The following is a 56,876-nucleotide window of genomic DNA, read 5'->3' on the forward strand; positions in this document are numbered from 1 at the left end:
CGTTCCCATGCCGAACACGGAAGTTAAGCTCTTCAGCGCCGATGGTAGTTGGGGGATCTCCCCCTGTGAGAGTAGGACGTCGCCAGGCACAATGTGAAGAAAGAGTAGCTCTTAGGAGTTACTCTTTCTTTGGTTTTGAAAGCCATATGAATGTGGTATCTCCTTAACCTCCCAGTGAAGGATGCCAAACGAAGCGGCGTAAAGAAAAATCGACATTGTGGCACGATTCTTTGAAATGGCGCATGATTAATCACATAGTCGCACGAAAAATTGAATTCTCGCATGATGATCCTACATCCGGCATGATTGCTTTCGTATCCTGCATGATTCTTCCTCAAAGCTAATTGAAATTTAATACCGGCCAACTAAAACGCCTCAAAACACTCATCCCCATCCATATTCTGAGCTGAAATAGTCAATTATAAGCCAATATCAATGAGAAAAGAGATCAAAAAGCGAAAAGCACGCTATTTTAGGAAGGGAACCTCTTACTGTCGACGGGAAAGGTTATGGCTTCGGGACAAAGAAAAAATAATCGATATACTGGCATGATAATCTAAAATAAAGCATGAACAATCATAATGATCCAATATATAATAATGAAATTATTGATAAATGACACATAAAACGAACTACACCATCTCTTTTGCCTTAAAATAGCCCACTTCCCCAGTCACATTTAAAATCCTTTCACTAAAAATCTCTTCATCTCTCAGACTAATACATTTGTAACGATAACCATTATATATGCCAACTTCTTTTCACAATCTTTTTTATAGAGACATACACAGACATGGGGACTGCAACATAAGATAAGAGTACACTTGATTATTCTGTCAGTTTAAATGTTTGAAATTATGTATACAATTGGTGGTTTTGAGGCAGAATAGATTGTATGGAGGTGGAGAGCCCTATGTTAAATCCGGAACGGAAGACGGCTTTGGAAGAGTGTATTGTGTGTCACGTTGAGAAGAAGGTTGGAATCCATCTATACACATCGTTTATCTGCACCGAATGTGAGAAAGAAATGGTTCATACAGAAACGAATGATCCTTTGTATAAAACGTTTATACAAAGACTGAAAAAAGTGAATACTCCTCAAATCTACTCATAACCAGAAGATATACATGGTTATGATTTTTTTTTGCAATCAGGCATGTCACCATTAGTTGCTGTGTACCGCAGCATAGGGTATGACTCTATTATTTTTTGTACAACTTGTAAGATTCAAATGATCTGAACCATGTTCACCCGGGATATGATACGATATGAAGGGATATTGATATTGAGGAGATAGATTGAATGAATCGAGATCACACGAGAACCCCGCTTATTGAGGCAATAGAGAGACATCGGTCCAAGGACCCTATTTCATTTCATGTACCCGGGCATAAGAATGGCTTGTTGATGGAAGATCCTCGATTTTACCAGGGAGATCTCACAGAGTTGAGTGGATTGGATGATTTACATGATCCACGTGAGGCCATACGGGAAGCAGAGGAATTGTTGGCAGATGTGTATGGTTCTTTAAAGAGTTATTTTTTGGTGAATGGAACTACAGTAGGGAATATTGCGGCGATCCTTGCTTCCTGTGATCCCGGGGATACAGTGTTTGTTCAACGGAATTGTCATAAGTCGGTGCTGAATGGAATCAAGCTTGCCAAGGCTGTACCGGTATTCGTAGAAACCGAGTGGAGTGAAAGAGGAATTGCTCTTGGTATTCGGCTGGATGCTATGAAGGAAGCTTTGAAGGTTTTTCCCCGGGTGAAAGCATGTGTCCTCACGTATCCAACTTATTATGGGTTTACCTACAATCTTGAAGAAATCACTGAAGAATTACATAAGCACGATGTAACATGCATCATCGATGAGGCTCATGGTCCTCACTTTACATTAGGTTCACCTTTTCCGAAGTCTGCCATGGAATGTGGAGCAGATATTGTGGTGCAATCAGCTCATAAAATGCTCCCGGCCATGACGATGGGATCGTATTTCCATATTGGAAGCAAACGGGTTAGTGAGCGTAAGGTAAAAGAGTATTTAACTATGCTGCAATCAAGTAGTCCATCGTATCCGATTATGGCCTCTCTTGATTATGCGAGATCTTATATAGGGACGTTCTCAAAAGAGGACTTGGATCAAACGTTACAAGACATTCGTGAATTTGTATATGGAATTTCAAGGATTCATCCTCAACTTAGTGTGAAAGGGACTCATGACCCCTTAAAACTTATCATGGAAATGGAAGGTCGCACAGGATATGCCCTTCAGAGGCTGTTAGAGTCAGAAGGCATTTATCCGGAGCTCGCTGATCCTGCTCAAGTACTGCTGATCCTTCCTTTAGAAAAGAGAGGTCATTCGTTTCCATATAAAGAAGCGATTAGCAGGTTAAACAGGGCGCTTGAGAATGAGCCTGTAGTAGAAGCAAACCCTATAAAGGGCATAAGCCGCTCGAGAAGGAACTCCCCTTATACTTCCTTGGCATTAACTTTGGAGGAAATGGACATGAAAGAGGAAGTATTGGTTCCTCTGGATGCGTCGGAAGGGGAAATTTCCGCTGGAATGGTGACACCTTATCCACCGGGCATTCCGTTGTTGGTGCCAGGGGAAAGGATTACTGCTGATGTGATCTGGCGGTTGAAAGAATATATAGTAAATAAGGCAAACATACAAGGTCATCACCATTTAGCTGACCAATGTGTGTATGTGTATCGATAAAGCGGAGGGAAATAGATGACTAGAGGATTGTTCATTACCGTTGAAGGTCCTGAGGGAGCCGGAAAATCAACGATATTAGCAGAGTTATATAATCAACTATTGCAGGACGGCTTTGAAGTTATTCAGACGAGAGAGCCAGGGGGCATTTCTATTGCCGAGCAAATTAGAGGAGTCATATTAAATACAGAGAACACGGAAATGGATAAACGAACTGAGGCTCTGTTATATGCCGCTGCGAGACGGCAGCATCTGGTGGAGAAAGTGATGCCTGCCCTGGATGAAGGAAAGATTGTGATTTGTGATCGCTTTATCGACAGTTCCCTTGCTTATCAGGGGAATGCCCGTGGAATCGGGATGGAAGAAGTCATGAATATCAATCAATTTGCGATTGAGGAAAAGATGCCGGATCTAACGTTGTATTTTGATATCGATCCTGAAGAAGGATTAAAGAGGATAGCGAAACATAATGGCAGAGAGGTTAATCGGTTAGATCTGGAATCAGTGGAATTCCATACGCTGGTCCGGGAAGGGTATCTGAAATTGATCAAACAATACCCTGATCGTATTCAGGTGATAGATGCCAGTCAGAGCAAAGAAGCAGTGTTGACTGATGCGTATGAAGTGGTGACAAGTTACTTAAACAAGTAAGATTGGTTAATTGAAAAAAAGACGGACCTCCAAGCATACATCATTGCTTGGAAGTCCGTCTCTTTTTTAGAGGAAACATGTATGTGGAGTCGGTTCAATGATATAATAGAAGGAAGTAAATGGCTTTATAACGGAGGAATTCATTCATGAAGGTAATTATGGCAGTTGTACAAGATAAAGATAGCAATCGTTTGTCTAATGCCCTGATGGAACATAATTTTCGTTCGACAAAATTAGCGAGTACCGGCGGGTTTTTGAAGTCCGGAAATACCACATTCATTATTGGTACAGAGGATATCCGTGTGGAGAAAGCATTACAGGTTATTAAAGAAAACTGTCAGACACGTGATCAGATGGTGGCGCCTGTTTCCCCTATGGGTGGAAATGCAGATTCCTATGTGCCTTATCCAGTGGAAGTAGCTGTGGGCGGGGCGACGGTCTTCGTTCTCCCAGTAGAACAATTCCATCAGTTTTAAAGTGAGGTTGGACGTATGAAAATTAACCAGGACCATCGCGTGTCCATAGACAGTGTAGGAAAGGACCAGAGAACTGGCGGTGCGGGCCAAGTCAAGTTCGGACAGCTGGTTCAGAAACACGACCAGAAAATGCAAATGGACCAGCTCAATAAGCTTCTTGGGACAATAGAAGATGCCGGCAGCCGTTTAGCCCAATCCAGAACCTTCAAAGATCTTGCCAAGTATAAAACACTGGTCAAGAAGTTTGTTAGGGAAGCTGTCGATTTCGGGATGGACTTGAAGCAATCTCATACATGGAATCAATATGGGGAAGGGCGAAAACTCAATATCGTCAAAACAGTTGATCAGCATCTTGTAGGTTTAACAGAGGATGTATTGGATAAAGAAAAGAAGTCCATTGATATATTAGGGAAAATCGGAGAAATAAAAGGCCTGCTTATTAATCTTTATATGTAAGAGAGTGATGTTATTCCATGTTGTTTGAAGAGATACAACCATTTCAGCCAGTCGTCCTTCAGATGCTTCAGAATAGCATGTTGAAGGATCGGGTCGCTCATGCTTATTTATTTGAGGGTGAAAAAGGAACACGAAAGAAAGAAATGAGCATCCTGTTTGCTAAAGCATTGCTATGCTTAAACCGGATAAACGGAATGCCGTGTGAAGACTGCTCCAACTGCAAAAGGATCAATCACGGGAACCACCCGGATTTGCATGTAGTTGAGCCTGATGGACTATCCATAAAGAAGGACCAAATTAAAAGTCTTCAAGAAGAATTCTCGAAAACGGGTGTAGAATCAAAGAAGAAGATTTACATCATTGTTCACGGAGATAAAATGACGGCGAATGCGGCTAATAGCCTGCTTAAGTTTCTTGAAGAGCCGTTGGCGGATACAACAGCGATACTCATCACAGAAAATATTCATCGAATTTTGCCTACCATTCTTTCACGGTGCCAGACGATTTCGTTTAAGCCGTTACCGAAAGAACAGCTGACGAAACAATTATTGGAAGAAGGCATCCCGCCCCATTTTGCAACCCTTGCAGCCAACTTGACGAACCATTATGAGGAAGCTGTAGAAATATGTCAAAATGAGTGGTTTGCACAAGCAAGAATAATAGTGTTAAAATTATATGAAGTCCTCCAGAAAAGTCCCTTCCAAGCAATGGTCAAAATACAGGAGGATTTTGTACAGCACTTCAAAGAAAAAGATCAAGTCGATCGAGCATTGGATCTTTTACTTCTAATATATAAAGACTTACTTCATATCCAGCTAGGAAAAGAAGAACAGCTCGTGTACCCGGACCAAAAGGAAAACTGGAAATCAAACGCACTTCAAGTGTCTACGAATCGTCTTTCTACTAATATGACGGCGATACTTGAAGCAAAACGTAAGTTAAACGCCAATATGAATTCGCAGCTGCTAGTAGAACAGCTTATGCTAAAACTGCAGGGGTGATGGTCCTTTGTACGATGTTGTAGGAGTACGCTTTAAAAAAGCGGGTAAAATCTATTATTTTGATCCGGGTGAATTGGATATTCAGAAAGATTGCTATGTAATCGTTGAAACGGTTCGCGGGGTCGAATTTGGAAAAGTAGTCGTAGAGAGAAAGCAAGTTGGAGAAAATGATGTAGTGCTTCCTTTGAAGAAAGTGATTCGTATCGCTGATCAAAAAGATCGATTGATCGTAGATGAGAATAAGTCGTCTGCAACGGAAGCCTACAACGTATGTTGTGATAAAATTAATCAGCATCAATTGGATATGAAATTAGTAGATGTAGAATATACATTTGATCGAAATAAAGTCATATTCTATTTTACGGCTGATGGACGAGTTGATTTCCGAGAGCTAGTGAAAGATTTAGCTTCCATTTTCCGTACGCGCATAGAACTTCGTCAGATTGGCGTTCGAGACGAAGCGAAAATGCTGGGTGGTATTGGTCCTTGTGGCCGCATGCTATGTTGTTCAACCTTTTTGGGAGATTTTGAACCCGTATCCATTAAGATGGCGAAGGATCAAAATCTATCTCTTAATCCAACGAAGATTTCAGGTTTATGTGGACGATTAATGTGCTGTTTAAAATATGAGAATGATGAGTACGAAGCAGCAAAAGAAGAATTACCTGATATCGGAGAAGTGATTAAGACACCTCATGGAAAAGGTAAAGTCGTAGGTCTTAATATTCTGGAGCGTATTCTTCAGGTGGAAATTAAAGAAGAAGAACGGGTTCTGGAATTTACATTAGATGAAATTAAGAACGAGGGTGCCGTATCATTCCAAGCCACAGAGTAACGGGGTGTAGTGTCGTGGATAAGAAAGAGTTCTTTGATTCAGTCAGTAACATGGAACAACAAATTGGTCATTTATATCATCAATTAGGTGAGCTCAAACAATGCCTGGCTGAAATGTTAGAGGAGAATAACTCTCTGAAGCTGGAAAATGAGCATTTGCGCCGTAGACTGGAACAAACAGAGAACTCACCAAAAAAGGTAAAAACAAACAGCGATGCGGGTACGACGGGTGAGTCAGACTTAGAAGATAAAACGCTGGATATCGGAGAAGGCTATGACAACCTTGCTCGATTATACCAGGAAGGATTTCATATTTGTAATATACATTTCGGAAGTCCCCGGAAGGATGAAGACTGCTTATTCTGTCTATCTTTCTTAAATAAGAAATAAAGGCCACTTCATTCTTTCGAACAAAATACAGATTAAAAAGGACTGATCCATTTGTAATGGGATTGGTCCTTTTTAATCGAAAAGCAGATGGGCTTTGCCCATGGCGACGGCATAGGACGCTTCTGTCAGAAAGACGTATGTTTCCTTATTACAGATTTAGCTAAGAACCTCGAGCCCCTTAGCCCAGGAGATCAAAAGAGTAACCATATATAATAGAGGGAAAATGGAGGAAAGTATGGTCGAGTTAAAAGATGATGAACGTCTAGATTATTTACTAGCTGAAAATATGAGGATCATTCAAAGTCCTTCTGTTTTCTCATTTTCAACAGATGCGGTTCTTTTGGCCCATTTCAGTTACTTGCCGGTTCACAAAGGAAAAGTGGTGGATCTATGTTCAGGGAACGGTATCATTCCCTTGTTACTTAGTGCAAGAACCAATGTCCATATTACAGGTGTGGAAATTCAGGAGCGACTGTTTGATATGGCACAAAGGAGTATTGAATATAATAATCGTCAACATCAGATTTCCATGAAAATGGGGGATGTTAAAGAGATTGAACAACTCCTTCATCATTCCCACTACGATGTGGTCACGTGTAATCCCCCATATTTCAATACGCCGCCAGGAGATAAACGAAATGTGAACGAGCATTATGCCATAGCACGCCACGAGGTTTTATGCACCCTTGAGGATACGATCAAAGCCTCCAGCTTTTTATTGAAGCAGGGAGGGAAGGCTTCCTTCGTTCATCGCCCGGGTCGATTGATGGACATCCTGTCGTTGATGAGAAAGCATCGTCTCGAGCCAAAACGATTACGCTTTGTCTATCCGAAGCCGGGAAGAGAAGCCAACACGATCTTGATTGAAGGAATAAAAGATGGGAAACCAGACCTGAAAATCCTTCCACCATTATACGTGTACGATAATCAAAATGAGTACTCACAGGAAGTACATGATATGCTATTTGGACATAATGAAACAAACAATAACATGATATAGGAGGTGAGCCTTACCATGAACCAGCAAAAAAGTTTTCAAGATAGTGACAAAGGAAGCTTGTATCTTGTTCCAACGCCGATTGGGAATTTAGAGGATATGACGTTTCGTGCCATCCGCATGATGAGGGAGGCATCAGTGATTGCAGCAGAAGATACAAGAAATACGAAAAAACTGTGCAATTACTTTGAAATTGACACGCCTATTGTCAGTTATCATGAGCATAACAAAGAAACGAGCGGAGAGAAGCTGATTGAACGAATGAAAAGAGGAGAGGTTGTGGCCCTTGTGAGTGATGCAGGGATGCCTTCGATCTCTGATCCTGGCTACGAACTGGTGAAAGAAGCAATCGGTCATGAAATTGCTGTTATTCCATTGCCAGGGGCTAACGCTGCTCTTACAGCTTTAATTGCTTCAGGTTTAAGTCCTCAGCCATTTTACTTCTACGGGTTTCTACATAGAGGGAAAAAAGACAAAAGAGCTGAACTTGAAACCCTCAAATCATTGGAAGATACATTTATCCTTTATGAATCTCCACACAGATTAAAAGAAACCTTAAAAGAATTACATGCGACTTTAGGAAATAGACAAATCGTCATCTGCCGTGAACTTACGAAGAAATTCGAGGAATTCATCCGCGGTTCAATTGAGGAAGTGATCGAATGGGCAAATGATGGAGAGGTACGAGGTGAATTCTGCATATTGATTGAAGGGACAGGTCCACAGGAAAAGGAAGAGGAAGACTCGTGGTGGAGCAGTTATTCACTTCAAGAGCATGTTCAATATTATGTGAACGAAAAGAACATCTCTTCCAAAGAAGCCATCAAACAAGTCTCTAAAGACAGGTCAATCCCCAAAAGGGACGTGTATCAGGCTTATCATGTGGAATAAGGATCATAACAAAAAGGCCTGAGTCGAATCGACTCAGGCCTGTCATATCGCAACAACAAATTATTTTGTTTGTAATGATTCTTGAATTTCTTTCAGTAATTGATCTGCACCTTCACGGCTTAGAACTAATTTACCGTTAGCAAGCTTGATGTTGTCATCAGAAACTTCTCCAGTTATTTGGCAAGTCATGCTTGGCTTGTATTTCTTTAAGATGATTCTTTCGTCATCCACATAAATTTCCAGAGCATCTTTCTCCGCGATACCTAATGTACGGCGCAATTCGATTGGAATAACGACACGGCCCAATTCATCAACTTTTCTTACAATACCTGTAGACTTCATTTGAAAATCTCCTCCAAATAAATATTATTTATCTCTATCTCTTTTCGTCAATATTCGACAAATTTCTTTTACTGATACTATCATACCAACGATTGGGAATTACGTCAATAATAAAATCTGTAAATTATTAATAAAAAATGGATGTTTAAGTATTGTTATATTAAGCTTTACGCTTTGTTGTAAAAAAATGTATTACCAATTAAATATTATTGTAATGAAAGTAATAGAAAAAAAGATTGTCGAATCTTCTTTATTACCTACAACAATCGACATAATTCGACAATATTCCATACTCGTTTCGACAAATACGAAAAACAGCATTGTTTAGTTGCAGAAACCCTCTATTTTAGGTATATTTTGATGAGATAAGAGGTTAAGATGATAGGTAAGACTATTCTGCGTAGAGATTGGATGTTTATAACAAACATACCACTATAAACCATACGAAAGCTTATTTGGCTTTATGGGGGTAGATGAAAAAAGAGGAGGAAAAGAAAGTGGAAGAAAAGTTGAACACCTTCTATATTACAACGCCGATTTATTATCCTAGTGGAAATTTACATATTGGACATGCATACACCACGGTTGCCGGTGATGCTATGGCCCGTTATAAGAGAATGCGCGGATTTGATGTCATGTATCTTACTGGAACGGACGAACACGGGCAGAAGATCCAAAGAAAAGCTCAGGAAGAAGGAATCACTCCTCAAGCATATGTAGACGGAATTGTAAGCGGCATTAAAGATTTGTGGGGTAAATTAGATATTTCTTATGATGACTTCATCCGGACGACTGAAAAGCGTCATAAGGATATTGTAGAAAAAATTTTCAATCAGCTTGTAGAGCAAGGCGATATATATCTGGATCAATATGAAGGCTGGTATTGCACGCCATGTGAATCCTTTTTCACGGAAAGACAATTAGAAAACGGGAATTGTCCTGATTGCGGCCGCCCGGTTGAAAAGGTAAAGGAAGAATCCTATTTCTTCAAGATGAGCAAATACGTCGATCGACTTCTTGCTTATTATGAAGAAAACCCTGAGTTCATTCAACCCGAATCCCGTAAGAATGAGATGGTGAATAACTTCATTAAGCCTGGTTTGGAAGACTTGGCTGTTTCGCGTACGACCTTTGATTGGGGAGTGAAGGTGCCAGGAGATCCAAAGCATGTGATTTACGTTTGGATTGATGCTCTTTCCAACTATATTACGGCGTTGGGCTATGGCAGTGAAAATGACACCAATTACTTAAAGTATTGGCCTGCAGATGTTCATTTGGTAGGGAAAGAAATTGTCCGGTTCCATACGATCTACTGGCCGATCATGCTGATGGCATTAGATCTTCCGCTTCCTAAGAAGGTTTTTGCTCATGGGTGGCTTCTGATGAAGGACGGAAAAATGTCTAAATCTAAAGGAAATGTCGTGGATCCTGTTACTCTCATAGATCGTTATGGTCTTGATTCACTTCGTTACTATCTGTTAAGAGAAGTGCCATTTGGATCTGACGGGGTCTTTACTCCGGAAGGATTTGTAGAAAGAATCAATTTCGATCTCGCCAATGATTTGGGGAATCTGTTAAATCGTACAGTGGCCATGATCAATAAATACTTTGATGGAATCATTCCAACCTATGTTAATTCCAAAGGAGAATTTGATCAAGCTCTACTTGAAATGAATAATGAAACCGTAAGGAAGTATGAAGATGCCATGGAAAACATGGAGTTTTCAGTAGCTTTATCAAGCCTTTGGCAGTTTATCAGCCGTACGAATAAATACATTGATGAAACACAGCCATGGGCACTTGCAAAAGATGAAAGCAAGAAAGAAGAGCTTGGCAGTGTCATGAGCCACTTGGCCGAGTCATTACGGATAGTGGCAGTTCTATTGCAGCCGTTCTTGACAAGAACACCGAAGAAAATTTTTGAGCAACTGAATCTTCATGATGAGAAGATGCATACGTGGGAAAGCCTTGAAAGCTTTGGAGCCATACCGGCAGGCACGGAAGTAGTCAAGAAAGGGGAACCCATCTTCCCTCGTCTTGAACTTCAAGAAGAAGTAAACTTCATTAAAGAGAAAATGCAGGGATCAGCTCCTGTTGAAGAAGAAAAGAAAGAAGTACCTGTCCCTGAAGAAACCGAGGAAATCGGGATAGATGATTTCATGAAAGTTGAACTTCGGGTAGCCGAGGTGATCGGAGCGGAGCCGGTTAAAAAGACGGACAAACTTTTAAAGCTTCAATTGGACCTTGGCTTTGAGAAACGTCAAGTAGTATCGGGGATTGCCAAGTTCTATCAGCCGGACGAGCTCGTTGGAAAAAAAGTAATCTGTGTGACGAACCTGAAGCCAGTAAAACTCCGTGGGGAGCTTTCCCAAGGAATGATCCTTGCCGGAGAAGAAAATGGAACATTGTCTCTCGCTTCCATCGATCAATCTTTACCAAATGGAACAAAAGTTAAATAAGTCATTCTTTATGAATCTATCTATAAAGGGATGTTCCACGTGGAACATCCCTTTATTATATAAAAATAATAAGTGATCGAAGTTGAGTAATGTTTTTGGGTGATTTTCAGGGTTTTTTAATATATTTAAATAATAATGAAATAGTGAGAAACAGATGATTTTGGTTCTGTATCTAAAATAGATAAAATGAAGAGTGGTTGGTAATTGAAACACTGTAAATAAAATATATCCAAAGAAACCATAATATGTAATACGAATGTTACATGAATGTGATGCTTGTCATGCTTTTTTATATTAAACTTATCTTTATTACAAGGAGTGTCTTACATGCTATTTGATACACATGTTCATTTGAATGCTGAGCAATTTGACGAAGATCTGGAGGAGGTACTGTCAAGAGCAAGAGAAGCTGGAGTTGAAAAGATGGTGGTTGTCGGCTTTGACCGGCCAACGATTAATCGGGCAATGGAACTCATTGAGCAATATGAATACTTATATGCCGCAATTGGGTGGCACCCAGTGGATGCAATTGATATGAAGGAAGAAGATCTTGCGTGGATAGAAGAGCTTTCAAAACACCCGAAAGTCGTTGCGATAGGGGAAATGGGGCTTGACTATCATTGGGATAAATCCCCAAAGGATGTTCAAAAAGAAGTGTTCCGAAAGCAAATTCGACTAGCTAGAAAAGTAAAACTCCCGATCGTCATACACAACCGTGATGCCACACAAGATATTGTGGATATTCTTAAGGAAGAAGGGGCGGATGAAGTCGGAGGAATCATGCACTGTTTCAGTGGGAGTCCTGAAATCGCTCAAGAATGTGTAGAAATGAACTTCTATATTTCCCTTGGAGGTCCCGTAACCTTTAAGAATGCCAAGAAGCCAAAAGAAGTGGCAATAGAAATTCCTTTGGAAAAGCTTCTGATCGAGACCGATTGTCCTTATTTGGCCCCTCACCCGTATAGAGGGAAGAGAAATGAACCGGCTTACGTCAAGCTTGTGGCAGAACAAATCGCTGAACTGAAAGAAATGCCATTGGAAGAAGTAGAGAAGATCACTACAGAAAATGCAAAAAAATTATTCAACATAATCTGACATCAAATTTTGTCGAGTATTGAGAGAGCTTGTCCAAATAGTAAATTAAAACAAAAAGTTCTACATAGGAATCATGTTTCATAGGATAAACGTGTCGATAACTCTCTCTTTTCTTTTTCTTTCATTTTCTGCATAATATGTTTTGTGTTCCCTGGGTTGCGATATTTTGCTAGATTAAGTTAGAAGAAGTAAGGGTTGACAGTCACTGGATAACTCTATATAATCACTCCGAGAAAAGGAGGCGTTTTTCATGAACTTTAAAACCATGAAAAGCCTGTTTTCCAAGTCTTTGAGTCGAAGGAAATGGATTGTTACAATCGGAATATTAGTAACATCTGCAGCTGTATTTGGAATTCTTTTTTATGAAGGATCGAAGAACACTGTAGCATTGACCTTAGACGGCGAGCAAAAAGAGATTAGGACGCATGCAAACACGATTCAAGATATATTAAAAGAATTAGAGATTTCACCCCGCTCAGAAGACTATTTGTACCCCTCGGGGAATACGAAGGTTTCAAATAACATGAATATTGTTTGGGAACCGGCAAAACAGGTAGGGATAGTAGTAGGAGGCCAGAAGAAAAAAATCTGGACGACTGCTGGCACAGTAAAAGAGTTACTCTCTGAAAATGAAATCCAAGTAGGAGAACACGATAAGGTCCAACCCGGCTTATCAGAAAAAGTAACAGGGAACATGAATGTAATGATTGATACCGCATTTTCACTTAAACTTGTAAACGGTGGAAAAGAGCAAAAGGTATGGTCTACTTCGACTACGGTCGCTGACTTTTTAAAGCAACAAGGAATTACACTAAAAGATTCAGACCGTGTTGAACCAAGTTTAGACAAAGTTGTTAAAGCAAATGATGTCGTAAATGTCGTTCGAGTTGAAAAAGTCACCGATGTAGTGGAAGAGACAAAGAATTTCACCGTTATTTCCAAGAAGGACTCTGACCTTTCAAAAGGAAAAGAGAAAGTTGTTCAAGAAGGTAAAAATGGAAAAGTTGAAAAGCAATATGAAATCGTAAAAGAGAACGGCAAAGAAGTTTCCAGAAAATTAGTGAGTGAAAAAGTCGTGGAAGAAAGTCAGGATAAAATCGTGAATGTCGGAACCAAGGTTTTAGTAGCTCAGGTTTCACGGGGGCGTTCATCATCCAGTTCACAAGCTTCAGCCTCACCAAGTGGCGGACATGAATTCTATGTCAGTTCTACTGCTTACACAGCTTCATGCAATGGGTGCTCCGGCCATACGGCTACAGGCATCAATCTAAAATCGAATCCTCATGTAAAAGTGATCGCAGTCGATCCTTCCGTTATTCCTTTAGGTTCAAAGGTTTATGTGGAAGGCTATGGATATGCTGTTGCAGCAGATACAGGCGGAGCAATCAAAGGGAATAAAATCGATGTATTCTTTTCGTCTAAATCAGACGCTTATCGTTGGGGAAGAAAAACCATCAAAGTAAAAATATTGAACTAAGAGCAGGGTGTTTTCCTGCTTTTTTTTATTTCTTGGTTAAAACCGTTATAATAGCTTTAGGTCTTCATACATTAGACGAATTGAAAAGCAGAAATGTTTCAACTTTTTTGGAGGAATTATGAAAATAAAAGAAATCATAGTAGTAGAAGGGAAGGATGATACAGTAGCCATTCAGCGTGCTGTCAATGCAGATACAGTTGAAACGAATGGTTCTGCCGTGTCTCCTGTGACTATAGAAAAAATTAAACACGCCCAGGAAAAAAGGGGCGTTATCATATTTACAGATCCCGATTATCCGGGAGAACGAATTCGAAAGATTGTGGCAGAAGCGGTACCGGGCTGCAAGCATGCCTTTGTACATAAGAAGGATGCCCTGCCGAAGTCAGGCAGGGGGATAGGCGTTGAACATGCGACACCAGACGTCATACGGGAATCCTTAAGGGAAGCCCATCTGTTAGACGTCGATCAGGAAGAAGTCATCTCGAAAGAAGATTTAATTGATGCCGGTTTAATCGGGAGCCCTCTGTCCAAGGACAGGAGAATAGCACTTGGTGAGAAGCTTAGAATCGGATACACTAATGGAAAACAGCTCCACAAACGATTACGAATGTTTAATATTCAAAAAGATGAATTTAGAAAAGCGTTAATGGAAATCATTCAGGAGGAAGAACATGCATAAAGATATTGCAACCCCGATACGAACAAAGGAAATCCTTGCTAAGTACGGATTTTCGTTTAAAAAGAGTCTTGGTCAAAACTTTTTAATAGATCCTAATATCCTTAGGAATATAACCGAATATGCAGGTCTATCCGAAAAAACGGCAGCCATTGAAATCGGACCTGGGATCGGAGCTCTTACGGAACATCTCGCCCGCACTTCAGGAAAGGTTGTAGCCTTTGAAATCGATCAGCGACTGATACCAATCCTCGGTGATACCTTATCTCCTTATGACAACGTAAAAATCATCAATGAAGATATTCTGGAGGCAGATGTCGAAGCAATCATCAACAGAGAATTTGAAGAGTTCGACGATATAATGGTCGTAGCCAATCTGCCGTATTACGTTACCACTCCGATCATTCTAAAACTATTGATGGAGCGTCTCCCCATCAGGGGGATATGCGTCATGCTTCAAAAAGAAGTAGGAGACCGTATTTCAGCACAACCGGGAACAAAAGCATATGGTTCCCTTTCTATTGCCATTCAGTATTACACGAAGGCTGAGATGGTCATGACTGTCCCGAAAACGGTCTTTATGCCCCAGCCGAATGTAGACTCTGCTGTCATCCGTTTAACGAAGCGTGAGAAGCCTCCTGTTGAGGTTATCAGTGAAGACTTCTTTTTTACCGTTACACGCTCGTCGTTCGCCCAAAGAAGGAAGACGATTTTAAATAATTTAACAAGTCAGCTTCCTCAAGGAAAAGAAAAGAAAGACTTGATCCTGGATGCTTTATCTGCAGCAGGGGTGGAACCTACCCGCAGGGGAGAAACATTGACGATACAAGAATTCGGTCGATTAAGTGATGAGCTATACCCGAACTTCAAATAAAACTTGGATAAATGGCTAAACGTGAAACAGCGTTTAGCCATTTTTTATGTTGCTGTATTCGTAAAGAAATCAACCAGCACTCAATTTTTAAAAAGCAACAAAGTTTGAGAAACCAGCCTATTATGTTTGCGTGGACTGAATAGTTGAATCCCATTTTATTGACACCGAATATTCCGGGAGTGCATAGGTTATCACAGGGAATATTTACTTAATTGATGATAAAAAAAGGCAGGAGAAGGGTGTAGCAGATGCTGATCCTCCTCGGCTTGTTGATTTCCTTTTTTGATTTATCAACGAATGTTTAGCCCATGGGAGTGACTGATGTGAATATCGAAATCAATGATGTCGTAGGTCGCCTTTCATATCGATGTGATATTTTATTCAGGGTAATAGATATCCGCATGATAGATGGTCATAAAACGGCAGTACTGTATGGAGAAGATTTTCGATTAATAGCGGATGCTCCTTTTCATGATTTGAAGAAGATGGACCCGAGAGAACAGGACCTGATTACGGAGGAGTTTCGTTCGAAAGAAGAACAATCTCTGGACCTGTTCCGCCAGGATATAGAACTTCTCAAGTATAAGCAGGAATACAGCGTAACGAATGCTTATCGAGACGATTATAACTATTTCCAAGTGCCAGGGAAAGTGCTTCATCTTGATGGAGATCCCAGCTATTTAAGAAAATGTCTAGATCTTTATGAGAAAATTGGTGTCCCGGTAAAAGGCGTTCACTGCGGTGAAACAGAGATGCCTCAACAAATCGGACCACTTATCGATAAATATAGACCGAATATTATCGTATTAACAGGTCACGATGCCTACTCCAAGTCGAAAGGGGCAAAGGCTGATATTAACGCCTATCGACATTCCAAGTATTTTGTTCAGGCAGTAAGAGAGGCCCGCAGTAAATCCCCCCACTTGGATCAGCTTGTGATCTTTGCAGGAGCTTGTCAATCACACTTTGAATCCCTGATCCATGCGGGTGCAAACTTTGCGAGTTCCCCTTCGAGAGTCAATATTCATGCCCTGGACCCAGTGTATATCGTAGCTAAGATTTGTTTTACGGGGTTTAAGGACTCTGTGAATGTGTGGGATGTCATCCGAAATACATTGACAGGGGACAAAGGATTGGGTGGTATCGAGACGAAAGGTGTTCTTCGTACAGGAATGCCGTACAAAATTTCGGAAGAAGAATAGGGATGGTTCGACAAAAACTTCGAAGACCTTGCAATTTATGCATGAATTGTAAGGTCTATTTCATTTAGAGGTATCATATACTGGCTAGGTGGTTGTTTTTAGCCTTGTAGGCAGTTCCGGCGGCTATGCCCCTCGAGGTCATAAGGCAAGCATGCCGAAAAGGCAAAGAACGCCTTTCCACCATGCTCGTCTTATGCTTGTCGCCTCTGGTCAAAGCCCCTCCGCTTTTAGTGTTTACATAATTTTGCATTGTATGGGGAATGTTAGGTGTGTAGAAAAAACGTACTTTTTGTTGAATAAAATATATTGACAGGTGTTCATGATTCTTGTTAAAATAATAAATTTATTTGACTGAAATTACATAATGTGTTATATTTAATTACAGTGAGGTGGAAGCGAAATGCCAAAAACATTAGCCGACATTAAAAGATCCCTTGATTCCAATCTGGGGAAACGTTTAATGCTTAAAGCAAACGGTGGACGTCGAAAAACAATTGAGCGTTCAGGTGTTCTAGCCGAAACGTATCCTTCTGTATTCGTGGTTCAACTGGATCAAGAAGAGAATGCGTTCGAACGAGTTTCTTACAGCTATGCAGATGTTCTCACTGAGACAGTTCAATTAACATTTTATGATGAAGCAACAGGAAATATCATCTTTAGCCAGCAGTAGACAATTGTTTGCTGCTTTTTTATTTGGCTAAAAATACATGTTTTACATAATATCTCTGTCATTTTTTGACCTCCAGTACGCATACTAAACATGTGGTGCAATTAAAGGAGGTAGACAATGGGTAGAAGAAGAGGAATCATGTCTGATCAATTAAAAGAAGAAATCGCTCAGGAATTAGGATTCTACGAAGTTGTTCAGAAGGATGGGTGGGGCGGGATTACATCCCGGGACGCTGGAAATATGGTAAAGCGTGCGGTCGAACGCGCAAGCCGGCAGCTTTCTGATAACCATCCATACTAACTCTTTTTCACATAGGGATTACATCTTTTATCAGTGCCATATACGAAAGTGCCGCCTGAAAAGTGTCATGCTTTTCCGGCGGCCTTTGTTTAATAAGGGACAAGACTATCTTTCCTATCAGTACTTTACGTGATAAAATAACATACTTGTATGAGTATGTTTAGAAGTTAACACTCTCTATAATAAGTGTATGATACAATATAACAAAGAGTATTGGTAAGAAGGTGATGATATGAGGTTATTAGTGAAGGCGCCGGCAAAAATTAACCTATCACTTGATGTTTTACATAAACGTTCAGATGGTTACCATGAAGTTGAGATGGTTATGACGACAATTGATTTAGCGGATAGAATCGAGCTCACGAATCTTTCGGACGACACGATAAAAATTCTTTCGCACAATCGATTTGTCCCGGACGATGGAAGAAACCTTGCCTATCAGGCTGCGCAGTTACTTAAGGAAAGATTGAATATCAAGAAGGGTGTAGCCATTTCCATTGATAAAGTGATTCCTGTAGCTGCAGGTTTAGCAGGGGGAAGCAGTGATGCAGCAGCGACCTTAAAAGGGTTGAATCGCTTATGGGATTTAGGGCTTAGTATGGATGAGCTGGCAGAGCTTGGCGCAGAAATCGGCTCGGATGTATCCTTCTGTGTTTACGGAGGGACAGCATTAGCCTCGGGTAGAGGTGAGAAGATCAAACATCTTTCTGCTCCACCGAACTGTTGGGTGATCCTGGCAAAACCGACAATTGGGGTTTCAACAGCGGATGTTTATAAAAACTTGGACCTGAAGAATATTAAACATCCAGATACAAAAGCAATGGTATCTGCATTAGATCATGGAAATTATCACGATATTTGCTCCAATCTGGGGAATGTACTCGAATCGGTGACATTGGATATGCATCCTGAAGTGTCCCAGATTAAAGATCAAATGGAGCGGTTTGGAGCTGATGCCGTTCTTATGAGCGGGAGCGGGCCAACGGTATATGGATTGGTGCAATATGAGTCGAGACTTCATCGAATCTATAATGGTTTAAGAGGATTTTGTGATCAAGTATTCGCTGTGCGAATGCTTGGAGATTAAGAGCTCTTGCCTAAATCCGTATATTAATGATATATTTACATTATAATATTCGGATTTAGGAGGTTTCTTTGGTGAAGTTTAAGCGCAGCGAACGATTAATTGATATGACGCACTATTTATTAGAACGGCCACACCAACTTGTTCCTTTGACTTTTTTCTCTGAACGGTACGGTTCTGCCAAGTCTTCCATCAGTGAGGACTTGACGATTATAAAGGAAACATTTGAAGGACGGGGTGTTGGTACGGTTCAAACGGTCCCGGGAGCAGCAGGCGGGGTGAAATATGTTCCAAAGGTGAACAGCCAGGAAGCAAAAGAAATGATCGAAGAGCTTTGTGTTCAACTCGAAAGCTCCGATCGTCTATTACCGGGCGGTTACCTTTACATGACAGATCTGCTTGGAAATCCTCAACTTATGAAGAGTGTAGGTAAACTGCTGGCATCTGCATTTGCTGAGAAAGATATTGATGTCATTATGACAGTAGCGACCAAAGGAATACCGATTGCAAACGCCATTGCCTCATATATGAATGTTCCAGTGGTCATTGTTAGACGGGACAGCCGTGTAACCGAAGGATCGACTGTGAGTATCAATTATGTATCCGGCTCATCGAAGAGAATCCAATCCATGGTTCTTTCTAAAAGAAGTTTGAAGGAAGGCTCAAAAGTATTGGTTGTCGATGATTTCATGAAAGCAGGAGGAACCATCAATGGGATGAAAAACCTGTTGGAAGAGTTCTCTGCTACTTTGTCGGGAATCGGGGTATTGGTGGAATCCAATAGTTTAGATGGCCGACTGGTGGATGATTACGTTTCAGTGTTAAAATTGTCTGATGTCAATGAAAAGGATAAACAGATTTCATTAACGGAAGGAAATTATTTTCAATCCGATCTAACATTTTTACCATAAGGGGAGGCATCTAGTATGCGAGTAGTTTCTACAAAGGAAGCACCAGCAGCAATTGGTCCTTATTCACAAGGTATTGTCGTAAATAATTTGTTCTACAGCTCAGGGCAAATTCCTTTAACGGCGGAAGGTTTAATAGTTGAAGGGGATGTAGCGGAACAGACGCACCAAGTGTTTCGCAATCTTAAGGCAGTATTATCGGAAGCCGGGGCATCATTGGAAACAGTTGTCAAAGCAACGGTCTTCATTAAAGATATGAATGATTTTGGGACGATAAATGAAGTGTATGGGGAATATTTCAGTAACCACAAGCCGGCACGTTCTTGTGTTGAAGTAGCCCGCTTACCGAAAGATGTCCAAGTTGAAATTGAAGTAATCGCACTCGTGAAGTAATCTTCGCGGGTGTTTTTTTGTATCAAAAAGAAGTATAGTTCAAACGAAATAGAAATAATGATGTGAAAAATAAAATTTTTCAAAAAATTTTACAATTTAAGAAGGAATATCTAAATAATTCGTTGAATACATAGAGTAGATTTCATCTAGGGAAAAAGGTGGTGAACAGAATGGAAGTAACAGACGTAAGATTACGCCGAGTAAACACCGACGGTCGCATGAGAGCTATCGCATCTATTACGCTGGATAATGAATTTGTTGTTCATGACATTCGCGTTATTGATGGGAACAATGGCTTATTTGTAGCGATGCCAAGTAAGCGCACTCCGGATGGAGAATTCCGTGATATTGCTCATCCAATTAATTCGGGTACTCGTGGCAAGATTCAAGATGCCGTTTTAGCTGAGTACCATCGTCTAGGAGAGCTGGAGGAAGTTGAGTTAGAGGAAGCCGGGGCTTCCTAAAAGGATCTAATAGCATCAAGAGCCTACTTTAGTAAGGCTCTTTTTTTTGTCTTTTGAAGCCATCTCTTAATGGGAGTAGTTTATACGTTTTTTGTATACCCAGTCTGATAGATTGCCGAAACCTCTAAATAAACAATTTTTTGTTTTTTGTGGTAAAGAAAAATCGACATGGGGTTAGAAAGGAAAAAGAGGAACGGTTGTGTTTTATAGAGAGCGGTCCATTATCTGACGATGCGAAGAAAAAACTTCTGTTATCGGTGGTGCCTCCGCTTTTCTGTGTGTCCAGCTCCGGCGGCTAGAGGCTCGAGGTCATAAGGCGGGCCTGAGCAAGCCGCCTCCGCTTTTCTACATGTCCAGCTCTAGGGGCTTGGGGCTCGAGGTCATAAGCCAAGTAACCCAAAAAGGCAAAGAGCGCCTTTCCGGGTTACTCGTCTTATGCTTGTCGCCCCAGGGCAAGCCCCTTCCGCTTTTCTGTGTGTCCAGCTCCGGCGGCTAGTCCCTCGAGGTCATAAGTCAGGAACACCAAAAAGGCAAAGAGCGCCTTTCCGGTGTTCCCGCCTTATGCTTGTCGCCTCTGAGCAAGCCGCCTCCGCTTTTCTACATGTCCAGCTCCAGGGGCTTGGGGCTCGAGGTCATAAGCCAAGTAACCCAAAAAGGCAAAGAGCGCCTTTCCGGGTTACTCGTCTTATGCTTGTCGCCCCAGGGCAAGCCCCTTCCGCTTTTCGTTTGTCAAATATATGTACTTTTGTATGAATCCTTGAAATGATAAAGTTTTTAGGATATATTCGTTATGGATAAAAAGGTTATTGGAGGACCAAAAATGACAAATCGATATGCCGTTATTTTAGCTGCCGGACAAGGTACTAGAATGAAGTCGAAGCTTTATAAAGTTCTTCATCCTGTGTGTGGCAAGCCGATGGTGGAACATGTGGTCGACCAAATTTCAACACTACATATAGAGAAGACTGTCACAGTTATCGGTCATGGCGCTGAGCTTGTGAAGTCGCATTTAAAAGGCAAGAGTGATTTCGCTCTTCAGGCTGAGCAGTTAGGAACAGCTCATGCAGTTATGCAGTCTGAAGATGTTCTGGGTGACTTGGAAGGTACGACTTTAGTGGTATGTGGTGATACGCCGCTCATTAAAGGAGAAACGATGGAAGCGTTGGTGAAGCACCACGAAGGTCAGGGTGCCAAAGCGACCATTTTGACGGGTCATACGGAATCCCCCGATGGATATGGAAGGATCATCCGTAACCGGGAGGGCTTGGTGGAACGCATTGTGGAACATAAGGATGCAACGGAAGACGAACGAAGCGTAAAAGAAATTAATACCGGTACCTATTGTTTTGATAATAAAGCGTTATTCGATGCCCTTAAGAAAGTTTCCAATGATAACGTTCAAGGTGAGTATTATTTACCTGATGTGATTGAGATCCTTCAATCGGAAGGTGAAATCGTCAGTGCGTATCAAACAAGTGACTTTGATGAGACGCTGGGTGTCAATGATCGTGTGGCCCTTTCTCAAGCGGAGATCACTATGAAAAAGCGCATTAACGAGGACCATATGCGGAATGGTGTAACAATCAAAGATCCAAACAATACGTATATCGATGCGGATGTGACGATCGGAAGAGATACGGTAATCCTGCCGGGCACGGTGCTGAAAGGCTGCACGGAAATTGGTGAAGATGCGGTAATCGGACCGAATTCAGAGGTGAAGGATTGTCAGGTTGGAGACCGCACAGTATTGAAGCAATCTGTTGCTCATGACAGCTTTATCGGATCGGATGTTCAAATAGGTCCATTTGCACACATCCGTCCCGCTTCTACTATAGAAGATGAAGTGAAGATTGGTAACTTTGTCGAGATCAAGAAAGCAACATTCGGTAAAGCGAGTAAGGCTTCCCACCTTAGTTATATTGGTGATGCTGAGGTTGGACGCGACGTCAATATCGGGTGTGGATCCATCACGGTAAACTATGACGGAAAGAACAAGCACCTGACGAAGATCGAAGACGGTGTATTCGTTGGATGCAATTCAAATCTGGTTGCACCTGTCAAGCTAGGCAAAGGTGCGTACATTGCTGCCGGATCTACGATTACAGAGGATGTTCCCGGGGAGTCTCTTTCCATTGCAAGAGCTCGCCAAGTAAATAAAGAAAACTATGTTCAAAATCTAAATCATAAGAAATAACGGGGGGTCCACAATGCCAAACTCTTATATTAATTCAAAGCTGAAAATCTTCTCTCTTAATTCAAACTACCATCTTGCAAAGGAAATTGCTGATGAGGTAGGGGTGGAATTAGGTAAATCATCTGTTAAACGTTTTAGTGATGGTGAAATTCAAATCAACATAGAAGAAAGTATCCGTGGTTGCGACGTATTCGTCATACAATCTACTTGTCAGCCGGTAAATGAAAACCTGATGGAGCTTTTAATCATGGTAGACGCGTTGAAGCGTGCTTCCGCTAAGACCATTAACATCGTAATGCCGTATTATGGTTATGCCCGTCAAGACCGTAAAGCGAGAGCACGTGAGCCCATCACAGCTAAATTAGTGGCGAACCTTTTAGAAACGGCTGGTGCTACACGTGTCATTACATTGGATCTGCATGCTCCTCAAATTCAAGGTTTCTTCGATATCCTGATCGATCACCTAATGGGTGTGCCTATCTTAGCGGATTACTTTGAGGAAAGAGGATTTAATACGGAAGATCTTGTTATTGTATCCCCAGACCATGGAGGGGTGACAAGAGCACGTAAGCTTGCAGAACGCCTGAAAGCTCCAATCGCGATCATCGATAAACGTCGTCCGAAACCAAACGTGGCAGAAGTAATGAACATCGTTGGTAATATCGACGGAAAAATCGCGATCCTGATCGACGATATCATTGATACTGCAGGTACAATTACACTGGCAGCCAATGCGTTGGTTGAAAACGGAGCGAAAGAAGTCTTTGCTTGCTGTACACACCCGGTATTATCGGGCCCTGCCATCGAGCGTATCGAAAACTCTAATATTAAAGAGCTGGTTGTTACGAACTCCATCCCACTAGGGGAAGAGAAAATGATCGGTAAGGTGAAGTCTCTGTCAGTAGCTCCTTTGATCAGCGAAGCGATCATCCGTGTCTACGAACAACAGTCTGTCAGCACACTTTTTGATTAAGAATTAATATTTGTAGTTTGTGCATATGAAGAAGAGCCTGTCCTGCATAAGGGACCGGGCTCTTCTTTTTACTTTTCTTTAGATTCTTTTTCGTAAGGTTGTTTTCGCAAACTTTGTTGCTTTTGAATTAAGAAGAGCTGGTTGATTTCTTGCCCCGCGGAAAGTAACTGTAACGGAAACCAACTACTGCTATTCTCTGGAAATCAAAAAAATTTACGGAAAAGAGCCTTTCTATAAAACCCCCTTGGAACAGCACTCCTTAACTACCTTTCCCGTCATTAAATGGTTTTTCTATGTTTATTTCAAATATGATTAGGGTAATTACTATATATAGAACTTTAACTAACATAAAAGATTAGGGAAGGTGTTGGATTAGACATGGCAACAGAATTAAAAGCAAATACGAGGAAAGATTTTAAACGATCTTCATTAACAAAGCTGAGACACGAGGGAAATATCCCTGGGGTAGTGTACGGCTACAAAGCAGATAATACATCCATCATGGTAGACGCCATTACATTCATCAAAACTATCCGCGAAGTAGGAAGAAACGGAATCATTTCTTTAAATGTAGACGGCAATAAACAAAATGTCATTTTAAGTGACTATCAACAGGATCACTTGAAGGATGCTGTCACACATGTTGATTTCCTCGCTGTAAATATGGCAGAGGAAATTGATGCAGATGTTCGAATCGAGCTTGTAGGAGAAGCAGCAGGTGTAAAAGACGGTGGTGTGATGCAGCAGCCGTTGCATGAGATATCTGTAACTGCCAAACCGAATGATATTCCTGAATCCATCGAAGTGGATGTTACCGAACTCCAAGTGGGAGAGACGGTAACAATCAGCGATATCCGCGACAAGTACAGCGTCACTTTAAATGAAGAAGACGATCGTACCATTGCTTCAATCCTTGCTCCAAGACAGGAAGAAGAAATCAACAGCGGCGAAGAGCAGGAAGCCGGTACGCCTGACAACGAAGAAGGCAGAGAATCAGAAGCCAGTGAAGAAAGTGAATCGAAGGAATAATAAAAACTCAATATTTTTTGGCGTAACCTTTTGCAGGTTGCGCTTTTTACGTTATTCTAAAGGTATAAGGTTAGAAGAGGTGTTAGAGATGAAGTTAATTGTAGGCTTGGGGAATCCGGGATCACAATATGAGAAAACGAGGCATAATATCGGTTTCGTTATTATAGATGCATTAGCCGATCGACTTGGTGTTTCGTTGAATCAGTCCAAGTTTAAAGGGGTTTACGGCACATACCATTATAAAGGTGAAAAAATCGTTCTGTTAAAGCCACTGACGTATATGAATCTGTCAGGGGAAAGCATTGTGCCCCTTATGGATTATTTTGAGGTTGCTGATGAGGATTTACTTGTCATTTATGATGATTTAGACCTGCCGGTAGGAAAATTAAGATTAAGGCAGAAGGGGAGCGCAGGTGGACATAATGGCATTAAATCGACCATTGCTCATCTAGGTTCCCAGCATTTTAATCGCCTGCGGGTGGGAATTGACCGTCCGATCAATGGAATGAGCGTTCCGGATTATGTTCTCGGTAAGTTTACGAAGGAAGAGTTGCCGGAACTGGATAAAGCCATTTCATCAAGCGTAGAAGCATGTGAAACATGGTTGGATAAACCATTCATTGAAGTGATGAATAAATTCAACTAACCATTTCATATACTGATTTCCCAGGGGTACTCACCATCCCCCGAATTTTCGAGTTGAATAACTCCCTTCCATCAGGTTCATACTAACAGTATCAATGTGTATGGAGGGAAGGATATGGCTATCCATTATCAGTGTCGACATTGTGGTACAAATGTAGGGACTCTTTCAAATGTAACTGTTCATTCAGAACAGCTCGGGATTCATATGCTGACGGAGGAAGAGCGGTTACACATGGTCCATTATCAGGACAACGGCGATATTCACGTCAAGACGATCTGTGAAGATTGTCAGGAGAGTCTGGAGAGAAATCCGGACTACCATGAATTAGATCATATCATTCAGTAAGAACGCTTTGGTGAAGAACCAAAGCATTTTTCTGTTTATACTTTTAGATTATCTATAGAAGAGTCAAAGGGGAGGAACGTACACTTGAAAGGTATTTTAAAACAGGTTCACCAAAGTGAAGAAATACAGTCCATCATCGCTGGAGTGGAAGAGCAATTATCGGAACAGCTTGTTGCAGGATTGTCCGGTTCATCACGGACAGCTTATATAGCGGATGTGTATTTACAAACGAATAAAGCCACCGTAGTGGTGACGCATAATTTGTTTCAAGCCCAGAAAATCTATGATGATCTCATTCAATTTTTATCCGAGGACGAAGTATATTTATATTCTGCTAATGAGTTGATTGCTGCAGAATTAAGTGTGGCAAGTCCGGAATTAAGGGCACAGCGAATTGAAGTGTTGAATAAGCTCTCTCAAGATAAGTTGGGTGTCTTTATTGTTCCGGTTGCCGGATTACGAAAAATCCTTCCGCCTAAATCCATGTGGAAATCGAACCAGATTCGTTTCCAAAAGGGTCAAGATATCGACTTGGATGAAATATTAAACCAATTGGTACAGATGGGATATCAACGGACAGGTATGGTCAGCACACCTGGTGAATTCAGTCTTCGTGGAGGGATTATCGACATTTTTCCTTTGACCTCCCAGAACCCTGTCAGAATTGAATTATTCGATACAGAAATCGATTCGATCCGCATCTTTTCAGCTGAAGACCAGCGCTCGATTGATAAACTTAATGAAATGGAAATAGGGCCGGCCACAGAGGTCTTACTGAAATATGAACATATAGAGCGGCTCATTCGTGAAATCAATACCGGACTGTCTGACAGCCTAAAGAAGGTCAAATCAGCAGCTGTAAAAGAAAAGCTGACAGAGTACATAGGACATGAAGTGGATCAGCTGGAAAATGGACAGGTCCCTGAACAGATCTTCAAATACTTGTCTCTGGCGTATGAATATCCTAGTAGTTTGCTAGATTATTTACCTCAAGACGGGGTCATCTTCTTCGATGAGCTCAGTCGTGTACAAGAAATGAGTGAGTCTCTTGAGAAAGAGGAGGCGGAATGGTATACCTCCCTCCTGCAAGAAGGCCAGATCATCCATGACGTACCCGTTTCCCATACGTTTTCTGAATTAGTTGGTAAGACAAAGCTGCCAAAGGTGTATTTCTCGTTGTTCCTGCGTCACATTCCCAACACCAGTCCGCAGAATATCTTCAATATTTCTACAAAGCCTATGCAGAATTTTCATGGACAGATGAATGTCTTAAAGGCTGAATTGGACAGATGGAAAAAAGGAAAATATACCGTTGTTTTATTGGGGCCAGATGAAGAACGGGTCAAGAAGCTTCAAAGGGTGTTGGACGATTATAAGATTGAGATCGCCTTTGTGAAAGATGGAGATAAGCTGCTGCCGGGCGCAATCCAAATGATTAATGGTAGTCTGACAAGCGGGTTTGAGCTTCCCCTTCAGAAGCTTGCGGTTATTACAGAAGAAGAACTATTCAATAAGAAAACACAAAAGAAGCCAAGAAGGCAGAAGCTTTCAAATGCAGAGAGGATCAAAAGTTATTCCGAACTGAAGGTCGGGGACCATGTGGTTCATGTGAATCACGGAATTGGTAAGTTCCTGGGGATTGAAACATTGGAGATCAATGGAGTCCATAAAGATTATCTCCATGTGAAATATCAGGGGAATGACAAACTCTATGTTCCTGTTGACCAGATTGAGCTTGTCCAGAAATACGTCGCCTCCGAGCACAAGGATCCAAAACTATATAAATTAGGCGGAAGCGAATGGAAAAAGGTCAAGTCAAAAGTTCAATCTTCTGTTCAGGATATAGCCGATGATCTTATCAAGCTTTATGCTGAACGGGAAGCGGCAAAAGGCTATGCATTCTCTCCTGACGGGGGCATGCAAAGGGACTTTGAATTGGCCTTCCCATATGAAGAAACCGATGATCAGCTGCGTTCTGTCAGTGAAATCAAGCACGATATGGAAAGGGAACGCCCGATGGACCGGTTATTATGCGGGGACGTAGGGTATGGAAAGACCGAGGTCGCAATCCGTGCAGCCTTCAAGGCAATCGCTGATGGAAAACAGGTAGCCATCCTTGTCCCGACGACTATTCTCGCACAACAGCACTTTGAAACGATCAAAGAGCGTTTTCAGGATTTTCCGGTGGAAATCGGTTTATTAAGCCGTTTCCGGACCAGAAAGCAGCAGCAGGAGACAACGCAGGGGCTGAAGAATGGAACGGTGGACATTGTAGTGGGGACCCATCGTCTCCTTTCAAAGGACATACACTATCGCGATATAGGTCTATTAATCATCGATGAAGAACAAAGGTTCGGTGTCACGCATAAAGAGAAGATTAAACAGTTAAAAACCAATATCGACGTATTGACTTTAACGGCTACACCGATTCCTCGTACCCTTCATATGTCCATGCTTGGGGTTAGAGATCTATCGGTTATTGAAACACCACCTGAGAATCGTTTCCCGGTACAGACCTATGTGATGGAGTACAACGGTGCCTTGATTAAAGAGGCGATCGAAAGGGAAATGGCAAGGAATGGCCAGGTCTACTTCCTCTATAACCGTGTTGAAGATATTGAAAGAAAAGCCGATGAGATCTCCATGCTCGTCCCGGATGCCCGGATAGCCTACGCTCACGGGCAAATGAGCGAGAATGAGCTTGAAGCAGTTATCTTAAGCTTTTTAGCAGGTGAATATGATGTATTGGTCACCACGACAATAATTGAAACGGGTGTTGATATCCCGAATGTCAATACGTTAATCGTCTTTGACGCCGATCGAATGGGCTTATCTCAGCTTTATCAATTAAGAGGACGGGTAGGGCGGTCGAACCGGGTAGCCTACGCCTATTTCACCTATCGTAAAGATAAGGTCTTGACAGAAGTAGCGGAAAAACGACTGCAGGCAATCAAAGAATTCACTGAGCTTGGATCCGGGTTCAAAATTGCCATGCGTGACTTAACGATCCGTGGAGCGGGGAATCTCCTGGGAGCTCAGCAGCACGGATTCATCGATTCTGTCGGATTCGACCTATACTCTCAAATGCTGAAAGAAGCAATCGAAGAGCGAAAAGGGGATCTTCCGAAGCAGCCTGAATCGAGCTTCGAGGTGGATATAGAAATGGATGCCTATATTCCGGATGATTATATCAAAGATGGTCATCAAAAAATCGAAATGTATAAACGATTCCGTTCCCTTTCGTCTCTTCCTGAGATTGAAGAGCTCGAAGAAGAGATCCTGGACCGATTCGGTGAATATCCCGAAGAGGTGGGCTATTTATTCCTCATCTCCGAAATGAAGATATATGCAAAGAATACAAAGCTTGAATCCATAAAACAGGATAAGAAAACCGTTAATATCTTTATGTCACCGACGGGAACGGCGCAGATTGACGGGTCCAAAGTATTTAATCTTTGCAACAAACACGGTCGTGCCGTCGGCCTCGGAATGGAAGGCTCAAAGCTCAAGATATCCATTAACACAACACGCTTGGAAGCCTCCAAATGGTTTAACATGGCATATGACATCATCAAACACCTTGATGAAGCGTTAAAAATAGAAGAAAACGTATAACCAATTTGATTATTTTTGGAAATGATAACATTTGATATCCCTGTCTCGATAAACCTATGGTATTGATTGGTGATAGTAAACAATTGAAAGAAAGAGTATAGGTAAGAAAAAACAAACCAATACACACTTAGAAATAAAACCTTGTATAATTTATAAAAATAAAGACACTCATGTTGATTGGAGAGGAAGGGGCTCGACTCCTGCGGGAAAAGCGGGGAATGAAGAAAAGCGGAGGCGGCTCGTTCAGTCCCGACAAGCATAAGATGAATGCGCTAAGAAGGCGTTCTTTGCCTTCTTGGTCCATTTAGCTTATGACCTCGAGGGGCTAGCCGCCGGAGCTAGACAAGTTGAGACCCCACAGGGCAAAAGCCCGAGGAGGCTCACTCACGCCCCGCGGAAAGCGAGCACCCTTCGTTCCAATCAACCAGCACTCACTTATTCATAAGTAACAAAGTCTGGGTATACTGCCAATCATTCCGATATAAAATGTGGAATATATTCCCTTCGTTATAATAATGTAACCAAAATGTAAACGCGCGGATTGTTTTACTTTACTATGATAAGGGTATTAGTATTTATGCAGCTGCCAACAATGGAAAAAGATACCTGCATTAGAATTTTAGTGAAATTACAGAAAAAATAACTGAATGTGTATAGAACTTCTAAGTTGTAAGATACTAATCTCAACAATGGTAAAGTATTCATCAAAGGTGAGTACATTGCCAAATAAAATCATCTGATGAAAGTGAGGCAACTATAGATGAAAGCAACTGGTATTGTTCGTCGTATTGATGATTTAGGGCGTGTCGTCATTCCGAAAGAAATTCGCAGGACATTAAGGATTCGTGAGGGAGATCCCCTGGAAATCTTCGTTGATCGTGACGGAGAAGTCATCTTAAAGAAATATTCCCCAATCAGTGAACTTGGTGACTTTGCTAAGGAATATGGCGAAGCATTATACGACAGTTTGGGAAGTGCCGTGTTGATTTGTGATCGTGATGCTGTCATTGCCATCTCCGGCGCTTCGAAGAAAGAGTATCTAAATAAGAACATCAGTGAACTCGTTGAGAAGGTAATGGATGACCGCACGTCTCTATTACACACTCAACAGGGACAAGCTGAGCTTGTCGAAGGACACGGTGAGGATCTTGCCTCCTACACGATTGCTCCGATTGTCGCAAATGGAGATCCTATTGGTGCTGTTGCGATTTTCTCAAAGGAACGTACAGTAGGCGAGGTGGAACAAAAGGCAGTAGAAACGGCAGCTGGCTTTTTAGCAAGACAAATGGAGTCATAACCTAAAGGAGTGGCATATAGCCGCTCTTCTTTTTTTTGCCGTCAAACAGCCATTGGAGAAAACATACAACTCTTATGGTAAAATGACCAATACATAAATGATTCTTCTTTGTCTGCTCAGATTGAAAAAAGTGGAACAGAAAGGCAGGAAAACGGGTTGAGTAAGAAGTACTCTTCCAATCAATTTTTGAAAGGTGCCATGGTCTTAACAATTGCGGCATTGGTAACGAAGATCTTAAGTGCTGTCTATCGGGTGCCGTTTCAAAATATTGTTGGAGATATCGGGTTTTATATATATCAGCAGGTGTATCCGTTTTACGGAATTGCCATCGCGTTATCCACTTATGGATTCCCCGTGATCATTTCAAAGATGGTAGCAGAGAAGTTAGAAGAAGATGATGAGGAAGGCGCAAAGAAAGTGGCTGTGACCTCCTTCCTATTCCTCTGTCTCGTTGGAATGACATGGTTCCTCACCGTTTACTTTGGTGCCGGAGTGATCGCCCGTTGGATGGGAGATCCCCTGCTTAAGCCGTTAATCCAAGTAATTTCTTTATCGTTCCTATTGTTAGCTCCTCTCTCTGTCATCAGGGGATATTATCAAGGGAAAGAAGATATGGTGCCTACGGCTGTTTCACAAGTAACGGAACAAGCGATCAGGGTCGCGACGATTCTCGTATTTTCAACCATCCTGGTATCAGAAGGATATTCCTTGTATATGACAGGGAACGGGGCACTGTTCGGATCGATCACCGGGGGTCTTGGAGGGGTGCTTGTTCTCTTTTCCTTCGTAACTGCACGCAGGGAAAAATTATTTTCGCGTAAGTACCTGTCTTTGCCTGTTGGTTATGTACATATCTGGTCCCGATTATTAAAGAATGGAACAGCCATTTGCGTAAGTGCCATGCTTCTGGTGTTATTCCAATTTGTTGACTCATTCAACGTCTACTCCCTTCTTTTATCATCAGGGATGGAAGCAGAAAGCGCGAAAACGTGGAAAGGGATCTATGACCGGGGACAGCCCTTTGTTCAGCTCGGAACCGTCGTGGCTACATCCCTTTCACTGACCATCGTTCCTTTGGTGACAAATGCCTATCTCAAAAGAAGAGATGCTTTAGTGAAGGAGTACAGCCAGCTGGCTCTTAAAATCAGCATTACCGTTGGGTTTGCTGCAACACTGGGGATCATCAACATCATGGTGCCAACCAATACGATGCTATTCGAGAATGCCCTCGGTTCCAAGGTCATAGCTGTATTTTGTCTATCGATTTTTTTCAGTTGTCTCATTCTGACGTTTTCTGGCATTTTTCAAGGAATCGGGAAGATTTATTACCCGGCATTCTGCATTTTAATGGGCATTATTGTGAAATACGTGGGCAATGTCTGTCTAATTCCTGTGATGGGAATCATGGGGGCATCCGTCTCGACTGTAGTCTCTTTAAGTTTAATCGCCATCATCATGGTGAGCTCTTTAAGAAGACGGTTTCCCATCCGTTTCCTTACACTCTCTTTTTATAAACCATTGCTGATGGGCGGGGTAGCCATGACAATTGGATTACAGGGGCTGTTTTGGATTTATGCTACACTTTTAGATAAAGGAATGCCTGCTCGTCCGCTTTCCGTCCTTTTCTCATTAGGGGGCGTTTGTATCGGAGGCCTCATTTTTCTTACCGTGTTTTTAAGAGGGAACGTACTCTCAAGAGAAGATATCAGCTTCTTGCCTTTTGGAAGTAAGTGGGTGTGGCTGATGAATAAAGTTCAGCCAAATAATAAGTAGCGAGGAGATTCACATGAATACCATATTGATAGTCGGGTTAGGTGCAGGAGATATAGAACAACTGCCATTAGGAGTGTATAGACGGATTAAAAGCAGTACCCATCTTTATTTGAGGACAGATCAGCATCCCGTCGTAAAGGATTTAACAGCAGAAGGGATCATGTTTCATTCTTTCGATGCTGTATATGAAAAATATGATCAGTTCGATCTCGTATATGAAGAGATTGTCCGTGAATTGATTGCGGCTTCGGAACAGCATTCTATTGTATATGCCGTGCCGGGTCATCCATTGGTTGCTGAAAATGCTGTCCAACTGCTTCTGGATCTTCACAAAGAAGGAAAGATTCAGGTTGAGATCGGTGGGGGACAAAGCTTTATCGATGCTTTGTTTGCTTCCGTCGGAGCGGATCCGATTGATGGATTCCAACTTCTGGATGGGACCAGCTTAAAGCTTCAAGATATCCATATGAATCAACAGCTCATCATTGGACAGGTGTATGATGCCTTCATTGCTTCTGAAGTAAAGCTCACTCTAATGGAACTTTATCCTTATGATTATGAGGTCATGCTCGTAACGGCTGCGGGGAGCGGGGAAGAAAAGGTGGAGCGGATCCCGCTGGTGGAGCTTGACCGGGTTGCCGATCTCAGCAATTTGACAAGTCTCTATGTACCGGCTGTGAAAGAGATGGAATCCTCATTTAAGCAATATGCGACCTTAAGGGAAATCATCTCCACGCTGCGGGGACCGAATGGCTGTCCTTGGGACAAAGAACAAACCCATCATTCCCTCAAAAAATATCTTCTTGAAGAAACGTATGAGTTATTGGAAGCCATCGAAGAAGAGGATATGGATCATATGGTTGAAGAACTGGGGGATGTCCTTCTTCAAGTCATGCTTCATGCGCAAATAGGCGAGGATGAGGGCATGTTCACCATGGAGGAAGTCATCGAAGGACTTGCGTCCAAAATGGTCCGAAGACACCCTCATGTGTTCGGGTCGGTTCAAGTGGAAAACACGGAACAAGTGAAAGCGAACTGGGAAGAAATCAAACGCAGCGAAAAACAGAACGAAATAGAACCGATGCTTAAGAACGTGGCAAAAGGGATGCCGGCAATCCTGAAGGCGTATGAATACCAGAGAAAGGCTGCGAAAGTAGGTTTTGATTGGGCAGACCCTAAAGGTGCATGGGAAAAAGTATGGGAAGAATTAAAGGAATTTGAAAGCGAAGTCGAGAATAATAGTGAACACGACATGAAAAAAGAATTTGGAGATGTGTTATTCGCGCTTATTAACGTGGCAAGATTTTATAAAATTTTTCCCGAGGAAGCATTAGCCATGACAAATACAAAGTTTTACCGGCGTTTTTCCTTTGTAGAGGAGCAGGTCTTGAAATCAGGAAAGAGCTTTAAGGATTTTTCATTGGAAGAGTTAGACCAATTTTGGAACGAAGCGAAAAGTATGAATATCGAATAAGGGGGAATGTACAATGGTATCCATGAGATTAGATAAATTTTTGAAAGTATCCAGGCTCATTAAAAGGAGAACCCTGGCCAAAGAAATTGCCGATCAGGGACGTATTACAGTGAACGGACTGCAGGCGAAAGCGAGTTCCAATGTAAAGGTCGGGGATGAACTGAGCGTAAGGTTTGGCCAAAAGATTATGAGGGTAAAGATAGAAAGGCTTCTTGAAACAACCAAAAAAGAAGAAGCGAGCGGACTTTATTCCGTCCTTTCAGAGGAAAGGGTTGAAGAAACGGAGTAAGGATTACATAGCTTTTAGGTCTGATATTTGGTTCTATTTTTCCCCTGAACACATAAATATAGTACAAAGCTTGTACTATGGGAATGTGAGGGATGGATATGAATCAATATTATGATGGAAACAAAGATAAAACGACCTACCAAGAACATGACGTGATGATGAGGGGACGCAAGATTCTCGACATTACAGGAGTGAAACAGGTGGAAAGCTTTGATAACGAAGAGTTTCTCCTCGAAACCGTCATGGGATTTCTCTCTGTCAGGGGCCAGAATCTTCAAATGAAAAATCTGGACGTGGATAAAGGCATCGTCTCTATAAAAGGAAAGGTGTTCGATCTCGTTTACCTGGATGAACAAAATGGGGAGAAGGCTAAAGGCTTCTTTAGCAAGCTGTTTCGATGACCCTCTCGACCCAGTTCTATACCATGCTTTCCATGATCGGCATGGGAGCATTATTTGGTGCGGCACTCGACACGTACTCCCGGTTCTTAAACCGATCCGAAAGAAAACGGTGGCTCGTATTCATAAATGACATCATGTTTTGGGTCTTACAGGCCCTTTCGATTTTTTATATATTATTCATCGTTAATTTTGGTGAGATCCGCTTTTATATTTTTCTAGCATTGTTGTGCGGATTTGCCGGATACCAGGCGCTGATTAAGCAACATTATCTTGCCTTTCTCGAACGACTGATTCTGTTTTTTATTTCCCTATATAATTTCGGTGTGAAAATGGTGAAGAATTTGATTTATTCACCGATAAAATGGATGATTGTGCTTCTGATTACGATTGTATTGTCTATAGGAAAAGGGCTTTTATCCGTCATTTTATTCCTTTTAAAGGTAATCTTGAAGGTGGTGCAATGGGCGTTTAAGCTCATATTCACACCAATATGGTGGATATTGAAGGGTATTTGGAATTTATTGCCGAAAAATCTTACAAAAAGAGTCGAGAAGTTATATAATAAAATGGCAGGAATTTTTAAAGAGTACATCAAAAAAGTATATAGAGTGGTAGAAAAGTTCAAAAAGAAACCAAAAGACCAAGAATAGGGCTTAAGGCTTCGCCACTCCATATTGTAAAGGAGGTATGGGAATGAGTAAGAACGTGACACCAATGGAAAATGAATATGCCCGTCATCAGGAGCATATGCATAAATCTTCTTCAAAGAGAAGAAAGCGTTTGGTCCGTCGATTAGCCGTTTTATTTGTGTTAGTTTTGGCAATTAGTGGATTTTTAATCTCGACCCTCATTTCCAGAGCCCAGGTTTTAGAAGATAAACAAACGGAAAAAGCACAATTAGAAAAAAAGTTGGAACACCTGAAAGATAAGCAATCTGCCTTGGAAGAAGAGATTGTGAAGCTTAATGATGATGAATATATAGCCAAACTGGCGCGCCGGGATTACTTTTTATCAGATGAAGGTGAGATTATTTTTAACATACCTGAACCAGATAAAGAGAAAGAAGAAGAGGTGTCTTATTGACACTCTTTTTTTTAATTGGCTATAATATATAATAAGGTTTATCTTTTATAATTTTAAGGAGGAGCATTTCTTTTATGTCAATCGAAGTAGGCAGCAAGTTACAGGGTAAGGTAACAGGTATTACAAATTTTGGAGCGTTCGTGGAATTATCGGAAGGTTCAACAGGTTTAGTTCACATTAGTGAAGTTGCAGACAACTATGTTAAGGATATTAACGAACACCTTAAAGTCGGCGACGAAGTAACGGTTAAGGTTATTAATGTTGAGAAAGATGGCAAGATCGGTTTATCCATCCGTAAAGCGAAAGATCAACCACAACGCCCGCAGCGCCCTCAGCGTCCTCAGCGCCCGCGTAGTAATAATAAACCGAACGACACTCGCACGAAAGAGAGTTTTGAACAAAAGATGGCACGTTTCTTGAAAGACAGTGAAGATCGTTTATCATCTTTAAAGAAGAACACTGAGTCTCGTCGTGGTGGAAAAGGGGCGAAAAAAGGTTAACTTGCTGTCTATTAACTCATATAGCAGGTTTTGAACGGGAAACAGGCATACTCATTTTGATGAGTATGCCTGTTTTTTTATTGGATAGAAACAAAGGAGATGTTCACGCCTGTATCGAATAGATAGGGATAAATATCTTTGTTGGAGGCAGGATGTATGCAAAAAGATCAAATCATCGATCATCATGAATCGTTTAAAGTGTGGTTGGAAGAGTTGAAGCTGATCAATGAACAGGAATGGCTTAAGCCAATGGAGGAGGGTAAATGGTCGATTGCTGCCAATGTCTCTCACATGATTAAATGGGATCAATATTCCCTAAGAGAGATCCTTCCTATTGTTTCAGAAGGAGCAGAGCTTCCTCCTTTTCCGGATTTTCAGGAATTTAATAGTGAAGCTGAAGAATATGCCCACGGTGTGGTAAAGCAGAGGGCCTTGATCGAAGAAGGTATTAAAACAAGGGATGAGATCATTACGTATGTAAAAAGCCTTTCGGAAGATGATTTCGGGCAGGCGTTTAAAGTCGGAGATCAAAGCTTCACCCTTGAAGAATTTTTTGAAGATTTCATTGGTCACGATAAACACCATCAGGAGCAGATTGAAGAAGTGGTGTCCTCAGAAAAGGTTTGAAAATAGACAAAACAAAAAAGACTATCATCTTGATAGTCTTTTTTCTATGACCCGTACGGGATTCGAACCCGTGTTACCGCCGTGAAAGGGCGGTGTCTTAACCGCTTGACCAACGGGCCGGAACAATATGGTAGCGGCGGAGGGGATCGAACCCCCGACCTCACGGGTATGAACCGTACGCTCTAGCCAGCTGAGCTACACCGCCATATCAATAGGTGCCTTTTTGGCACAAAATCTATGATACCTAGAAAGAATTATCTTGTCAATATGGCAGAGTAAAGATTTTGTCAGAATTCCCTTAAGTGTGCTGACATAAGTGTTTGAAAGAAAAAAACAGATAATCCCGGGTCCGGGCAATTGAAATATTCTGAATATTTTACCGGAAACGATAGAAAGCCGTCGAAACTTTCTTGGGATGTATTCCCTCATTTTGACAAAGTTTTAAGCTTGTACCATTTATACTGAACAAAAAAGAAATGGGGAGTGTTTCATACATGGGGAAAGTCGATCAGTCGATCATCGAACCTGTTCAGAACGTGGACATTGAACACACGAGGGTGGAACTGTCCAAAGGTATCCGGTCCATTTATTCGAAGCTTGAGTGGTTATTCGTAGACAAAGGGATTGCTCTATTCGTTATCGGATTTTTACTCGGAAGAGCCTTAATTCTTTCACACCTGACGCCTTTTGCTCTGCCATTCTTTGCTTCGGTTTATATTATCCGGAGAGAGAAGTCACCGATCGCACTCATCGGATTGCTGGCAGGAGCTCTTACGTTATCAGTTCCTAGTATCAGTTATACGTTTGTCAGTGCGATAATATTCCTATTAGCGTTTCGTTTGTCGCAGAAATATCACAAGAATAATGTAAGAGCTGTTGCCTTTTATGTGTTCTTTACGGTTATGGTTGCGAAGCTTGGGTTCGATTATATCCAGCAGGGACAGGCATTGTCTGTCTATAATGGAGTTATGGCTGTAATAGAAGCAAGCCTTGCATTTCTCTTAACCTTTATTTTCATCCAGAGCGTTCCCCTTGTGACGGTTCAGCGCAGAAGAAAATCGCTGAAAACAGAAGAAGTAGTCAGTTTAATCATCCTCCTGGCATCTATTATGACAGGGACGATCGGATGGTCATTATACAATCTGTCTGTGGAACATGTGTTATCAAGATATCTGGTGCTGCTGTTTTCCTTTATAGCAGGGGCCACTGTGGGATCGACAGTAGGGGTTGTGACTGGCCTCGTCTTCAGTTTGGCCAACGTATCGAGCTTTTATCAAATGAGCTTGCTTGCTTTCTCTGGGCTACTGGGCGGACTTATGAAAGAAGGGAAAAAATTCGGAGCGGCAATCGGTTTGTTAATCGCTACATTATTAATGGGAATGTATGGAGATACGGATACAGTCATTACGAAAACCCTCTATGAATCGGGGGTAGCGATATTACTCCTATTTCTGACTCCTCAAAGTTTAACGTCTAAAATTGCGAGGCATATACCCGGGACGGCTGAGTATCAACAGGATCAGCAGGGATACATGCGAAGGGTGAGGGATGTGACAGCCAACCGAGTAACCCAGTTCTCATCTGTGTTCCAGGCTTTATCGAATAGCTTTCAACAAATAGAAGATCGATTTGAAGAGGAGGAAGATAAAGAGTTTGACTATTTCTTAAGCAATGTCACGGAGAAGACGTGCCAAACCTGCTTTAAGAAAGACCAGTGCTGGGCAAGGAATTTTGATAAAACCTATAATCTCATGAAAGATGTGATGACTGAGTATGACCAGGGAAGGGTCCCTCTTTCCCCTAAACTTGCAAGAGAGGTGGAGAAGCATTGTACGAGGGAGAAGAAGCTGAAAGATACAATTTATCAGGAGCTTACTTTCTATCAAGCCAATCTGAAATTGAAGAAACAGGTACAGGAAAGCAGGAAACTTGTGGCTGATCAGCTGCTAGGGGTTTCAGAGGTAATGGGGAATTTCGCGAAAGAAATCCAGAGGGAAAGGGAGAATCATCATATTCAGGAAGAGCAGATCCTGGCAAGTATCGGAGAATTTGGAATCGAGATTGAAAACATCGAAATCTATAATCTTGAACAAGGTAATGTCGATATTGATATCACTATGCCTTATTGTGGCGGACACGGTCAGGGAGAAAAGCTCATTGCACCCATGTTATCTGATATATTAGGTGAAAATATCGTCGTTCAAAAGGAGGAATGTGCCCAATTTCCAAATGGTCAATGCCATGTAACCTTTCAATCTGCCAAGAAATTTGTAGTGGATACAGGTGCATCCCATGCCGCAAAGGGAGGCGGATTGGTTTCAGGGGACAGTTACTCCATGATTGAATTAGGAAGGGGGAAATATGCCGTTGCCATTAGTGACGGGATGGGGAACGGTGAACGAGCTCATTATGAAAGCAATGAGACACTGAGGTTATTGAAAAAAATCCTGGAGTCGGGAATCGAAGAACAGGTCGCGATCAAGTCCATCAACTCAATCCTGTCTCTCAGAACAAATGATGAAATATTCTCCACATTGGATTTAGCTATGATTGATCTGCAAAATGCGTCGTCGAGGTTCTTGAAAATCGGTTCTACCCCAAGCTTCATAAAGCGGGGGGATAAAATCCTCAAGGTGGAAGCCAGTAATTTACCAATGGGGATGCTGCAGCAGGATTTCGATGTGGATGTAGTGTCAGAGCAGTTAAAAGCAGGGGATCTTCTCATCATGATGAGTGACGGTGCCTTTGAAGGACCGAAACATGTAGAAAATTATGATCTTTGGATGAAGAGAAAGATAAAGGAGTTGGAAACAGAGGATCCACAGGAAGTGGCAGATATTTTAATGGAGGAAGTCATCCGTTCGAGCTCCGGCTTAATAGAGGATGATATGACCATCGTGGTGTCTAAAATCAAACATAATATACCGAAATGGTCATCCATCCCTATGCAAAAAGCAAAAACCAAAGATAAAATTTCCTAAGACACAGAATTCCCTATAAAAATAGTTAACTAGAGTATAAATCCCTCCTGATTCGGCGAAGATGATATCAACTTTAGAATGAGGAGGGGAGTCTGATGAAGCCAGGTACACTTCGTCAAATTCTTTTAATTACGGATGGTTGCTCGAATCAAGGAGAAGATCCAATTGCGATGGCAGCCCTTGCCAAGGAGCAGGGAATCTCGGTCAATGTGATTGGAGTAATGGACAATGATGTCATAGATGATAATGGTATGCAGGAAATTGAAGGGATTGCTCTATCGGGGGGTGGGGTGAGCCAGATTGTATATGCGGAAACGCTTTCTCAAACGGTACAGATGGTCACGCGTAAAGCAATGACACAGACCTTGCAGGGAGTTGTGAATAAAGAGTTGAAGCAAATCCTTGGTAAATCTTCATCCATGGAGGAGCTTCCACCCGAACAACGCGGAGAAGTCATGGAAGTAGTCGATGAACTGGGTGAATCCGTTGATATGGAAGTGTTGATTCTTGTCGATACGTCCGCAAGTATGAAACATAAGCTTCCGACGGTGAAAGAAGCCTTGCTGGACCTGTCATTGAGCCTGAATGCCCGAATGGGTGATAACAAGTTTTCTGTGTTTGTATTTCCCGGGAAACGACAAGATGTCGAAAAATTGCTGGATTGGACACCAAGGCTTGAAACGTTAACGAGTATTTTCTCTAAATTGTCTCCAGGCGGTATCACTCCAACGGGACCGGCGATCTCAGAAGCCATTACACATTTCAAGAAAAAACGTTCACTAAGGGGATTGCTCTCTCGTGGCGATGATGAACAATACTTCGAAGAAACCATATAGTTTCCCACCTGGAACCGTTATTAGAGGAAAGTGGTATAAGCATATTTATACTGTTGTGAAAGAATTGGGATTTGGCGCAAATGGAATGGTATATCTTGTGCAGGGATCATCAGGATACCAGGCGCTAAAAATGAGCGACAGTAATGTGTCGATCACATCAGAAGTCAATGTATTAAAAGCTTTCTCCAAGGTCCAAGGCTCTCCCCTTGGGCCAAAGCTACTTGATGTGGATGATTGGGAGGTAAGGGGTAAAAAAATCCATTTCTATGTGATGGAGTATATACAGGGTGCCGACCTGCTGTCATTTGTACAGTCTAAGGGGTTTTCCTGGACAGGTGTACTCATCGCCCAGTTACTTACAGACCTGGAGCGAATTCATAAGGAAGGATGGGTCTTCGGGGATTTAAAGCCGGAAAACTTGATCGTGACGGGTCCTCCTTACAGAATTCGCTGTATAGATGTTGGAGGCACGACGATTAATGGCCGTGCCATTAAGGAGTTCACGGAGTTTTTTGATCGTGGATATTGGATAGGGGGATCGAGGAGGGCGGAACCTTCCTATGATCTTTTCTCTGTAGGGATGATTCTCATTAATTTAGCCTATCCATCTCGTTTCAGTAAGGCTTCAGAAGGGAATATAAAACAACTAAGGCAGGCTGTCGATTCAAAGGAACAATTAAAAAGGTTTGCAGGTACGATCAAGGACGCCCTGGAAGGGAAATTCCTATCCGCCAGTGAAATGAGAGAGAGCCTTTTACACGGACTTTCACATGCTCAAACCGTTCATCAGTCCAAACCGAAGCCCAGAGCCCAAAGGTCAGTCCCGAAAAGCTCCACAATAAGAACATCTTCCACCCACACAAGCAGATATCAGAACCAGCGGAATAAAAAATCAAGTCACTTTCTGGAGACTGTGCTGGTAGTAATCATTGTATCTCTGTTGTACGTTTTGTATATTTATGGTGAATTGATGTAGCGTAACAGTGTGAGAATGCAGGAGAAATTGATACAATGAGGAAAATGGTTTTAGGAAGAGGAAGCACAATGTTAGAGCATACGACAAAACGATTTATTGAAGATCACGGGCTCATTCAAGAAGGCGATCGCATCATGGTAGCAGTATCAGGAGGCCCGGATTCCCTGGCGCTGCTTCATTTTCTTGACTCGAGCAAAGAGGAGTTGGGCATAGAACTTGCGGCTGCCCACCTTGATCATATGTTCAGGGGGGACGAATCCTTTCAGGAGCTTCTGTTCGTTCAGGATTTCTGCACCCAGCGGGACATCCCCTTTTACGGAGAAAGAGTGGATGTTACTAAGGAGTTCGAAGCTGAAAATGGAAGTATGCAGGATAAAGCCCGCCAGGTCCGTTATCAATTCTTACAAGATGTCATGAAAGAGGGATCAGCTACCAAGCTGGCCCTGGGACACCACGGGGACGATCAAGTAGAAACCATCCTCATGAAATTGACCCGGGGGGCATCCGGAACCAGCAGAGCCGGTATTCCTTTGAAGCGCTCATTTGCTGACGGTGAGATCATCCGTCCGTTCCTATCTGTGACAAAAATGGAAATCGAGAAGTATTGTGATCGACATTCTCTGCACCCTCGAAGAGATCCAAGTAATCAGAAGGAAGATTATACGAGGAACCGGTTTAGAAAGAGAATCCTTCCATTCTTAAAACAGGAAAATCCTCAGGTGCATTTACAATTCCAGCGCTTTAGTGAAGAACTGGCGGAAGATGAAGCATATTTAGAGGAATTAACAAAGGAAAAGTTGAATAAGGTATGGAATAACACCGGGGATTACTCCTCTTTACATATTGATGGTTTTCTTGCAATGGCTCAGCCTTTACAAAGGAGAGGGATTAATCTAATATTAAACTATCTTTACAAACTAAGACCATCTTCCTTATCGTCTATACATATTTACGATGTATTGGGTATTTTAAAAGGAAAAACGCCGAATGCCAGCTTAGATTTACCAAGGGGGCTAAAGGTAACGCGTGCGTATCATACATGCTATTTTCACTTTGGAGAATTATCCGTAACCGAGGTTCCGTATTGTCATGAACTGCAGGCTAACAACAGGCTTGACATCCAAGGTGGATATCAATTCCTTCTCCAGTCTTCCCCCTCCGTTGTGGATCGTACCGGCGATGTGATCTATCTTGATCCAGGTGCTGTGTCCCTTCCACTTTATGTGCGAACGAGAAGAAGTAAGGATAGAATGAAAGTGAAGGGGATGGAAGGCTCTAAGAAGCTTAAAACCCTCTTTATCGATCATAAACATCCTGCTCACCTTCGCAAGGAGTGGCCGATAGTAGTGGATGCAGATAACCATATCCTCTGGGTTCCGGGATTAAAGAAATCTGTTTACGATTTGGGAGAAGAGCAAGAGAATAGTTTAGTACTACAATTTACAAGCAATCATCTTCTAGGAGGCAGTTGAACAGTGTTAAACCAGGATATTGAGAAAGTGTTAATTTCAGAAGAAGAACTTCAGGAAAAGATTAAAGCATTGGGTGCACAATTAACAGAGGATTACCAAGACCGCTTTCCTTTGGCAATTGGTGTGTTAAAAGGTGCGATGCCATTTATGGCTGACCTATGCAAGCGTATGGATACCCATATGGAAATGGATTTCATGGATGTATCCAGCTACGGGAACTCTACTGTCTCTTCAGGAGAAGTAAAGATTGTAAAAGATTTAGATACAAAGGTGGAAGGCCGCGATATCCTCATCATTGAAGATATCATCGACAGCGGATTAACATTGAGCTATCTAGTGGAACTTTTCCGCTATCGCAAAGCGAAATCCATCAGCATTGTGACGCTGCTTGACAAACCAACCGGTCGTAAAGCAGATATCAAAGCGGACTACGTGGGCTTTATTGTCCCTGACGAGTTCGTGGTCGGATATGGCCTTGATTACGCTGAAAGATATCGTAATTTGCCGTATATCGGTGTTTTAAAACCAAGAGTGTATACAACAGGAGAATAAGTATATTCTAAAGAGGAATCTTGTAAGTGCAATTTGTTGTAATGCCATGATTTTCTATGATACTATTTTACTTAGTTTGTTTACCCGTGGGAGGAGGTAAGGGATGAACCGGATCTTTCGAAACACCATATTCTATTTACTAGTCTTTTTAGTGATTATAGGTGTGGTGAGTTATTTCAGTAACAACAACGAGCCAACCAAAAATATCGAGTACAGTACATTTATTAATAACCTTGAAGACGGAGATGTTTCTTCTTTTTCAATTCAGCCTGGCAGAGGTGTTTATGAAGTAAAAGGACAAATGGAAGGGGCTAAAGAAGGAGAGTACTTCTTGACCTATGTCCTTACCACAGATGGAAAGCTGATGGATAAGATCAATGCGGCTGCATCGGAGCAAGGCATCGATGTGGAAGTATTGCAGGCCAAGGAAACGAGCGGCTGGGTATCTTTCTTCACTACCATCATTCCGTTTGTTATCATCTTCATTCTGTTCTTCTTCTTGCTTAACCAAGCTCAAGGCGGCGGTAGCCGTGTTATGAACTTCGGTAAGAGTAAGGCAAAGCTTTACAGTGAAGAGAAGAAGAAAGTCCGCTTTAAAGACGTAGCGGGAGCAGATGAAGAAAAACAGGAGCTTGTAGAAGTAGTGGAATTCTTAAAGGATCCACGCAAGTTCTCTGAAGTTGGTGCCCGTATTCCAAAGGGTGTCCTTCTAGTGGGACCTCCTGGTACAGGTAAAACCTTACTAGCACGAGCGGTAGCTGGAGAAGCCGGAGTTCCATTCTTCTCAATCAGTGGTTCCGATTTCGTTGAGATGTTTGTCGGTGTCGGTGCATCTCGTGTACGTGATTTATTCGAAAATGCGAAGAAGAATGCCCCTTGTATCATTTTCATTGATGAGATTGATGCAGTCGGTCGTCAACGTGGAGCAGGACTGGGTGGAGGACACGATGAGCGTGAGCAAACCCTGAATCAGCTGCTTGTTGAGATGGATGGTTTCGGAGCGAACGAAGGAATCATCATCGTTGCTGCAACGAACCGACCTGACATTCTGGATCCAGCACTATTACGTCCAGGACGTTTCGACCGTCAAATCACAGTAGATCGTCCAGACTTAAGAGGTCGTGAAGCTGTTCTTAAAGTACACTCTAAAAACAAACCGCTTGATGATTCAGTCGATCTAAAGTCGATTGCAATGAGAACACCAGGCTTCTCTGGAGCCGATTTAGAAAACCTTCTGAACGAAGCAGCACTTGTTGCGGCTCGTGAAGACAAGAAGAAAATTGATATGCGTGATATTGACGAAGCGACCGACCGTGTCATTGCAGGTCCTGCCAAGAAGAGCAAAGTCATATCAGAAAAAGAACGCAAAATCGTGGCATTCCATGAAGCAGGTCACACCGTGATCGGGTTAGTCCTTGATGAAGCAGATATGGTACATAAGGTGACCATCGTTCCACGAGGTCAGGCAGGCGGATATGCCGTCATGCTTCCAAAAGAAGATCGTTACTTTATGACGAAGCCAGAGCTTCTGGATAAGATTACCGGATTACTCGGTGGTCGTGTAGCAGAGGAAATCATCTTCGGAGATGTATCCACTGGTGCGCACAATGACTTCCAACGTGCAACTGGAATCGCCCGTAAGATGGTCACAGAATATGGTATGAGCGATAAGCTCGGACCACTACAGTTCGGTCAATCCCAAGGTGGTCAAGTATTCCTTGGACGTGACATCAATAGTGAACAAAACTATTCAGATGCCATCGCTTATGAGATTGACTTAGAAATGCAACGTCTCATTAAAGAGAGCTATGAGAGAGCGAAGCGAATTCTTACTGAAAATCGTGACAAGCTTGAACTCATTGCCAAAACATTATTAGATGTTGAAACGTTGGATGCCGCACAGATCAAGTCATTAATGGATCACGGCAAACTGCCGGAACGCACATATGAATCCGACAAGGAAAACAGTGACGTAAAGGTGAATATCCAAAAGAAAAATGAAGAGACGGTAATCGAGGAAGATACGGCTTCAAAAGAAGACGATTCTAACTCTGATCGCACGTAATAATGAGGGATGCATCCATTTATGGGTGCATCCTTTTTTGATTACTGTAACTTCTGCTTGTCGCCTCTAGGCAAAGCCCTTGCGCTTTTGTACTCATCCAGCTCCACCGGCTAGTCCCTCGAGGTCATAAGCTAAATGGCCCAAGAAGGCAAAAAACGCCTTCCCGGCCCATTCATCTTATGCTTGTCGGGTCTGACCAAGCCGGTTCCGCTTTTGTATTATCCAGCTCCAGGGCTTAGAGGCTCGAGGTCATAAGTCAAACCAGCCAAAAAGGCAAAAACGCCTTTCCGGCCGGTTCGCCTTATGCTTGTCGCCTCTAGGCAAAGCCCTTACGCTTTTGTACTCATCCAGCTCCACCGGCTAGACCCTCGAGGTCATAAGCCAAATGGTCCAAGAAGGCAAAAAACGCCTTCCCGGCCCATTCATCTTATGCTTGTCGGGTCTTACCAAGCCGGTTCCGCTTTTGTACCTATTCTAAATAAATTATGGTATGATGTTGGCAGTGTGAAAACAATTGGTTTAGTAGGTGAGGATATTGATTTTTGTAATGGATGTAGGGAATACCAATATTGTGTTTGGTGTATATGAAAATGACCATTTAAAATATCATTGGAGAGCTGAAACGAATCGACATAAAACGGAAGATGAGTTTGGCATGCTTGTAAAGAATTTATTTGAACATGTGAATCTGACGTTTGAGGAAATTGACGGGATCATCATTTCTTCTGTTGTTCCTCCGATTATGTTTAGTTTGGAACGCATGTGTGAGAAGTATTTTCATATTACTCCCCTTGTCGTTGGTCCTGGTATTAAGACAGGTTTGAATATTAAATATGAAAATCCAAGGGAAGTAGGAGCAGACCGAATCGTCAATGCTGTCGCTGGCATCCACGAATACGGAGGTCCTCTTATTATCGTTGACTTCGGTACAGCGACAACGTATTGCTATATCAATGAAGAACGACAATATATGGGTGGAGCGATCGCCCCTGGAATAGGAATATCAACGGAAGCCCTGTACTCGAAGGCTGCCAAACTTCCAAGGATTGAAATCGCACGTCCTGAACAGATCATTGGGAAGAATACCGTTACAGCTATGCAGGCAGGGATTCTTTATGGATATGTGGGACAAGTAGAAGGTATCGTTCAAAGAATGAAGGTACAAAGTAAGAAGGAGCCAACGGTCATTGCAACGGGAGGATTAGCGACACTGATATCGAAAGAATCCAATAGCATTGACGTGGTAGATCCTTTTCTGACGTTAAAAGGCTTAAAATTAATCTACAAGAGAAATATGAACTAAAGTGAAAGGAGCTTCAACCATGAGCGACTATTTAGTAAAAGCATTAGCCTATAATGGGCAAGTCAGAGCTTATGCAGTGAAAAGTACGGACACAGTAGGAGAGGCACAAAGAAGACATGGTACATGGCCGACTGCATCAGCGGCGTTGGGTCGCAGCATTAGTGCGGGTGTGATGATGGGGGCTATGCTTAAGGGCGAAAATAAATTAACGATCAAAGTAGAAGGTGGCGGTCCGATAGGAGCCATTCTTGTGGACAGTAATGCAAAAGGGGAAGTCAGAGGGTACGTGACCAATCCACATGTCCACTTTGATCTGAATGAGCATGGAAAGCTTGATGTCCGTCGTGCGGTTGGTACAACGGGAACGTTATCGGTTGTAAAAGATATTGGTATGAGGGATCATTTCTCTGGTCAAGTTCCTATCGTTTCAGGAGAGCTTGGAGAAGACTTTACGTATTATTTCGTGACTTCAGAACAAGTGCCTTCATCCGTAGGAGTTGGTGTATTAGTCAATCCGGATAACTCGATTCTTGCTGCAGGAGGATTCATCCTCCAGCTTATGCCGGGAACAGACGACGAAACGATTACGAAGATTGAGGAACGCTTGGCTAAAATCCCTCCGATCTCAAAATTGATTGAAAAAGGTCTTACTCCAGAAGAGGTATTAGAAGAAGTACTTGGAAAAGGGGAAGTCAAAGTACTGGAGACACTTCCGGTGGCATTTAAGTGCCAATGCAATAAAGAGCGCTTTTCAAATGCCATCATCAGCTTAGGAGAGCAGGAAATTCAAGAGATGATTGATGAAGATGGAAGTGCGGAAGCAAGCTGTCACTTCTGTAACGAAACCTATGTATTTTCAAAAGAGGAATTAGAAGAACTAAAGGTAAGCGCTAAGCAATAAATCACATCCAGGGAGAATGGGAGAAATGAGAATTAAACGGTCAATACTCATGGTGATCATTGGGGTATTACTTGTCACAAATCTGATCACACTTGTGTGGAACTGGTCCTCGGGGAAAGTGGGTACCCCTGAAGTCGTGGCATCGGTTGGCGGAGAATCCGTGACCCGGGAGGATTGGTTGTATGCACTTGAGCAACAACATGGTAAAGAAGAGCTGAGGGCAATGGTCAATCAGAAAGTAATCGATCAATTAGCGAAGGAATACGATATTTCCGTATCGAATAAGGAAGTAGAGCAGGAGTACTACCTTATTCAATCCGTGTATAATGCGTATGATGAAGAGAACCTTGAAGATGAAGATACTCTAAAGGAGAAAATTAAATCTGAATTACTATTAGAGGAACTCATCACGAAGGATGTCCAAGTTCCTGAAAAAGAGTTAAAAAAATTCTATAATCAGAATGAAGACCAATATTCAATTTCTAAAATGTACAAGCTGAAACAGCTGAAGGTAGCAGATCAGGGAGAAGCAGACCAGGTTCTGAAGGAACTTGAAGCCGGTTCTAACTTTGAAGCGTTAGCCATAGAGCGTTCAATCGATGAGGAGAGCGCTCATTTGGGAGGGGACATAGGATATATTCCCCTCGATGGGGATATACTTTCCCCGCAAGCGAAGTCTGAGGTAGAGACCCTATCACAGGGTGAATGGACAGAGCCTATTCAACAGGAATCAGAGTATATGATTTATTATGTAGATGAAATCCTGAAGGAAAGACATTTTTCATACAAAGACGTAAAATCACAAATCCGCAGACAAATTGCGTTGGAACAGGTAGAAACTCCACTTAAGCCGGAATCCTTCTGGGATGAGTTGAAAGTCGAGTGGTTTTACGGTAAGCAGGAGTAAAGGAGGAGCTGGCTTAAGTCAGCTCCTTTTACATACTTCGATTACTCCCAACGAAACATAGGATAAGTGTTAGGCGCGTATATATGTAGGTGAGTGAACAGGTAGACAATATAACCGGGCGTGAGCGGAGAGGTGTCCCGGGAAAGAAGTGCTTTATCGTTGACAAATTAATTGAATATTGTTACATTTTATTAAAACCAACAAATTTACTTGGAATTAGGAGTGATGAATGAATGGTGAGAGTAGCCAATTCAATTTCGGAATTAATAGGTCAGACTCCAGTGGTAAAACTGAATCGATTAGTAGATGAAAATAGTGCAGATGTATATTTGAAATTAGAATATATGAACCCCGGAAGCTCCGTGAAAGATCGAATCGCCCTGGCGATGATCGAAGCGGGGGAAGCATCAGGTACGATTAAACCGGGAGATACGATTGTGGAACCGACGAGTGGTAACACGGGTATCGGCCTGGCCATGGTCGCTGCAGCTAAAGGGTACCGTTCTTTACTCGTTATGCCGGACACGATGAGCATGGAACGACGGAACCTTTTACGTGCATACGGTGCCGAATTGGTGTTAACGCCAGGAGCTGAAGGGATGGGCGGAGCCATACGCAAAGCCGAAGAATTAGCGAAAGAAAAAGGCTTCTTCATGCCGCAGCAATTTAAAAATGAGGCTAATCCTAAAGTTCATCGAGAAACGACCGGACCGGAGATTGTAGAGCAGATGGGTGATCAGCTTGATGCCTTCATCGCAGGTATCGGTACAGGCGGGACGATTACCGGTGTTGGAGAAGTGTTGAAAAAACATTATCCATCGGTTGAGTTATATGCTGTGGAGCCTTCAGATTCCCCTGTATTATCTGGAGGTAAGCCCGGCCCTCATAAAATTCAGGGAATCGGTGCAGGATTCATTCCTGATATTTTAGACACAGATGTCTATGACCACATCATACAGGTCGATAAAGATTCCGCTTTTGATTATGCAAGAAGAGCGGCGAAGGAAGAAGGGATCCTAGGCGGGATATCTTCCGGTGCAGCTATCTATGCAGCCCTTGAAGTAGCGAAGAAGTTAGGGAAGGGTAAAAAAGTGCTCGCCATCATCCCAAGTAACGGAGAACGCTATTTAAGCACCCCTCTTTACCAATTCGATGAAGAATAATAATCGAATGACGGATCCTGAAGTGTACGTTGCTTCAGGATCCGTTTTTTTGTGTATACAACCTAATTTGCCAACACAAATTTCAATTTTTTAACGATGAAACCTTCCCGAAGTTCATGTATCATGAAGGGAGATAAAGATTAGGAGTGTGAGGGGTCCGTGCAGCATCTATATTTTCATAAACACGATTCAACCAAAGAGCAATTTTTCTCAGCATACGAACAGCTTAGTCAGCTTCAAACACATCATATTTTATTGGAGAGTGGACGTGGTGGACGATATAGTATTGCTGGACTACAACCTGATGTCATTTTACAAAGTGTGTCGGATGGGTTGAGAATACAAGACTCAACTGGAGATAAAACGATACCGGGAGACCCGGTGATTCAGTTGGAGAAATGGATGAGCCCCTATCATACGGCAAGAAGAGAGGGTTTGCCTGACTTCCAGGGAGGGGTAATCGGGTTTCTTAGTTATGATTATGCAAGAAAGATTGAGAAACTTCCTACTTTGGGACGTGATGACCTGGAGATTCCTGACCTTTATTTTTACTACCTGAAGAAGTGGGCCGTCTTCGATCACCGGGAAAATTGTTTATGGACGATGATTTTGTCCGATCAAGAGCCGGAGTCGGCAGAGTTGACGCTTGCACACTGGTCAGATTCATGGAGGGATGCTCTGTCATCCATGAATGAAACAAAGGGGGATCCCGAACATCACGATAAGGCAAATATTGAAGTGTCAATGGATGAGGAAGAATTTTCAGAGGCAGTGGAGAAGATTCAATCTTATATCTCACAAGGTGATGTCTTTCAGGTGAATTTATCTGTACGACAGTCTCAGCAGTTGAAGGCCGAGCCATACGCGGTTTATAAAGAGCTGCGAGAACTGAATCCCTCCCCTTACATGAGTTATATTCACAGCCCGGACTTCCAGATTGTTTCCGGGTCACCGGAACTGCTGGTAAAGAAGAAAGGGACGGAAGTAAGCACAAGACCGATCGCAGGTACCCGCTCCCGTGGCATGGATGCTGAAGAGGATGAGAGGCTTGCCCTTGAACTGATCCATAATGAAAAAGAAAGAGCCGAGCATGTAATGCTTGTTGACCTTGAACGGAATGACTTGGGAAAAGTGTGCCAATACGGGACAGTTGAAGTAAATGAGTTCATGGTGATTGAAAAATATTCCCACGTCATGCACATTGTCTCTAATGTCAGAGGGATACTGGATGAAACCAAAACGGGAGCGGACGTCATTCGATCTGTTTTCCCCGGGGGAACGATTACAGGTGCGCCTAAGGTAAGGACGATGGAGATCATCGAAGAGCTTGAACCGGTCAGACGGGGCATTTATACAGGCTCCATTGGTTGGATCGGAGTGAATGGGGATATGGAGTTGAACATCGTCATAAGGACGATGCTGGTGAAAGAAGGAAAAGGGCACATTCAAGCGGGGGCGGGAGTGGTGATTGATTCCAATCCAAAGCATGAATACAAAGAATCCCTCAAGAAAGCGAAAGCTCTCTGGGTAGCGAAGGCAATGGCGGAAGGAGAAAATCGATGATTCTTATGATTGATAACTATGATTCATTCACCTATAATCTTGTTCAATTTTTAGGAGAGCTGGGGGAAGAGCTGATCGTGAAACGAAACGATGAGATCACCTTGGATGAGATTAAAGCTTTGTCCCCGGATTATCTGATGATTTCTCCTGGACCTTGCAGCCCGAATGAAGCAGGTGTAAGTCTGGATGCCATTCGGACATTCGCTGGAAAGATCCCGATTTTCGGTGTTTGCCTTGGTCATCAGTCGATCGCCCAGGTTTTCGGAGGAGACGTCATTCGTGCCGAACGGTTAATGCACGGTAAAGTCTCCCCAATGATCCATGATGGGAAAACGCTTTTTGAGGGGATGCCGAATCCCTTCAATGCAACAAGGTATCATTCCCTGATCGTAAAACGGGAGACCCTTCCAGAATGCTTCGACATCTCAGCCGAAACGGCACAGGGTGAGATCATGGCGATCAGACATAAATATCTCCCGGTTGAGGGAGTGCAATTCCACCCTGAATCCATCATGACGGAGCAGGGGAAGCAACTGCTCCTGAATTTTCTTAACGCTTATAAAAAAGTCGGGACGGTCTGAAATATGTATCTATATCTAAACGGGGATATCGTTCACCTATCAGAAGCAGCCATTTCTCCATTTGATCACGGCTACTTGTACGGAATGGGAGTATTTGAAACCTTTCGAACCTATGAAGGTCATCCATTTTTGTTAAAGGACCATCTGAAGAGACTTTCTCGGGGATTAAAGGAATTGAATATTGCAGCCGACCTGAATGAGGAGAAAATAAAGCAGATCATCACTGAGCTGTTAAAGAAAAATGGCCTTAAGGATGCGTATTGCCGGTTCAATGTGTCAGGAGGAACAGAGGAGATCGGTTTGAAGACCACTCCTTATGAGGACGCAACCGTGATTCTTTTTCAAAAGGAATTACCGCTCTCCACGCCATTAAAAGAAAAGGAAGGTGTGTTTCTAAAGCTTAGAAGAAACACACCTGAAACAGGAGAACGACTCAAATCCCATCATTACCTGAATAATATGGCGGCAAAAAGGGAAATCGGATCGTCATTAGATCAGGAAGGTATCTTTCTAACAAAGCAAGGACACCTTTGTGAAGGAATCACCTCTAACCTCTTCTGGGTAGAGGGTGGAGAATTATTCACTCCGTCGGTGGAAACCGGGCTTTTAAATGGAATCACCCGACAGTTTATCCTTGCCCTTGCCGACCGCTTGAATATACCAGTACAAGTCGGTGTGTTTGAAAAAGAGGAAATACTTGAAGCGGATGAAGTGTTTTTCACAAATTCAGTTCAAGAGATTATACCGGTCAATAAAATAGATTCTATGCTCTTACCGGGCCATAATGGAAAGTATGTTGGTGTGCTCCATAAGCAGTACACCAAATATAAACGATACTTGAATTCAATTGAGGAATTAAGGCAGGGGGTATGAGGCAGTGAAGTGCGGAAAATATGAATTAGATTTTACACAGAAGACCCTCATCATGGGAATCTTAAATATCACTCCAGATTCGTTTTCGGACGGTGGTTCTTTCAATGACTTAAACGGGGCAGTGGAACGTGCGAAGGAAATGGTGAGAATGGGTGCGGACATAATCGATATTGGTGGAGAGTCGACCCGGCCGGGACATCAGATTGTGGCTGCTGAAGAAGAAATTTCACGGGTCGTGCCGATTATAGAAGCAATTTCCCGGGAAGTGAGCGTTCCAATCTCCATTGACACATATAAGGCTGCGACGGCAAGAAAAGCGTTGGAAGCAGGAGCAAGCATCATTAACGATGTATGGGGGGCGAAAAAGGATCCTGAAATGGCACGGGTAGCGGCGGAGACCGGTGCCCCGATCATTCTTATGCATAACCGGGATAACCAGGATTACAGCCACTTCGTACGGGATGCGATACAAGATCTGCAGGAGAGCATCTTCCTGGTAAAGGAAGCCGGCGTAAGAGATGAACAAATCATTCTGGATCCTGGCATTGGTTTTGCCAAAACAGTACAATTGAACATAGACATGATGAGGCACCTGGATGTTATCGTTTCTCTCGGGTATCCAGTGCTTCTCGGAACGTCACGGAAATCTATAATCGGACATGTGCTTGATCTCCCTGTGGAGGAGCGGATGGAAGGGACGGGGGCTACAGTATGCTACGGTATTCAAAAGGGCTGCCACATTGTACGGGTTCATGATGTGAGGGAAATGGCGCGTATGGCCAAAATGATGGATGTCCTCGTTGGAAAGGAGAAAATGTATGGATAAGATTCTATTGAATGAAATGGAGTTTTACGGCTATCACGGTGTATTCCAGGAAGAAAACAAACTTGGACAACGTTTTCGTGTTAGTGTGGAGTTGCATTTAGATTTAAGAAAGTCAGGCCAAAGTGATCAGCTTGAAGACTCCGTAAACTATGCGGAGATCTATTCTATCACCAAATCTGTTGTGGAGGGGGAGCACAGGAATTTAGTCGAAGCGGTGGCTGAAGACATCTCTTCCCGTATCCTGGAAACATTCAAAGTCGTAAATAGCTGTAAAATTACACTAATCAAGCCTGATCCACCTATTCCTGGTCATTATCAATCGGTGGCAGTGGAGATTAATAGGAGTCGATAGGATGAACACTGCATATATTTCCCTTGGTTCCAATATGGGAGACAGGGCCGGTTATTTAGAAAAAGCCATAAACATCTTAGGCAGTCATGGTAAGATAGAGGTAACGAAACGATCCTCTCTGTATGAAACAGACCCGGTAGGATTTACAGAACAAGGTAAATTTTTGAATATGGTCATCGAAATTCGTACCAGCTTAAGTCCAGAAACTCTATTACATCAGTGCTTGCAGGTGGAAGTTGATCTTGGGAGGGAAAGGGAGTTCAAGTGGGGTCCAAGAATAATTGACCTTGATATCTTACTCTTTAATCACGAAAGTATTGATTCAGAAAACCTCCTCATTCCTCACCCAAGGATGCAAGAAAGAGCATTTGTATTAATCCCGTTATTAGAGGTGGCTCCACGTGCTGAGCACCCGTCTTTTAATGCCCCGTTCGTTGAATTTCTGGACGAAATACCTGACAAAGAAGGAGTTCGGTTATGGAAACAGATAAATGGGGAAGACGCATTCGTGCATTCAGAAAGCTAAAAGGATTCACTCAGGAAGGCTTGGCCAAGGAGCTTTCCATCTCCGTTTCGGTCCTGGGAGAAGTGGAAAGAGGAAGTCGGATACCGAAAGAAGATTTCTTAGTGAACGTTGCAGAGGTGCTGAACATACCACTGCACGACCTGATCCCTTATGAAGAATCTGAACGGAGTGAGTGATTCCCGTACATTCACCTGTATTTCTTTTTATGTTATCCTAGAAAAGGCTGGAACCAATACGTGACCTTTGTCACTGGATTGGAACGGCCTTTTTTTAGATTTTTTAATGTGTTTTCAACACGCCAACGTGCGTTTCTTAAATTACTCGTACTTTAGGGGTGTTACAAACATAGATATTGTGTAAAATAGTATGGTATATAATCGTAATAGTCTACTAAAGTAAGCAGATAGAATAGGAGTGAAACACATGAGTCACGAAGAAATCAATGACCAGCTTCGAGTCAGACGTGAAAAAATGGAGGCGATCCGTGAAAGAGGACAGGACCCCTTCGGTAAACGCTATGATCGTACACACAGTTCATCCGAGATTAAATCCCAATTCGATGAATTTTCTAAAGAAGAATTAGAAGAGAAAGATATCACTGTCACAATCGCAGGTCGTATCATGACTAAGCGCGGAAAAGGAAAAGCAGGATTTGCACACCTGCAGGATCTGGCTGGACAAGTTCAAATCTATGTCCGTAATGATGCTATCGGTGAAGAAGCATATGAGGTTTTCAATACAGCAGACCTTGGTGATATCGTAGGGATAACTGGTACAGTATTCAAAACCAAGGTAGGGGAACTTTCTGTTAAAGCGAAGGAATTCCACCTTCTTACGAAAGCACTTCGCCCGCTTCCTGAGAAATTCCATGGTTTAAAGGATGTTGAACAGCGCTACCGTCAACGTTACCTGGATCTGATTACAAGCCAGGAAAGTAAAGAAACGTTCATCGCCCGCAGCCGTATCATTCAATCCATGAGAAGGTATCTGGATAACAATGGTTACTTAGAAGTAGAAACACCAATGATGCACGCCATCGCAGGAGGAGCATCTGCCCGCCCGTTCAATACCCATCATAACGCTCTTGATATGCCATTATTCATGCGTATCGCAATCGAGCTTCATCTAAAACGATTAATCGTCGGTGGGCTTGAAAAAGTATACGAGATCGGCAGGGTATTCCGTAACGAAGGAGTTTCAACAAGACATAACCCTGAGTTTACGATGATCGAGCTTTACGAAGCGTACGCTGATTACCGTGATATCATGGCATTAACTGAGAACCTGGTAGCCCACATTGCCAAGGATGTGTTTGGTTCTACTACCGTTCAATATGCAGACTACGAAATCAATCTAGAGCCTGAGTGGACACGTCTTCACATGGTGGATGCGGTTAAAGAGCAAACTGGTGTAGACTTCTGGAAAGAAATGACCGATGAAGAAGCACGCGCCCTGGCGAAAGAACACGGCATTGAAATCAAAGACAATATGCAGTATGGGCATGTGGTAAATGAATTCTTCGAACAAAAAGTAGAAGATAAACTGATCCAGCCAACTTTCATCTATGGTCATCCAGTAGAAATCTCTCCACTTGCGAAGAAAAATGATGAAGATCCACGTTTCACTGACCGCTTTGAGCTATTCATTGTTGGTCGTGAACATGCCAATGCCTTCACGGAGCTAAATGATCCAATTGATCAGAGAGAACGTTTTGAGGCACAATTGAAAGAAAGAGAAGAAGGAAACGATGAGGCACACATGATGGATAATGATTTCATCGAGGCACTAGAATATGGAATGCCGCCAACAGGAGGACTTGGAATCGGGATCGACAGACTGGTTATGCTGTTAACCAATTCCCCATCCATTCGTGACGTGTTACTGTTCCCGTTAATGCGTCATCGTGACTAAATAGGATATGCAGAACAGCCGAGGCCTTGCCTCGGTTGATTTTTTTTGAGTGGTCGTCTTGAAGAGGATGGAAAATAATCATTTGGTGCAATCATTCAATCCGTGCAACGCTCAGGACTAAATACACTCTATTTATATTCATTCATTACGGAAAAATGGACGAAAACAATGTCATTTGACTGATATTGAATAATAGATAAAAAAGAACCATAAAAACTCTTGCGCCAGGGTTTTTATGGTGGTATAGTATTATCTGTTGCCGCAAAACGCGACACACAATATGAAAAACTTTTTAAAAAAAGTTATTGACTTGCAAGAGTCGATAATGTAATATTTAAAGGGTCGCTTCAAAGAGAAGTGCATACACATTGAACCTTGAAAACTGAACAAAACAAGACAATACGTCAACGTTAATTCTAGATTTATTTTTAAAGAGCTATTCAAACTTTTATCGGAGAGTTTGATCCTGGCTCAGGACGAACGCTGG

56 protein-coding genes, 2 tRNA genes and 1 rRNA gene are annotated in these 56,876 nt (G+C 42.4%); 56 read left to right on the forward strand and 3 right to left on the reverse strand.

Going from position 1 to position 56,876, the window contains the following annotated elements; genetic code table 11:
• From rrf to rsmI, 11 genes are all read left to right on the forward strand, one after another.
• Positions 1-88 (forward strand): 5S ribosomal RNA (rrf, locus tag BAA9072_RS20095); the annotation flags it as partial.
• Between the two features lie 825 nt (positions 89-913).
• The gene (locus BAA9072_RS20100) at positions 914-1,114 is read left to right on the forward strand and encodes a sigma factor G inhibitor Gin (RefSeq protein WP_230980955.1); all 201 of its coding nucleotides are present in this window, start codon (positions 914-916) and stop codon (positions 1,112-1,114) included.
• Between the two features lie 188 nt (positions 1,115-1,302).
• Positions 1,303-2,718 (forward strand): aminotransferase class I/II-fold pyridoxal phosphate-dependent enzyme, encoded by a 1,416-nt coding sequence (locus tag BAA9072_RS20105; RefSeq protein WP_201716439.1) that lies wholly within the window; start codon positions 1,303-1,305, stop codon positions 2,716-2,718.
• Between the two features lie 15 nt (positions 2,719-2,733).
• Positions 2,734-3,366, forward strand: a complete 633-nt coding sequence (tmk, locus tag BAA9072_RS20110; protein ID WP_201716440.1) for a dTMP kinase — start codon at positions 2,734-2,736, stop codon at positions 3,364-3,366.
• A 146-nt stretch (positions 3,367-3,512) separates the two neighbouring features.
• Positions 3,513-3,842 (forward strand): cyclic-di-AMP receptor, encoded by a 330-nt coding sequence (locus tag BAA9072_RS20115; protein ID WP_201716441.1) that lies wholly within the window; start codon positions 3,513-3,515, stop codon positions 3,840-3,842.
• 15 nt (positions 3,843-3,857) lie between these two features.
• Positions 3,858-4,298: a YaaR family protein gene (locus tag BAA9072_RS20120; RefSeq protein ID WP_201716442.1), complete on the forward strand. Its 441-nt coding sequence runs from the start codon at positions 3,858-3,860 to the stop codon at positions 4,296-4,298.
• 17 nt (positions 4,299-4,315) lie between these two features.
• Entirely contained in the window at positions 4,316-5,299 is a 984-nt protein-coding gene (holB, locus tag BAA9072_RS20125; protein ID WP_201716443.1) for a DNA polymerase III subunit delta', read from the forward strand.
• A 7-nt stretch (positions 5,300-5,306) separates the two neighbouring features.
• Entirely contained in the window at positions 5,307-6,134 is an 828-nt protein-coding gene (locus BAA9072_RS20130) for a PSP1 domain-containing protein (RefSeq protein ID WP_201716444.1), read from the forward strand.
• Between the two features lie 14 nt (positions 6,135-6,148).
• Positions 6,149-6,523, forward strand: a complete 375-nt coding sequence (gene yabA, locus BAA9072_RS20135) for a DNA replication initiation control protein YabA (RefSeq protein WP_149158171.1) — start codon at positions 6,149-6,151, stop codon at positions 6,521-6,523.
• Positions 6,524-6,758: 235 nt separating this feature from the next.
• Positions 6,759-7,523 carry a tRNA1(Val) (adenine(37)-N6)-methyltransferase gene (locus BAA9072_RS20140; protein ID WP_201716445.1) on the forward strand — a complete coding sequence of 255 codons (765 nt, stop codon included), beginning with the start codon at positions 6,759-6,761 and terminating at the stop codon, positions 7,521-7,523.
• 15 nt (positions 7,524-7,538) lie between these two features.
• A complete protein-coding gene (gene rsmI, locus BAA9072_RS20145; RefSeq protein WP_201716446.1) occupies positions 7,539-8,411 on the forward strand; it encodes a 16S rRNA (cytidine(1402)-2'-O)-methyltransferase in 873 nt (290 codons plus the stop codon).
• Positions 8,412-8,471: 60 nt separating this feature from the next.
• Here rsmI and BAA9072_RS20150 read toward each other — a convergent pair whose 3' ends face one another.
• Complete coding sequence (locus BAA9072_RS20150) at positions 8,472-8,753, reverse strand: AbrB/MazE/SpoVT family DNA-binding domain-containing protein (RefSeq protein ID WP_098353711.1); 282 nt, start codon at positions 8,751-8,753, stop codon at positions 8,472-8,474.
• A gap of 497 nt (positions 8,754-9,250) precedes the next feature.
• On the opposite strand from BAA9072_RS20150, the gene metG reads away from it, so the two are divergent.
• The 27 genes from metG (at position 9,251) to BAA9072_RS20285 (ending at position 36,601) form a co-directional block, all read left to right on the forward strand.
• Positions 9,251-11,212 carry a methionine--tRNA ligase gene (gene metG, locus BAA9072_RS20155; protein WP_201716447.1) on the forward strand — a complete coding sequence of 654 codons (1,962 nt, stop codon included), beginning with the start codon at positions 9,251-9,253 and terminating at the stop codon, positions 11,210-11,212.
• A 327-nt stretch (positions 11,213-11,539) separates the two neighbouring features.
• Positions 11,540-12,307 carry a TatD family hydrolase gene (locus BAA9072_RS20160; RefSeq protein WP_201716448.1) on the forward strand — a complete coding sequence of 256 codons (768 nt, stop codon included), beginning with the start codon at positions 11,540-11,542 and terminating at the stop codon, positions 12,305-12,307.
• Positions 12,308-12,557: 250 nt separating this feature from the next.
• Positions 12,558-13,784 carry a G5 and 3D domain-containing protein gene (locus BAA9072_RS20165; RefSeq protein WP_201716449.1) on the forward strand — a complete coding sequence of 409 codons (1,227 nt, stop codon included), beginning with the start codon at positions 12,558-12,560 and terminating at the stop codon, positions 13,782-13,784.
• Positions 13,785-13,902: 118 nt separating this feature from the next.
• Positions 13,903-14,463, forward strand: a complete 561-nt coding sequence (gene rnmV / locus BAA9072_RS20170; protein ID WP_201716450.1) for a ribonuclease M5 — start codon at positions 13,903-13,905, stop codon at positions 14,461-14,463.
• Positions 14,456-15,334, forward strand: coding sequence for a 16S rRNA (adenine(1518)-N(6)/adenine(1519)-N(6))-dimethyltransferase RsmA (gene rsmA, locus BAA9072_RS20175; RefSeq protein WP_201716451.1), 879 nt, complete (start codon positions 14,456-14,458; stop codon positions 15,332-15,334). The genes rnmV and rsmA overlap by 8 nt, the downstream gene beginning before the upstream one ends.
• Before the next feature lie 308 nt (positions 15,335-15,642).
• Positions 15,643-16,536 carry a sporulation peptidase YabG gene (yabG, locus tag BAA9072_RS20180; RefSeq protein WP_408015251.1) on the forward strand — a complete coding sequence of 298 codons (894 nt, stop codon included), beginning with the start codon at positions 15,643-15,645 and terminating at the stop codon, positions 16,534-16,536.
• A 400-nt stretch (positions 16,537-16,936) separates the two neighbouring features.
• Positions 16,937-17,206, forward strand: a complete 270-nt coding sequence (veg, locus tag BAA9072_RS20185) for a biofilm formation stimulator Veg (protein WP_032085220.1) — start codon at positions 16,937-16,939, stop codon at positions 17,204-17,206.
• Positions 17,207-17,323: 117 nt separating this feature from the next.
• Complete coding sequence (locus BAA9072_RS20190; protein ID WP_201716453.1) at positions 17,324-17,506, forward strand: small, acid-soluble spore protein, alpha/beta type; 183 nt, start codon at positions 17,324-17,326, stop codon at positions 17,504-17,506.
• 232 nt (positions 17,507-17,738) lie between these two features.
• The gene (gene ispE / locus BAA9072_RS20195) at positions 17,739-18,593 is read left to right on the forward strand and encodes a 4-(cytidine 5'-diphospho)-2-C-methyl-D-erythritol kinase (RefSeq protein WP_201716454.1); all 855 of its coding nucleotides are present in this window, start codon (positions 17,739-17,741) and stop codon (positions 18,591-18,593) included.
• Between the two features lie 71 nt (positions 18,594-18,664).
• Complete coding sequence (gene purR / locus BAA9072_RS20200) at positions 18,665-19,501, forward strand: pur operon repressor (RefSeq protein ID WP_201716455.1); 837 nt, start codon at positions 18,665-18,667, stop codon at positions 19,499-19,501.
• Positions 19,502-19,516: 15 nt separating this feature from the next.
• The gene (locus BAA9072_RS20205; RefSeq protein WP_201716456.1) at positions 19,517-19,891 is read left to right on the forward strand and encodes a RidA family protein; all 375 of its coding nucleotides are present in this window, start codon (positions 19,517-19,519) and stop codon (positions 19,889-19,891) included.
• A gap of 170 nt (positions 19,892-20,061) precedes the next feature.
• Positions 20,062-20,355, forward strand: a complete 294-nt coding sequence (gene spoVG / locus BAA9072_RS20210; protein ID WP_032085215.1) for a septation regulator SpoVG — start codon at positions 20,062-20,064, stop codon at positions 20,353-20,355.
• Between the two features lie 820 nt (positions 20,356-21,175).
• Positions 21,176-22,549: a bifunctional UDP-N-acetylglucosamine diphosphorylase/glucosamine-1-phosphate N-acetyltransferase GlmU gene (gene glmU, locus BAA9072_RS20215; protein WP_201716457.1), complete on the forward strand. Its 1,374-nt coding sequence runs from the start codon at positions 21,176-21,178 to the stop codon at positions 22,547-22,549.
• A gap of 13 nt (positions 22,550-22,562) precedes the next feature.
• A complete protein-coding gene (locus tag BAA9072_RS20220) occupies positions 22,563-23,522 on the forward strand; it encodes a ribose-phosphate diphosphokinase (RefSeq protein WP_201716458.1) in 960 nt (319 codons plus the stop codon).
• Between the two features lie 378 nt (positions 23,523-23,900).
• Positions 23,901-24,551 carry a 50S ribosomal protein L25/general stress protein Ctc gene (locus tag BAA9072_RS20225; RefSeq protein ID WP_201716459.1) on the forward strand — a complete coding sequence of 217 codons (651 nt, stop codon included), beginning with the start codon at positions 23,901-23,903 and terminating at the stop codon, positions 24,549-24,551.
• Positions 24,552-24,639: 88 nt separating this feature from the next.
• Positions 24,640-25,197 (forward strand): aminoacyl-tRNA hydrolase, encoded by a 558-nt coding sequence (gene pth / locus BAA9072_RS20230; protein WP_201716460.1) that lies wholly within the window; start codon positions 24,640-24,642, stop codon positions 25,195-25,197.
• A 114-nt stretch (positions 25,198-25,311) separates the two neighbouring features.
• Complete coding sequence (locus BAA9072_RS20235) at positions 25,312-25,542, forward strand: anti-sigma-F factor Fin family protein (protein WP_201716461.1); 231 nt, start codon at positions 25,312-25,314, stop codon at positions 25,540-25,542.
• 84 nt (positions 25,543-25,626) lie between these two features.
• Positions 25,627-29,157 (forward strand): transcription-repair coupling factor, encoded by a 3,531-nt coding sequence (gene mfd, locus BAA9072_RS20240; protein WP_201716462.1) that lies wholly within the window; start codon positions 25,627-25,629, stop codon positions 29,155-29,157.
• Between the two features lie 760 nt (positions 29,158-29,917).
• Positions 29,918-30,454 carry a stage V sporulation protein T gene (spoVT, locus tag BAA9072_RS20245; RefSeq protein WP_098353695.1) on the forward strand — a complete coding sequence of 179 codons (537 nt, stop codon included), beginning with the start codon at positions 29,918-29,920 and terminating at the stop codon, positions 30,452-30,454.
• A gap of 156 nt (positions 30,455-30,610) precedes the next feature.
• Positions 30,611-32,227: a putative polysaccharide biosynthesis protein gene (locus BAA9072_RS20250; RefSeq protein WP_230980956.1), complete on the forward strand. Its 1,617-nt coding sequence runs from the start codon at positions 30,611-30,613 to the stop codon at positions 32,225-32,227.
• Between the two features lie 13 nt (positions 32,228-32,240).
• Entirely contained in the window at positions 32,241-33,701 is a 1,461-nt protein-coding gene (yabN, locus tag BAA9072_RS20255; RefSeq protein WP_201716463.1) for a bifunctional methyltransferase/pyrophosphohydrolase YabN, read from the forward strand.
• Positions 33,702-33,723: 22 nt separating this feature from the next.
• Positions 33,724-33,990: an RNA-binding S4 domain-containing protein gene (locus BAA9072_RS20260; protein ID WP_201716485.1), complete on the forward strand. Its 267-nt coding sequence runs from the start codon at positions 33,724-33,726 to the stop codon at positions 33,988-33,990.
• Between the two features lie 98 nt (positions 33,991-34,088).
• Positions 34,089-34,391 carry a sporulation protein YabP gene (gene yabP / locus BAA9072_RS20265; protein ID WP_201716464.1) on the forward strand — a complete coding sequence of 101 codons (303 nt, stop codon included), beginning with the start codon at positions 34,089-34,091 and terminating at the stop codon, positions 34,389-34,391.
• The gene (gene yabQ / locus BAA9072_RS20270) at positions 34,388-35,041 is read left to right on the forward strand and encodes a spore cortex biosynthesis protein YabQ (protein ID WP_201716465.1); all 654 of its coding nucleotides are present in this window, start codon (positions 34,388-34,390) and stop codon (positions 35,039-35,041) included. The genes yabP and yabQ overlap by 4 nt, the downstream gene beginning before the upstream one ends.
• A gap of 43 nt (positions 35,042-35,084) precedes the next feature.
• Positions 35,085-35,474 carry an FtsB family cell division protein gene (locus tag BAA9072_RS20275; RefSeq protein ID WP_330999318.1) on the forward strand — a complete coding sequence of 130 codons (390 nt, stop codon included), beginning with the start codon at positions 35,085-35,087 and terminating at the stop codon, positions 35,472-35,474.
• 74 nt (positions 35,475-35,548) lie between these two features.
• Entirely contained in the window at positions 35,549-35,974 is a 426-nt protein-coding gene (locus tag BAA9072_RS20280; protein ID WP_098353691.1) for a S1 domain-containing RNA-binding protein, read from the forward strand.
• 156 nt (positions 35,975-36,130) lie between these two features.
• Positions 36,131-36,601 carry a DinB family protein gene (locus BAA9072_RS20285; protein ID WP_201716467.1) on the forward strand — a complete coding sequence of 157 codons (471 nt, stop codon included), beginning with the start codon at positions 36,131-36,133 and terminating at the stop codon, positions 36,599-36,601.
• Positions 36,602-36,648: 47 nt separating this feature from the next.
• On the opposite strand, the gene BAA9072_RS20290 is transcribed toward BAA9072_RS20285, so the two are convergent.
• A tRNA-Glu gene (locus BAA9072_RS20290) sits at positions 36,649-36,720 on the reverse strand.
• Between the two features lie 9 nt (positions 36,721-36,729).
• Positions 36,730-36,806: transfer RNA gene (locus BAA9072_RS20295), tRNA-Met, on the reverse strand.
• Positions 36,807-37,095: 289 nt separating this feature from the next.
• On the opposite strand from BAA9072_RS20295, the gene spoIIE reads away from it, so the two are divergent.
• The 18 genes from spoIIE to lysS all read left to right on the forward strand — a co-directional run bounded on the left by spoIIE (position 37,096) and on the right by lysS (position 56,389).
• Positions 37,096-39,582, forward strand: a complete 2,487-nt coding sequence (spoIIE, locus tag BAA9072_RS20300; protein ID WP_201716468.1) for a stage II sporulation protein E — start codon at positions 37,096-37,098, stop codon at positions 39,580-39,582.
• A gap of 95 nt (positions 39,583-39,677) precedes the next feature.
• Positions 39,678-40,418, forward strand: coding sequence for a VWA domain-containing protein (locus BAA9072_RS20305; RefSeq protein WP_201716469.1), 741 nt, complete (start codon positions 39,678-39,680; stop codon positions 40,416-40,418).
• On the forward strand, positions 40,387-41,394 hold the full coding sequence (locus tag BAA9072_RS20310) for a protein kinase domain-containing protein (protein ID WP_201716486.1): 1,008 nt from the start codon (positions 40,387-40,389) through the stop codon (positions 41,392-41,394). Before BAA9072_RS20305 ends, BAA9072_RS20310 begins: the two co-directional genes overlap by 32 nt.
• 68 nt (positions 41,395-41,462) lie before the next feature.
• Complete coding sequence (tilS, locus tag BAA9072_RS20315; RefSeq protein ID WP_201716470.1) at positions 41,463-42,866, forward strand: tRNA lysidine(34) synthetase TilS; 1,404 nt, start codon at positions 41,463-41,465, stop codon at positions 42,864-42,866.
• Between the two features lie 3 nt (positions 42,867-42,869).
• Positions 42,870-43,418 (forward strand): hypoxanthine phosphoribosyltransferase, encoded by a 549-nt coding sequence (gene hpt / locus BAA9072_RS20320; RefSeq protein WP_201716471.1) that lies wholly within the window; start codon positions 42,870-42,872, stop codon positions 43,416-43,418.
• 103 nt (positions 43,419-43,521) lie between these two features.
• Entirely contained in the window at positions 43,522-45,483 is a 1,962-nt protein-coding gene (gene ftsH / locus BAA9072_RS20325; protein WP_201716472.1) for an ATP-dependent zinc metalloprotease FtsH, read from the forward strand.
• 535 nt (positions 45,484-46,018) lie between these two features.
• Positions 46,019-46,786, forward strand: a complete 768-nt coding sequence (locus BAA9072_RS20330) for a type III pantothenate kinase (RefSeq protein ID WP_201716473.1) — start codon at positions 46,019-46,021, stop codon at positions 46,784-46,786.
• 19 nt (positions 46,787-46,805) lie between these two features.
• Positions 46,806-47,687, forward strand: coding sequence for an Hsp33 family molecular chaperone HslO (gene hslO, locus BAA9072_RS20335; RefSeq protein ID WP_201716474.1), 882 nt, complete (start codon positions 46,806-46,808; stop codon positions 47,685-47,687).
• A 25-nt stretch (positions 47,688-47,712) separates the two neighbouring features.
• Positions 47,713-48,594 (forward strand): peptidyl-prolyl cis-trans isomerase, encoded by an 882-nt coding sequence (locus BAA9072_RS20340; RefSeq protein ID WP_201716475.1) that lies wholly within the window; start codon positions 47,713-47,715, stop codon positions 48,592-48,594.
• A gap of 233 nt (positions 48,595-48,827) precedes the next feature.
• Positions 48,828-49,757, forward strand: coding sequence for a cysteine synthase A (gene cysK / locus BAA9072_RS20345; RefSeq protein ID WP_201716476.1), 930 nt, complete (start codon positions 48,828-48,830; stop codon positions 49,755-49,757).
• Positions 49,758-49,916: 159 nt separating this feature from the next.
• Positions 49,917-51,320 (forward strand): aminodeoxychorismate synthase, component I, encoded by a 1,404-nt coding sequence (gene pabB, locus BAA9072_RS20350; protein WP_201716477.1) that lies wholly within the window; start codon positions 49,917-49,919, stop codon positions 51,318-51,320.
• Positions 51,317-51,901, forward strand: a complete 585-nt coding sequence (pabA, locus tag BAA9072_RS20355) for an aminodeoxychorismate/anthranilate synthase component II (protein ID WP_201716478.1) — start codon at positions 51,317-51,319, stop codon at positions 51,899-51,901. The genes pabB and pabA overlap by 4 nt, the downstream gene beginning before the upstream one ends.
• A gap of 3 nt (positions 51,902-51,904) precedes the next feature.
• Entirely contained in the window at positions 51,905-52,774 is an 870-nt protein-coding gene (pabC, locus tag BAA9072_RS20360; RefSeq protein WP_201716479.1) for an aminodeoxychorismate lyase, read from the forward strand.
• A gap of 52 nt (positions 52,775-52,826) precedes the next feature.
• Entirely contained in the window at positions 52,827-53,600 is a 774-nt protein-coding gene (gene folP, locus BAA9072_RS20365; RefSeq protein ID WP_201716487.1) for a dihydropteroate synthase, read from the forward strand.
• Entirely contained in the window at positions 53,593-53,952 is a 360-nt protein-coding gene (gene folB / locus BAA9072_RS20370; protein ID WP_201716480.1) for a dihydroneopterin aldolase, read from the forward strand. The genes folP and folB overlap by 8 nt, the downstream gene beginning before the upstream one ends.
• A gap of 1 nt (position 53,953) precedes the next feature.
• The gene (gene folK / locus BAA9072_RS20375; RefSeq protein ID WP_201716481.1) at positions 53,954-54,478 is read left to right on the forward strand and encodes a 2-amino-4-hydroxy-6-hydroxymethyldihydropteridine diphosphokinase; all 525 of its coding nucleotides are present in this window, start codon (positions 53,954-53,956) and stop codon (positions 54,476-54,478) included.
• A complete protein-coding gene (locus tag BAA9072_RS20380; protein ID WP_201716482.1) occupies positions 54,430-54,654 on the forward strand; it encodes a helix-turn-helix domain-containing protein in 225 nt (74 codons plus the stop codon). The genes folK and BAA9072_RS20380 overlap by 49 nt, the downstream gene beginning before the upstream one ends.
• Before the next feature lie 238 nt (positions 54,655-54,892).
• The gene (gene lysS / locus BAA9072_RS20385) at positions 54,893-56,389 is read left to right on the forward strand and encodes a lysine--tRNA ligase (protein ID WP_201716483.1); all 1,497 of its coding nucleotides are present in this window, start codon (positions 54,893-54,895) and stop codon (positions 56,387-56,389) included.
• The last annotated feature ends 487 nt before the right edge of the window (positions 56,390-56,876 follow it).

Source organism: Rossellomorea arthrocnemi, from assembly GCF_904424705.1.
In the GTDB taxonomy this organism is placed as follows: Bacteria; Bacillota; Bacilli; order Bacillales; family Bacillaceae_B; genus Rossellomorea; species Rossellomorea arthrocnemi.

Coding starts and splice junctions, on each gene's coding strand:
- BAA9072_RS20100 (WP_230980955.1), top strand. CDS start 914: ATGTTAAATCCGGAACGGAAGACGGCTTTGGAAGAGTGTATTGTGTGT.
- BAA9072_RS20105 (WP_201716439.1), top strand. CDS start 1,303: ATGAATCGAGATCACACGAGAACCCCGCTTATTGAGGCAATAGAGAGA.
- tmk (WP_201716440.1), top strand. CDS start 2,734: ATGACTAGAGGATTGTTCATTACCGTTGAAGGTCCTGAGGGAGCCGGA.
- BAA9072_RS20115 (WP_201716441.1), top strand. CDS start 3,513: ATGAAGGTAATTATGGCAGTTGTACAAGATAAAGATAGCAATCGTTTG.
- BAA9072_RS20120 (WP_201716442.1), top strand. CDS start 3,858: ATGAAAATTAACCAGGACCATCGCGTGTCCATAGACAGTGTAGGAAAG.
- holB (WP_201716443.1), top strand. CDS start 4,316: ATGTTGTTTGAAGAGATACAACCATTTCAGCCAGTCGTCCTTCAGATG.
- BAA9072_RS20140 (WP_201716445.1), top strand. CDS start 6,759: ATGGTCGAGTTAAAAGATGATGAACGTCTAGATTATTTACTAGCTGAA.
- rsmI (WP_201716446.1), top strand. CDS start 7,539: ATGAACCAGCAAAAAAGTTTTCAAGATAGTGACAAAGGAAGCTTGTAT.
- BAA9072_RS20150 (WP_098353711.1), bottom strand. CDS start 8,753: ATGAAGTCTACAGGTATTGTAAGAAAAGTTGATGAATTGGGCCGTGTC.
- BAA9072_RS20160 (WP_201716448.1), top strand. CDS start 11,540: ATGCTATTTGATACACATGTTCATTTGAATGCTGAGCAATTTGACGAA.
- BAA9072_RS20165 (WP_201716449.1), top strand. CDS start 12,558: ATGAACTTTAAAACCATGAAAAGCCTGTTTTCCAAGTCTTTGAGTCGA.
- rnmV (WP_201716450.1), top strand. CDS start 13,903: ATGAAAATAAAAGAAATCATAGTAGTAGAAGGGAAGGATGATACAGTA.
- rsmA (WP_201716451.1), top strand. CDS start 14,456: ATGCATAAAGATATTGCAACCCCGATACGAACAAAGGAAATCCTTGCT.
- yabG (WP_408015251.1), top strand. CDS start 15,643: ATGGGAGTGACTGATGTGAATATCGAAATCAATGATGTCGTAGGTCGC.
- veg (WP_032085220.1), top strand. CDS start 16,937: ATGCCAAAAACATTAGCCGACATTAAAAGATCCCTTGATTCCAATCTG.
- BAA9072_RS20190 (WP_201716453.1), top strand. CDS start 17,324: ATGGGTAGAAGAAGAGGAATCATGTCTGATCAATTAAAAGAAGAAATC.
- ispE (WP_201716454.1), top strand. CDS start 17,739: ATGAGGTTATTAGTGAAGGCGCCGGCAAAAATTAACCTATCACTTGAT.
- BAA9072_RS20205 (WP_201716456.1), top strand. CDS start 19,517: ATGCGAGTAGTTTCTACAAAGGAAGCACCAGCAGCAATTGGTCCTTAT.
- spoVG (WP_032085215.1), top strand. CDS start 20,062: ATGGAAGTAACAGACGTAAGATTACGCCGAGTAAACACCGACGGTCGC.
- glmU (WP_201716457.1), top strand. CDS start 21,176: ATGACAAATCGATATGCCGTTATTTTAGCTGCCGGACAAGGTACTAGA.
- BAA9072_RS20220 (WP_201716458.1), top strand. CDS start 22,563: ATGCCAAACTCTTATATTAATTCAAAGCTGAAAATCTTCTCTCTTAAT.
- BAA9072_RS20225 (WP_201716459.1), top strand. CDS start 23,901: ATGGCAACAGAATTAAAAGCAAATACGAGGAAAGATTTTAAACGATCT.
- pth (WP_201716460.1), top strand. CDS start 24,640: ATGAAGTTAATTGTAGGCTTGGGGAATCCGGGATCACAATATGAGAAA.
- BAA9072_RS20235 (WP_201716461.1), top strand. CDS start 25,312: ATGGCTATCCATTATCAGTGTCGACATTGTGGTACAAATGTAGGGACT.
- spoVT (WP_098353695.1), top strand. CDS start 29,918: ATGAAAGCAACTGGTATTGTTCGTCGTATTGATGATTTAGGGCGTGTC.
- yabN (WP_201716463.1), top strand. CDS start 32,241: ATGAATACCATATTGATAGTCGGGTTAGGTGCAGGAGATATAGAACAA.
- BAA9072_RS20260 (WP_201716485.1), top strand. CDS start 33,724: ATGAGATTAGATAAATTTTTGAAAGTATCCAGGCTCATTAAAAGGAGA.
- yabP (WP_201716464.1), top strand. CDS start 34,089: ATGAATCAATATTATGATGGAAACAAAGATAAAACGACCTACCAAGAA.
- yabQ (WP_201716465.1), top strand. CDS start 34,388: ATGACCCTCTCGACCCAGTTCTATACCATGCTTTCCATGATCGGCATG.
- BAA9072_RS20275 (WP_330999318.1), top strand. CDS start 35,085: ATGAGTAAGAACGTGACACCAATGGAAAATGAATATGCCCGTCATCAG.
- BAA9072_RS20280 (WP_098353691.1), top strand. CDS start 35,549: ATGTCAATCGAAGTAGGCAGCAAGTTACAGGGTAAGGTAACAGGTATT.
- BAA9072_RS20285 (WP_201716467.1), top strand. CDS start 36,131: ATGCAAAAAGATCAAATCATCGATCATCATGAATCGTTTAAAGTGTGG.
- spoIIE (WP_201716468.1), top strand. CDS start 37,096: ATGGGGAAAGTCGATCAGTCGATCATCGAACCTGTTCAGAACGTGGAC.
- BAA9072_RS20305 (WP_201716469.1), top strand. CDS start 39,678: ATGAAGCCAGGTACACTTCGTCAAATTCTTTTAATTACGGATGGTTGC.
- BAA9072_RS20310 (WP_201716486.1), top strand. CDS start 40,387: ATGATGAACAATACTTCGAAGAAACCATATAGTTTCCCACCTGGAACC.
- tilS (WP_201716470.1), top strand. CDS start 41,463: ATGTTAGAGCATACGACAAAACGATTTATTGAAGATCACGGGCTCATT.
- ftsH (WP_201716472.1), top strand. CDS start 43,522: ATGAACCGGATCTTTCGAAACACCATATTCTATTTACTAGTCTTTTTA.
- hslO (WP_201716474.1), top strand. CDS start 46,806: ATGAGCGACTATTTAGTAAAAGCATTAGCCTATAATGGGCAAGTCAGA.
- BAA9072_RS20340 (WP_201716475.1), top strand. CDS start 47,713: ATGAGAATTAAACGGTCAATACTCATGGTGATCATTGGGGTATTACTT.
- cysK (WP_201716476.1), top strand. CDS start 48,828: ATGGTGAGAGTAGCCAATTCAATTTCGGAATTAATAGGTCAGACTCCA.
- pabA (WP_201716478.1), top strand. CDS start 51,317: ATGATTCTTATGATTGATAACTATGATTCATTCACCTATAATCTTGTT.
- pabC (WP_201716479.1), top strand. CDS start 51,905: ATGTATCTATATCTAAACGGGGATATCGTTCACCTATCAGAAGCAGCC.
- folP (WP_201716487.1), top strand. CDS start 52,827: ATGGGAATCTTAAATATCACTCCAGATTCGTTTTCGGACGGTGGTTCT.
- folB (WP_201716480.1), top strand. CDS start 53,593: ATGGATAAGATTCTATTGAATGAAATGGAGTTTTACGGCTATCACGGT.
- folK (WP_201716481.1), top strand. CDS start 53,954: ATGAACACTGCATATATTTCCCTTGGTTCCAATATGGGAGACAGGGCC.
- BAA9072_RS20380 (WP_201716482.1), top strand. CDS start 54,430: ATGGAAACAGATAAATGGGGAAGACGCATTCGTGCATTCAGAAAGCTA.